The following is a 46,259-nucleotide window of genomic DNA, read 5'->3' on the forward strand; positions in this document are numbered from 1 at the left end:
CGGCCTTCGGCAACTCCTCCCGATAGGCCCGGAACGCCACCAGCGGCGTCCAAGAAATCCCAATTCGTCCGAACTATTTCGCTGAGATCACCTCAGTGCCCGGTCGTACGTTTCGTACGTCAGCATTTCCGCTGTCACGCTGCCTCAGGCATCCATCGAGCGGCGGCGGTCACCCCAGCCCGTACGGGAGGCCAGCCACCTCCGGCGATCGTCAGGGCCTCATCCGTTCCTCGGTCAGGCGTCGACCGAAACGCTTCCGGCGCTATCGCAGCGTCCTGGCCGGCGGCGAGCTGAGCGGCATGATGGTCAACCAGGACCGCATCACCGACAGCCTGCTGGACGAGTGGTGGGCGCCGATGACCTTCCGCGACAACATCCGCGCCACCTACCTGCTGGAACGCCGCCTGGACTGGGCGCAGACCGAACGTGCCCTGCCCTCCACCAACACCCCCACCCTGGTGCTGTGGGGCAGACAGGACACCATCCAGCCCGTCGAGCGCGCCCACCGCTTCGCCGAACTGCTGCCCCATGACCAGCTCCACATCCTGGACGGCTGCGGCCACGCGCCCCAGCTGGACTGCCCCGGTCCCGTGAACCGCCACCTGCAGACCTTCTTCACCAACTGACTGACCCGCGCTCCCCCGCGCCTGGGGCACTCCTTGCCAGAACCAGCCATCGCACCAGGTACGGGATCTTCTCGCTGCCAGGGCTGCGGCACGAGTGACCCCGGCCTGGCCGCACCTGACTTCGCCTGGAGGCTCAACGGCCATGACGGCTGGTGGGGCTGGCCTTACGCGGTGAGCAGGGCCCCGATCTGGGAGCGGTCCGGGATGCGGGCGCGGCGGGTCGCCGGCCTCGTTCTTCGGTTCGGTCGGCGGCGCCTGCTCGCCGAGCGCGGTGGCCGGGTGGAGGTGGGCGAGCGCGTGGACGGTGCGCGGGACCGCCTCGACCCCCCGTGCGCTGGAGCGCGTATCCCTGCGCTCAGGCTCCGGGGAACTGGTTCTCGCCGCCGGCTCGAGCCAGCGACTCGGCGGCGTGGCGCCAGATCTCCGCGGCCAGGTCGAAGTTGGCGCGCTCCTGCGCCTGCTCGGCCAGCGTCCGAAGGCCCCGCATGCCTTCATCCTGCTTGCCGTCCAGCAGCAGGAGCTGGTTGCGCAGCACGTCCAGACGGATCTGCTCCTGATAGTCCAGGTGGTCGTGCGCGTCGGCGAGTCGGTCGAGCAGGGTGCGGGCTTCGTCGGTGTGCCCGGTGTGGAAGGCCAGGCGTGCGCGTAGCGCAAGCAGTTCCTGTTCGACCGTGGGCGTGCCGGCGAACGGCAGACACGCCTCGACCTCCTCGATACGGCGCCGGGCGGGCTCGGTCTCGGGCGGGGTCACGTTGAGGTGGAGGCGGGCGGCGACGATTCGCAGCCGCACCCACATGGCCGGGTCGAGGCGGCCTTGGAGTTGCTCCAGAGCGTCGTTGACCAGCTTCAGCGCGACCTGGGGCTCGCCCTGGCGGAGCCGGACGCCGGCCACGGTCCACGCCGCCTCCGCCAGGAGCCTGCCGGCGGGCAAGCCCGCGACCACGGTGAGCAGTTCGTCGGCGTGCTGGCGGGCCTCGGCCATCCGGCCCGCCTCAGCCAGCGAGGACACCAGAGCCAGAAGGGTGTCGGCCACGATGCGTGTCGTCAGGCCCTCGTCGACGGCCAGGCGGTAGGCGCTGATCGCGGTCTCGACCGCGGCCGGAACCTGGCCCGCCCCGCGTTGCGCGCGCGCCAGTCGCGCCCGTGCTCGGGCGCGCAACTCGGGCAGGTCGAGCTGTTCGGCGAGCGCCACCAACTCGTCCAGGCAGCTGCGCTCCTCGGCGTGCTCCATGTTGTGGCGTCGCCATTCGGCGACTCGCCACAGCGCTTGCCAGCGCAGCAGGGGGTCCTCGCTGCCTGCCGTACGCAGGGCTCGGGCCAGCAGCTCGCCCGCCTCGTCCACGTCGAGTCCGACGGTGGCGGCCAGGCTGCGCGCCAGCGACCAGTCCGGCGGTTCGGCCAGGTCTTCGGGGGCGACGCCGAGCTGACGGGCCAGGTGGGCCACGGCCTCGTCAGTGGGGGGCCGGGCCCCGGACTCCAGTCGGGAGAGGTATCCGGTGGACATCCCCTCGCCCGCGAGCTCGGCCTGGGTCAGGCCGCGTTCGGTCCTCAGCTGCTTGAGCCGTCGGCCGAAGGCGGGCTGCGTCAGCATCTGTCGTCTCCTTGCCAGGTGAGAGCGCGGGCCGACCGGCCCTCTGCCGCAGCTCATGCTAGCCACCCTACACACGCTTGGCAAATCTTTGCCAGGACAATTAACCGCGCCTAGTCGCGTGGCAAACAGAGGAGGAAAGTAGTTGCCAAAACTCTGGCAATGCCGTTACGGTTCTTGGCATGACGAACTCACGGCGACTCGCCAACCGCACCGTTCTGATCTCCGGCGCCAGCGTGGCCGGCCCCGCTCTGGCCTACTGGCTGCGCCGCTACGGATTCACCCCCACCGTGGTCGAGCTGGCCCCCGAGCTTCGCGACGGTGGCTACAAGGTCGACCTGCGCGGCGTGGCCATGCAGGTCGTCGAGCGGATGGGCATGCTGGAGACCGTACGGCGGGCAAGTACCGCAATCCGCGGCGGCTCGTGGGTCGCCGAGAGCGGCAAGCCACTGGCCAACCTCGGCCCCGACCTGATCGGCATGCGCGCTCCCGGCGACGACGAGGTGATGCGTGGCGACCTCGCCCGGCTCCTCTACGACGCGACACGTGAGAGCTGCGAATACCTGTTCGGCGACACGATCACCGACCTCCACGAAGGCCCCGACGGCGTCGACGTCACCTTCCGCCACGCCCCGCCACGCCGCTTCGACCTCGTCATCGGCGCCGACGGCCTGCACTCGACCGTACGCCGCCTGGCCTTCGGCCCGCAGGAGCGCTACGTCCACCCCCTCGGGATGCACGCGGCCGTCTTCACCGTCCCCAACCACCTCGGACTCGACCACTGGGAGCTGCTCTATCCGACGCCCGGCAAGGTCGTGAACGTCTACGCCACCAGGCCCGACACCGCGAAGGCGCAGTTCGTCTTCCCGAGCCCCACCGTCCTGCCCGACCGCTTCGACAGGGCCGCGCAGCAGCGCATCTTGACCGAGGCGTTCGCCGGCGTCGGGTGGGAGAGCGACACTCTGCTGCGAGCCATGCCGCACTCGCCGGACTTCTACTTCACGCCGGTCAGCCAGGTTCGCATGGAGCACTGGTCCACCGGCCGGATCGCCCTGGTCGGCGACGCCGCCTACAGCCCGTCCCCGCTGTCCGGGCAGGGCACCAGCCTCGCGCTGGTGGGTGCGTACGTGCTGGCCGGTGAAATGAGCGCGGCGGCGGGCGACCATCGTGCGGCTTATGCCGGATATCGAGAAGCGATGCGCGGGTACGTGGACGTGAACGTGGCGCTCGGCGCGAGCAACGCCGCGCAGATGGTCGCGGGCAGCCCGCGGCAGATCAAGATGCAGACCACGATGATGCGGCTGGTCAGCCGCCTGCCGTGGAAGGATCTGGCGATGCGGCCGATCATGAAGCCGCTCAACGAGGCCGCCAACGCGCTCACGCTCGCGGCGTACTGAGCCTCGAACAGCCCGTCACCCATGAGTTCAAGGACGCGGCCGTCCGCATGGTGCTGATGCGGGCGGGACGGACAAAGAGCCTGTCAAGACTTCGACCGCATCGCCGAGCTCGGTCCGGGACCGGGGTACATCACGGGCGTGAACAGGCACACACGAAGCCAGCCGACCGAGGTGAACAACCCTGGCACGAAGCCCACTGCGCGATGACCAGCACGTCCTACGAACTCAGCCGGGCCGGGGTCCTCCTGGTCGATCCCTACAACGACTTCTTGTCCGAGGGCGGGAAGATCTGGCCCCGGTTGAAGGAGATCGCCCAGCGCGTGGGGCTTCTGGACAATCTACGCGCGGTGATCGCCGCCGCACGAGAGGCCGGGATCCAGGTGTTCATCGTTCCGCATCGGCAGTGGCAACCCGGGGACTACGACGACTGGAACCACCCCAATCCCACTCAGCGCGGGATCCAGGAACGCCATACCTTCGCGAAAGGCAGCTGGGGCGGCGAATGGCACCCCGATCTCGCCCCCCAGGACGGCGACATCGTCGTCAAGGAGCATTGGTCACAGAGCGGCTTCGCCAACACCGATCTCGACCTGATGCTCCGGCAGCACGGCATCACCCATGTCATCATCATCGGCCTGCTCGCCAACACCTGCATCGAGTCGACCGGCAGGTACGCCATGGAGCTCGGATACCACGTGACCCTGGTACGGGACGCGACCGCGGCCTTCACCGCGGAGATGCTGCACGCGGCTCACGAGCTGAACGGGCCGACCTACGCACACGCCATCACGACGACGGCGGAACTCCTCACGGCGATTCGGTCCGCTCAGTAAGCGATCAGCGGCAGGCTACGCCTATGGATCCGCCGCCGAGGTTCCGGGCCTGCCGCGCGACCGATCGACCCCCCGGCCCCGCCTTCGCGTCGGGGCAACCGGCGTCGTCATCCGGCAGTGTGCCGGGGTGGCGGGCACTCGCCGTCCTGGTCGGTACCGGAGCGACTCGCCGAGCTGCTGATCGAGCTCGTTACTCAAGCGCCGTCCCGTGCCGCCGATCGCGCTGTGCCCCGCGGCGGCAGCGATGTGCTGGTTTGCGATGACTTCTAGAAGCATCGGCTTCACCAGGCCGGGCGACCAGCGGGGGTTGCGCTTGAACCGGCTCGGCACCGTACGGCTGAACTCGCGCGCGGCACGCTCCAGCACGGCGCGGTGTCCGGCCACCGTCTCTTCGCAGGCCACCTGCCCGGAGCCCTCCCGGTCCTCTGCGTGGTTGCGTGGGGGCGGGCCGGGAGCAGGTATGAGGGGCGGGGGTGGGAGAGCGGACACGAGGTCGCGGGCGCGGCGGAAATCGGGCCTGCCGGTCCAGGCGTTCGTACGGCTCTCAGCGGCGCCCGCCGCCGCGACCAGCTCGGCCTGAGCCTGGGCGAGCTCCTGGCTCTCCTCCCAGGTGCGCAGCCGGTGGAGGTAGTGGCGGTATTGGCCGGCCATGACGGAGTCGTACCAGTGGCGCCATCGCGCCGACCACACCCGAAGCTCTTCCGGCAGGAGGGTCGACCAGGCGGCCTGCCGCCACTCGGGCGGGAACAACGGGTTGTGACCGATGACGGCCACCCGATGGCTCGGCCAGGCGCCATCCGCGTCGGTGTCGATGATCAGCAGGGCGCGCAGCCGCTGGTCCACGTCGTTGCGTGCGTATGTGCCCTGCGTATGGAGGGCTGCGTGCGTGCGGACGAGGTGTTCGAGTTCGGCGAGGTCGGCGTGGTCGCGTACCGCCGCGGGCACCCAGTCCGTTCCCATGACCGGCCATCGTAAGGGGTGCGTTGAGCCCGAGAATCCGCGGCAGCCAGGATCGTCTCCTCTTGTCCGCGAGCCGGGGGTGGAGGGCGTCCGTGATCGGAGGCCCAGGCGATGGGCCGAGCTTCCCGGGATTCGTCCGGGCTCGGTGCTGCTGAGCGATGGCGCTCCTTCCCGGTCGAGCCCGGCGTCCAACGGGCGAGTGGACCGCAATCCGGCCCGACGCCTTCACGAATTACTCGCCGTTCCGGGGGTGGACGGGCTGGCCCCCGGCGCCGATGCTGGGAGGCAGTACCGTCGTGCTCATCGGCCGACTGGAGGGCCGCATGCAGACCCGTGCCTGGACTCGCCGTACTGCCGCCTCGGCGGCCGCCCTGGTTGCCCTGCTGTCGCTGTGCACCACTCCGGCCAGTGCGAACGCCGGGTCGTCCGCGAACACGAACGTGGTCCGCCCGCCGCAGTGCGCCATGGTGCTGGCTGACGGCGAATCGGGCGCCAAGCGCCCGGTGTGAGGCCCGCCATGCCCGCATCCACCGAGGATGACGGCCATGACGTCACTACCCGTCACCGCCGCTTGGTCGTGGTCGGCGAGTTGCCTGGGACGGCGGTGACGGCCCAGGCGATCACCACGAGAGCGGCTGACAGCAGGGGCCCTCCGGCGGATATGCGAAGGTACCCATATGTCGTACACGGTCCGGCCCCTGGACGCCGCCACCTGGCCCGCCTTCGCGGAGCTCGTCGAGCGCAACAACGGGATCTTCGGCGGGTGCTGGTGCGTCGGTTTTCATCCGGAGGGCAACCAGAGGGGGGCCGGCCGTCGCGCCGTCAAGGAGGACCGGGTCCGTACGGGTCGCGCTCATGCAGCGCTCGTTCTCGACGAGCACGGCGCCGCCCAGGGATGGTGCCAGTACGGCAGCCCCGATGAGCTCACCGGCATCAAGCACCGGCGCGCGTACGACAAGGAAGCGCCGCCCCGCCCGGACTGGCGGATCACCTGCTTCTACGTCGACGGCCGGCATCGCGGCCAGGGCGTCGCGCGGATGGCCCTGGAAGGCGCGCTCGACCAGATCGCCCTGGCCGGGGGCGGCCTCGTCGAGGCCATCTCCGAGGTGACCACCGGCCGCGAGGCGCCGGGCCGTTTCCTGTTCAGCGCGACGGTCGAGCTCTTCGAACAGTACGGATTCACCCGCGGCCGGCAGGTCGGCAAGCACGCGTGGATCGTGAGCAGGGTGGTCGATCCGGCGTGAAGCGAGCGGCCGCCGGGCCGTTCCCTGCTGCGGGTGGTCAGCCAGATCGAGACCGACCCGAGCCCGCGAGCACGCAGGCCACCCACCGGGAAATCTCAGGTCGGAACGTCCATGCGTTGCGTGCCGACGACCGCCAGCAGGCGTAGCGCCTGTTCGGACGGCGAGCCGGGGACGGCGGTGTAGATCACGACCCGCTGGTCCCGGTCGGTGATGTCGAGAACGTCGCAGTTGACGGTGACCGGGCCGACCAGCGGATGCTGGAAGGTCTTCGTCATCATCGGTGCGCCGGCCACGTCGTGGGAGTCCCACAGACGGGCGAACTCCTCGCTTCCCTCGTGAAGCTCACGCACCAGCTCGGCCACCTCGGGGTCGTCAGGGTAGCGGGCGGCGGTGGCGCGCAGGTGGCTGGCCGAAGAGCGGGCGAACTCGTCCGCATCCGACACCCCGTACAATCGCCGTCCCTGAGGGTGCGGGCCGAGGAAGACGCGGCGCACCAGATTGCGGTCGCGCCGCGACAGGGCGGAGAAGTCCTCCATGAGCGCGGCCGCCAGGTCGTTCCAGGCGATGATCTCGTACATCGCGGACGTCACGATCGCGGCGGCCTGCGGCAGCCGCCGCAGCAGGTCGAGGATGCTCTGGCGCACCTCGCGCGAGGGCCCCGGCGCGGGGGCGGGCGGTGCGCCGGCGAGGCGGTGGAGGTGGTCGCGCTCGGCATCGGACAGGCGGAGGGCCCGGGCCAGCCCGGCCAGCACCTCCTGCGACGGTCGTGGACCGCGGGCCTGCTCCAGCCGGGTGTAGTACTCGGTCGAGATGAAGGCCAGCTGCGCCGCCTCCTCGCGGCGCAACCCGGGCGTACGGCGGCGCGGCCCGGCAGGCAGCCCCACGTCAGCGGGGATGATCCGCTCGCGCCTGCTGCGCAGGAAGGCCGCCAGTTCCTGTCTGTCCATACTCCCAGCTTGCACGAATGTGCGCAGTCCTGGCATGTACCGGTTGTACCTGGATAAGCCCGGCGCACTGGCGCAGGCTGACTGTCATGCACAACGCCAACGAAACGTCCATGGGGCTGCTGGCAGGCAAGGTCGCCTTCATCACCGGCGCCGGGCGCGGCATCGGCGCCGCCGCGGCCCGGCTGTTCGCCCGGGAGGGCGCCGGGGTGCTGCTCGCGGCCCGTACGGAGGAACAGCTGAAAGCGGTGACCGAGGAGGTACGGGCGGCGGGCGGCACCGCCGGTTACGTGGTGTGCGACCTCGCCGACGCCGCCAGCGTGCGCGCCGCCGTCGATCGCGTCGTGGACCTGTACGGCCGGCTCGACGTCGCCTTCAACAACGGCGCGACCATCACGCCGCCCGGCCCGATCGACCAGGTGAACGAGGCCGACTTCGACCTCCTCTACGCCGTGAACCTCAGGGGCCCGTGGCTGGCCATGACCGCCGAGATCGCCGCCATCCGCGCCACCGCAGGCACGGGAGCCATCGTCAACAACTCCAGCATCGGCAGCCTGATGGGCAACCCCGAACTGCCCGCCTACGGGGCGATGAAACGGGCCGTCAACAGCCTCACGGAGTCGGCCGCCATCACCTACGGCCCCGAAGGAATCCGCGTCAACGCCATCGCCCCCGGCAACACGCTGACCGAGATGATCCGTACATGGGAGGAGCACTCCCCCGGTCTCGTCGAGCGGCTCAAGGCCCGGACCCCGCTGCGCCGCGCGGCCGATCCCGACGAGATCGCCCAGGCCGCCGCCTGGCTGCTCAGCGACCGCGCCTCCTTCGTGACCGGCACCGTCCTCAGGGTGGACGGCGGCGCACGCGCCTGACCTGGTGCGGCTCAACCACGGCATGTATCGCCGGCTGTGCGTCTGAACGCCTCGAACAGCTCTTCGTCGTCAGGATGAAGGCCTGGCCCGAGGTCAGCAAGGAGCGCTTCGAGCCGCCTGACCACGGCTTACGGCTCAGGCCAGGGCCGAGATCTCGATCCGCGTGTGGTCGGTGGGGGCCACCAGGCAGGCGAGCACGGCGTTCCCCCGCTCCAGGCGCTCCCCCATGGACGAGGTGAGCCGGGCCGCGCGCTCGATCTCGTAAGGCTCGCCGGCCTGCGGGGTCACGCGGAGCCGCAACATCCAGATGTAGCGTCCGTTGAGCTTGTTGGACGTCTCCTCGGCCCCCAGGACCGTCGCGTTGCACGGCAGCGCCGCCGCGCGCTCCTCCGGCGTGAAGGTCCGCAGCGAGGCGGATTCCAGGCTCGCGAACGACAGGAAGCCCATCGTGAGCACGCCCGCGGCCAGGAAGAGGCACGCCGCGCTGACGTACGCCCCGGCCCGGGTGTGCGGCTTCCGCCTCAACACGAGGAACAGCACCACGCCCACGATCAGTGCGATGACGGCGAATGCCCCGAAGACGATCGATGCCATCTTTCTTCCTCATGCTGATGGCCGGCGGCTGGTGGGCCGGCCTTGTCCGTTGCGATGCCGGTAGTTGATCAGGCGTCGCTTGCATGGCGGCTGCAGGCCGCCTGATCGCGTGGTGGTGACGGACAGGTCCGGGGGCCGGCCACGGCCCGCGGCTGATCAGGCGCTGGCCGCGGCCCGCCAGCGTCGCAGGATGTCCTCGTCGTCACGGTCACCGTGCCAGGAGGCTTCCTCGTCGATCGCGTGCGGCAGCCAGTCGTGGTAGTCCGGGGCGTCGGGCGTGATGTCCCTGGTGCCGTCGATGCGGGTGCCGTCGGGGAGCACGGTGGAGGTCGGGACGCGAAGGACGCCGCCGGCCAGCATGATCGCGGTCATGTGTTTCATCCCCTCCGTCCCGTCTGCCACGGTTCTCTGCCCAGCATAGCGGCCCGGTGCGCCATCGGCAGGGGTGCCGCTCAGCGGATCCCGTACCGTCCCGCGAACCAGGCATAAGCCTGCCGGGCCGCGTCTTCATCCCGGAACAGCTCGATGAGCCGCCGGGCCCGCCGGACCAGCACGCAGGCGAAGGCTTCGGCGTACAGCTCGGTGACCGCCGCCCGGTAAGGCGGGGCGAGGCGTCCGGCGCTCGCGGCGTGCAGGGCCGTCCAGAACGGGGTCTGGGACGGCATGCCATCCATGTCGTCGGCCGCGTGCCCCAGCTCATGGCCCGCCACGCTCGCCGACGGCGACGGCACGCTGCCCACCCCGATCATGCGCCGCCTCGGGTCGTAAACGCCGGCGCTGCGCTCCCACCCGCCCTGCTGAACGGGCAGCGGGATGCCCCGCAAATGCTCGAAGCCCGGTAAGTCCGGCACGGCCCCGGGTCCCACGACGATCCCGCCGCCCAGATGAGCGGCCAGCCGGGTGCCCAAGGCGCGCGGCACCGCGGACAACGTCATGATCGCCAGCAGGGTTTCGGCAGGAGGGAACGTACCCGGACCCCATGCCCTGTGGACGCGATCTTCGAGCGCGCCGACATGAAGCCAGCCCGGCCGTCCTCTGCTCTGGCTGGCCACCCACGTCCTCTGGTCGTCGCTCCGGCAACTGCCGACGTGCTTGGCGCATGAGATCGCAGGCGCGACAACACAGTCGTTGATCGCGAACTTTAGCGTCCGGCGGGGCGCGCCGCACATCCACCCGGCACGGTCATCACCAGGGAGGTGGGTTGTCGAATCCGGGCAGGCCGTTCGACATAAGGGTGTAAGCCAGTAACAAGCACCTGGAAGGACAGCCACCATGGCTCAGTACGCGATCCTCATCCACACGAAGGCCGAGGTCGTTCCCGGAGCGCGGGAGGCCCACGAGCGCCACTTCGAGGACCTGGTGAACTCCGGCGCGCTGGTCGCGGCATTCGCGTTGCAGCCGACCGACACAGCCACCTCGATCCGCGGCGACGTGGTGACGGACGGCCCGTTCGTCGACGCCAAGGAGGTCATTGCCGGGTTCGCCATCATCGAGGCGCCCGACCTGGATGCAGCTCTGAAGATCGCTCGGGCCAACCCCGCCACCCAGCAGGGCGGCGGTGTCGAGGTGCGGCCCGTCGAAGGCGGCTTCATCGCCGATCGGCCCGCCACGGCATGACGCCCCCGGCGGACGTCGAATCGGCGGTCGCGGACGCGTACCGTCGCGGATGGGCCCTGGTGCTCGCCGCGACGGCGGGCGTCGCGCGCGACCTGGACCTGGCCGAGGAGTGCGTGCAGGAGGCGTACGCCGCGGCCCTGGCGAGCTGGGCCCGCGACGGGATCCCGGACACGCCGCAGGCGTGGCTCACCACCGCGGCCAAGCGCCGCGCGATGGACGCGGTGCGGCGCCGGCAGACGTTCCGCTCGAAACTTCCGCTGCTGGTGGAGCCCGAGGAGGCGGAGGACGAGCCGGCCGTCGTCGAGCCGGAGGACGTGGTGCCGGACGAGCGGTTGCGGCTGATCTTCATGTGCTGCCACCCCGCGTTGGCGCAGGAGGCGCAGCTGGCACTCACGCTGCGGCTGGTGTGCGGGGTGACGACCGCCGATGTCGCCCGGGCGCTTCTGGTGTCGGAGCCGACGATGGCCGCCCGGATGACCCGGGCGAAGAAGAAGATCTCGGCCGCGCGGATCCCCTTCCGGCTGCCGGAACGCGCTGAGCTGCCGGATCGGCTGCGCGCGGTGCTCGGCGTGATCCATCTGCTGTTCACCGCCGGGCACACCGCGCCGTCCGGCGCATCGCTGGTGCGTACGGACCTGGTAGATCAGTCGATACGGCTGGCCAGGACGCTGCGGGAGCTGATGCCCGACGAGCGGGAGGTGCGGGGGCTGCTCGCGCTGCTGCTGGTCACCGATGCCCGGTGCGCCACCCGGGTCGATGCCGAGGGGCGCTTGCTGCGTCTGGAGGACCAGGATCGATCGCTCTGGGACCGTTCGGCGATGTCCGAGGCGCACGGCCTGATCGTGGACGGGCTGCGCGGCGGGCGACCGGGCCGCTATGTCCTGCAGGCCGCGATCGCCTCCCTCTACGCCGAGGCGCCGTCGTACGACCGGACGGACTGGCCGCAGATCGTGACCCTGTACGACGAGTTGCTGTCGGTGTGGCCGTCGCCGGTGGTGGCGTTGAACCGCACGGTGGCGGTGTCGATGGTCTCCGGGCCGGCGCGGGCGCTGGAAGAGGTCGCGGAGCTGGAGAAGGACGGCCGGCTCGCGAGATACCAGTACCTACCGGCGATCAAGGCGGACCTGCTGCATCGGCTGGGCCGCCGGGAGGAGGCCTCGATCGCCTACCGCCAGGCGCTGGAGTTGACCGGAAACGAGGCCGAGCGCGAGTTCCTGACCGAGCGCCTCGCCGGGCCGCATCGGGCATAGGTACGGGGCTCCCGCCCGCCGGTCCTCGTCGGGGGCTGCCTCATCCGTCCTGGAGAGATACCCCGGAACTCAGGGCCCATGGTGGGCAGCGAGACTTTCGATGGTGTGGAGCTCCTGGTCGATTTTCGCGAGGGCGGCGCGGCGGTGGTCCGACCCGTTTTGGCCGGGCTCCGGGGTCTGCCCGCGCTGGTGTTCGAGATGTGCCAGCAGGGTCTCGCTGCCCAGGCGGCGGGCGGCGAAGGCGATGACGACTGTGGCGGACTGCATCAGGCACCAGCCCGGCCGGAGCCTGGCGTCCATCGCGTCCTCGCGGCCGGCGCTGTCCTGCACCAGCAGGCGCAGGAACTCGCCGCGCTGCTCGATGACGCGCACGTGGGCGACGCCGGGCTCGTAGCGGGGGGTGGCGTGTTCCAGGTCCGCGACGACCTGCCACACAGCCTCGAAGGGGGCGGCGATGCGGCGCTGCCCGACAACGGCGCCGGGCAAGGCGGCCGCGAGAATGGCCAGGCGGTCGATCGGGTCGATATCGGGGTGCGCCACAGGATCGTTCACGATTCCCACACCTCCCGGAACGCGGCCCTGGCCCGATGCAGCCGGGATTTCACGGTTCCTATCGGGATCCCCAACGTGTCGGCGATCTCTTGTTCGCTGAGGCCTTCTTGCGTACGCAACATCAGCACGGCGCGCTGGGAGACAGGCAGGCGCGCCAGGGCGTCATCGATGTCCACGAGTCCTTCCTGAGAGGAGACGTGGCCGGCCATGAGCGTTTCCTCCGCGGCGACCTCCAGGTCATGCCGGTGGGCGAGCCGGATCGCCGTCCGGACCGTGACCGACCGGACCCAGGTCATGATCGCTTCAGGGGCGCGCAGCGACGGCAGGCCCCGGAAGACCGCCAGCAGGGCCTCCTGTGTGGCATCGTCGGCCGCCGCAGGGGCGATCCGAGCGCACAATCGGCGGACGTACGGGGCCAGCTCGTCGAGAAGCCGGTCCAACGCGAGCGCGTCCCCCTGCTGAGCGGCGGCGACGTTCTCGGGGTCCACGCCAGGAAGATTACAAGAACATCAGCCGGAACCTTTCACGGATTCCCCGCCACTTTCCAGCCAGGAGGACATCACGCAGAAGGGGCTATCTCGTGAAACCAGATCTGCACATCGTCGGCGCCGGCCTGACCGGGCTCACCGCCGCCATCGAGGCGGCCGAACGCGGCTGGCGGGTGACCGTCGCCGAGGCAAATCCCCGGCCGGGTGGGCGAGCACGCACGCTGGCGGCTCCTTACCGGGCCAATCTCGGTACCCACGCGATCTACGTGGACGGGCCATGGTGGGCGTGGCTGGAGGGCCGCGGTCTCACCCCGCCCATCGTGGAGGCGCCGCGCCATGCCACCCTCGTCCGGGCCGGAGGCCGGCTCGGACCGTGGCCGGCCGAACTCGGCCAGGTCATCGCCGCGCTACCCACCGAGGCGCCCGCCGAAGAATCGTTGCGCGCATGGCTGCTCCGGCACGTCGACGCCAGGATGGCTGAGGCCATCGTCGGAGTGGTCTTCATCTTCACCTTCGACCACGACCCCGGGCGGCTTTCGGCCGCGTTCGCCCACCAGCGCCTGCGCCGGGCGATGGCCGGCGGCGTCCGGTACGTGACCGGCGGGTGGTCCACCCTGGTCGACCTTCTGGCCGAGCGGGCAGCCGGCCTCGGCGCGCAGATAAGCACCCGGACACGGGTGCCTGCCCTGCCCGCGGGCCCGACGATCCTGGCCACCAGCCTGGCCACGGCGCGCCAATTGACCGGCGACCGATCGCTCACCTGGCCCGGCGCCCGCGTGACGACGGTCGACCTGGGCCTGCGGGCCGACAGCGGCCCAGACTGGTTCCGGGTGATGGACCTCGATGCCCGGATCTACGCCGCCCGCTACGGCCTCGCCGACCCCACCTTGGCCCCGCCCGGACACGAACTCGTCCAGATCTCCGCCGCCTGCGCCCCAGGCGAGCGGAAAGCCGACGCCGAACGCCGCGTTCAGCATCTTCTCGACGAGTCCTGGCCCGGCTGGCGCGCGGCGCTGCAGTGGTACCGCAGCGCCCTGCGCACGGACTGCACCGGAGCCATCGATCTGCCGGGACGACCTGGCACGACCGCCCGGCCGTCGGCCGCGGTGACTCCCTCGCCGTGGCCACAGACCAGTCAGCCGCGCCGGGACTGCTGGCCGAGGTCGGAATCAGCGCTGCGCAACTCGCCCTCCAGCAGCTCGGCGAAACCCCCATGCTCGCTGAGGCCCACATACGCGTCTGATTCTCGCCACGATCAAGGTCGGTCCCGGTGAACACGCTCGGCTGGGACCAGACGGCACCCGGGGGCTGATCATGTCGGTCAGCACCCGGAGGTCGTCGTGTGCGGCTCCTGGTCGTTATCCGGGTTGCTCAAGCGAACCTGCTCTGGTCAACCGCATGGCGGTTTTTGAGCCGCGTCAGGCGAGTAGGCTGACCGCGCTTGCCCCTGACGATCAAGGAGCCGCTCATGACGACCGACCCGACGATGACCCGGATCGGCCAGGGGGTGGAGTTGCATCACCACCAAGGTCAGCGTGAAGCTGCTCGCGACCTGTTCGCGCAGATCTGGGATGACATCGGCGGCGAGCAAGGCGATCCGCTGCATGTTTGCGTTCTTGCCCACTCGATGGCCGACGTGCAGGACGACGTGCATGAGGAGCTGAGGTGGGATCTGCGAGCGCTTGCCGCCGCCGATCTGGTCACCGATGAGCGGGTGGCCGAAGCCGGGGTGCCGCTTTCGGTGGCCGGCTTGTATCCGTCGTTGCACCTGAACCTGAGTGAGTGCTATCGCAAGCTGGGCGATCTCGATCGCGCCCGTGAGCACCTCCAGCAGGCGCGGGACGGGATCGGCGTGCTTGGCGACGACGACTACGGGCGGCTCATCAGGGGTGGCCTGGAGCAGGTGGCCGGGCAGTTGGGTGAGACCATCTGACGTCCTCGGACCAGGACCTCCAGGGTCTCCAGCACGCTGATCCCCGGTGGACCCAGATCCTTGAGCCATGCTCATCGGAGCAGTCTCAGCACGCCTTAACGGCGCACCTTGAACCTCAGGTGCAGCACCCCTTCGCCCTGGATGACCACGTGGGGATCCTCCAGCAGATGCTGCCCATCGATGCTGCCGAAGAAGCGTTTGCCCGACCCGAACACCACCGGCGCCACGTCCATCGCCACCTCGTCCACGAGGCCGGCCGCCAGGATCTGGCTGCCCACGTCGCCGGCGTTCACAGCGACGGTTCGCTCCCCGGCGAGCTCCTGGGCCTTGTCGATCGCAGCCCTCACGCCATCGACGAAATGGTACGAAGCCTCGGGGTGCCAGCCCTCAGGCTTGGGCCGGTGGGACACCACGACCACGTGGTCACCCGCGGGCGGCCGACCCTCCCAGCCGTTCACCAGGTCGAACAGGTGGCGGCCCATCACGATCGTGCCGATCGTCTCCCACGTCGACCGGACGTACTCCGCCGATGCACGTGAGACCTTGATGCCGCTTCCGACTCCGGAATGGTCGTACTGCTGGTCGCCGCCTTCGGTGATCGGGATTTCGCCGTTGAAGTACCAATCGTGGAGTGGCCCGACGTCGTCGTTCTTGTCGGCGATGAAGCCGTCCACCGACACCACGTTGTGCATGATTACTGTGCCCACAGGTTCTCCTGGAATCTCCTTGCGCGTTCGCCCCCGATCCTTCCGCCCTCAGGGCGAGTGGGCTTGTAAAAAATCAATCGGCGGGCATCGGCCCGCTGTCCGGCGGAAACCCCCGCTCGGCGGGGAACCGGCGCCGCAGGTCCAGGTATTCCGTCGGGGTATGGCCGGTGAAGTCCTTGAACTCCCTGCTGAAGTGGGCCTGGTCGAAGTAGCCCGCCGTGTGGGCGAGCTGCGACCAGTCGACCGGACGCAGAGCGTCCACGGACACGATCAGCCGCGCGAACCGGTAGATCCGCGCCACCCGCTTCGGGGTGACCCCGACATGAGACTTGAACTGCGTGGCCAGGTGATTGCCGCTCACCCCGGCGGCATCGGCCAGCGCACCGACCGGGACCACGCCGTAGGAGGTCTCCAAACACCAGCCTGTGTGCTGGACCAGGTCGAGACCGCGCGACGGCGCCTCGGCAAGCCGCGATCGCAGCTCCTCCTCCAGCACCCGCAGCGCCTCGGCGGCCGACGTGAGGTCGCCGACCTGGTTGCGGATCCGATCCATGGACCGTTGCCAGACGGCGTCGACCGGCACCCATCGGTCCCGCAGTTCGGTCGCCGGCATGTCGGCGAACGGCGAGATCCCCCAAGGCTTGAAGTGCACCCCGACGAGCCGCACCGGTGTAGGGTACTCGAAGAGGAAACGCCTGGTCCATACCCCCATGAACCACCCATCGGTGAACACTGCCGGCGGCACCGAGGGATCGGAATCCCACAGGCGTACGGGCCCGCCCAGGTTGATGAACAGGTGCGCGGACGGCATCGGCGGGACGTTCATCCGGCGGTGGCGTGGCACTCCGGTCAGGCAGTAGATGTCGTCGATGAACCGGTCGAGCGGCGGCGCGGGCACCCGGACGACGTATTCCATGGAGTCAGTGTGACCGACGAAGGTGCCCGCTCAGCCTCACCCCGGTCGGCTTTGAAGTGATCTACACCACTCACGACTGTTGCGTGCACTTTTTCCACAGAGCACCGGAAAGCGCCCTCGTACGGATCTCCGACGAGGCCGGGCAGCTCGATTCCAAGCGGTGCCAGCCCGGCATGTTCTGCATCTTCGCCGACCCGGACTTCAAGGGCGACGTCCTCGGGACGTTCGGCGATGTCGCCAACGTCGGCGTCGCCAGCCGGCGCATCGGCGGCTTCAACGCCCCAACAGCAACCCCGTGGCCTTCGCCCTGAAGATCCGCCCCAACGAGTTCAGCCCCAACGTCGGCTTCTTCGCCGACGATCTGACCACCGCCTACGGCACCTGCTAGAGAGCCGGTCATGTAGCCGTCCGATATCGCATGAGGCGAGCGGCTCGGGTCACGCCAAAGCCCTCACCACATGGCCTCCGGGTCCGGCTTCCGGCATTCTCGGCTCGACCCGCGCAGGACTGGTTGACCAGAAGAGGAACCCATTGCTGACTCTTGCTTTGAGGGGCCCATAAACCGGTTGCGCGCCCGCCTGGGCATACCGCCAGAATTGGCGCGTGACTGCGCCCGCCGACCTGGAGTTCCTGGTCCGGTTGCTTGAAGCGTGGGGGTTTCCCCCGGACACGACGATCATCCGAGCCGAGCAGGGGACCAACAACCAGACGTTCGTGCTCCGCCAAGGGGACCTCCGATACGTGCTCCGGGTCAGCCAGACCCTGTCCGCCGCGCGGGTCGGCGCCGAGCACCGGATCCTGCGGTGGGTACGGCAGGCCGGACTTCCCTTCCAGGTGCCTGAGCCGGTCGCCGCGCCCAGCGGGGACACCGTGATCGAGACCGCGGCGGGACCCGCCACCGTCTGCCGGTGGATCCCCGGCGTGCGGCCCGACCTCACGGGCCGGACGGCACTCGAGCGCTTCGGCCGGGCGGCCGGGCTGCTCGGCGAGACATTGCTGGGCGTACCGCCAGAAGACGGGCTGGGAGACTGGCGCGGCAATCCTCTGGCGCACCCCGCCGTACCGCACGTCGGCACCCTTTGCCGTCAGCTGCGCGCCACCGGGATCAGCGCGGAGCGGGCCGCCCACCTCGAGGCCGTGGCACGCCGCGTCGAGCAGGAGTGGCCTGTGGGCGGCGGCACACTGCCGACCCAGGTCATCCACGGTGACCTGGCGGCCTCGAACGCCCTGGTCGACGAGGACACCGGGGAGGTGAGCGGGCTGCTTGACTTCGAGTTCGCCGGGCTCGGCTTCCTGGTCCAGGAGGTGATGGCGGCGCTGTTCAACAGCGGGGCCCTGGAGACGCGCGACTGGCAGCTCCGCACGACGGCCTTCCTCCGGGGGTACGCCTCGGTCCGCCCGCTGGACGTCGCCGAGGCCGACGCCCTGCCCCAGCTGCTCCTCGCCCGGGCGGTCGGCAGCGCCCTGTGGCGGGCGGGCCGCTGGCTGAACGGGAGGGCGCAACTCGACGAGGTCGCCGACCGAATCCGCAAGCTGGAGGACACGACCCGCTGGCTCGACGCCAACGGTGGAAAGCTCCGGTCACTCGCGGCCTCCGGCGGGCACGGGTGACTCGGAAACGGCCAGCGCCGCGTCGCGCGCCTGCGGGCCGCGCGGGTCGCATGTCGGTCGCGTCAGGTGCTCTCGGTCGGATCGGAGACCTGCCCGCCGCTCTCCTCGTGCGAGGCCTTGCCCCGTGAGGCCGGCACCACGATCTCCTCGTTGTCCTTGTTACGAGCCACCCAGAGATAGACCAGCGCGCCGACGAACAGCACGATCGAGGTCCACTGGTTGATCCGCAGCCCAAGGAGCGTCACCGCGTGGTCCACCCCGCCGACCGGGTCGATCCGCAGCCCTTCGATCCAGAACCGCCCGAACGTGTAGCCGGCGACGTAGACGGCGAACAGGCGGCCGTGGTGCAGCGTGAACCGTCTGCCGGCCAGGATCAGTCCGAAACCGAGCGCCGCGTCCCACAGCGACTCGTACAGGAAGGTCGGGTGGTAGAGCACGCCTGGCTCGCCGCCGTGCGCCTGGTCGATCTCCAGGCCCCACGGCAACGTGGTCGGACTACCGTACAGCTCCTGGTTGAACCAGTTGCCCCAGCGGGCGATCGCCTGCCCGAACGCGATGCCGGGCGCGACCGTGTCGGCCACGGCTGCCAGGGACAGCCCCCGGCGGCGGCAGGCCAGCCACATGCCCACGCCTCCCAGGGCGACCGCGCCCCAGATGCTGAGCCCGCCTTCCCAAATGAACAGCGCCTGGTACGGCTCCTTGATCGCGCGCGGGCCGAAGTAGGTCTGCCAGTCGGTGATGACGTGGTAGAGGCGAGCCCCGATCAGGCCGAAGATCACTCCGGGGACCGCCAGGTCGCCGATCGTGCCCTTCTCGCCGCCGCGGGCGCGCCAACGGCGCTCGCTCAGCCAGATGCCGAAGCCGATCGCGATGATGAAGCACAATGCGTAGGCCCGGATCGGGATGAATCCGAGATACCAGACCCCTTCGGAAGGGCTGGGAATCGAGGCGAGAGGCATGCCGGTGAGGCTAGCCAACACGAGGCCCCTTGACCGCCTTCGTAACCTGATCGCGAGCCATCTGCGATGTGACGCGGCGTAGCCGAACCGGTGCGGCATCCGCTGGCCGTGCGCTTGCTACTCCCCCGGCCTCCGCCCAGGCCCAAGGCGGGCTCGGGCGGCAGGTCACCGCCGCCTGGACCCTGATCGTCGAAGCCGCGGAGAAGACGGCCGCCGCCACTCACGCCCTGCAACTGCGCGAGGAGAAACGGCAGCGCACCAAGCAGGTGCCGGGAGCTGGACAAGACCAACCGCCAGACGGCCACAACGACCACCATCGGGCCCGGCGTTCCCACGCTCTGGCGGTCGCACCCGACGGTATTGCGGCCTCCATAGCCGAAGGCGGCCCGGCCGTCGACATCACGACCGCACACAGCACAGTCCGGGATGATCGCCCTACCTGACAGCGGTTCTTCGATGGCTCGACGATGCTGCTCGCCAGAACTCCGTCTCCGTCGTCGCCCCGACCCGTACACGCCGAACAGATCACGGTCGGCCACGGCCCGACGGCGACCGCACTGACCCGGACGGACGCCACGCGGGAGCGGGGCTGGGGAGTCAGCCGACGGGGTCGTGGTCATCGTTCGTTGATGGTCTGGTCGCCACCGGCCTGATACACCCGGCCCTGCCCCGAAGCCTGCGCCCACATCTGCACATTGCGCGCGCCATCCCCCGTCGAGACGACGCCGGTATTGTCCCCGCCGATGGCGATCGACCGCTCCCCCGAAGCCGACATGCCAGGCGGCGTCTCGGGCACGCCATCCGCTGGGTCAGCGGCGGCAGCGGTCGGCTTGGTACGGTCGGCGCGCAGCTGCAGCAGCAGTGCCACCACCGCGACCACCAGTCCGGCCGCGCCGATGAACATGCTGATCACGCTGGCCCGCTGATCCAGCACGCCCAGCACGTCCGGCGGGAGGCGTAGCGGGTCGGCGAAGAAGCCGATCAATCCCACGGCCAGTAGTGCCGTCATCGCGACGATCACGGCGATGACCGCCCGCCGTCTGCCCCGTGACCGTGGGGCGTGTCCGGATCCTGCTGCCGTCTTCGACATGCTTCCAGGGTGCTCCCGAACCACCATGAGCAGGACGCATAGTGACGAACGCGTTACCTTCGCCCGCGAGGTAGGCGTCGGCCGCTCCACGCCGTACCGGGCGCTGGAAGACGACGACCAACCCGCCACATCGGCCGCCGGGCCGGCGAGGTAGCGGTCTACGGCTGGTGCGACGGCGGGCTGTCGGGCAGGTCGCGGTCGGTGAACATGGCGATCAGGCGGCGCACCGGCATGCCGGCCTCCGTGGGGTAGCGGAAGTCCAGGTCCGTGTTGATGGTGTAGCGGTTGTGGCGGCCGACTCGTTCGCGGGTGAGGTATCCGGCATCGTGCAGGTCGTTGACGATGCTCTGTACGGTGCGCTCGGTGATGCCGATCCAGGAGGCGATCTCGCGCAGCCGTACCTCGGGGTTGCGGGCGATCTCCAGCAGCACGCGGGCGTGGTGGGTCAGGAAGGTCCAGGCCGGGGTCTCGTGACCGGGCTGCATGGCGCTCACGCTTTCAGTCCGTGGTGGCGGACGGTGTCGGGTAGTGGCTGGCATCAGAGTTTATAATGAAAGCTATTTCATGTAACCTTCTTCAGGGTTTACGGTTGAGAACGCCACCAAAGTCCCCGTACCGATCGAGGAGGCGGATACGCGATGTCTGAGCAGGCGGACGGCCGCCATGCCGAGGACCTGACCGCACGGATGACTGACGTGACCCCGCTACATCTGACCAGCCGAGCCCTGATCGGCGGCACCCTCATCGAGGTGGTGGGCGAGGTGGATGCCGCCACAGTCGCCCAGCTGACCGCCTACATCGAGCGTGAGCATCCGGACGCCGGCCTGCCCCTGGTGCTGGATTTGTCCGGGGTGAGTTTCATGGACAGCTCCGGCCTGCATCTGCTCATCCAGCAGCACCACCGTCAAGATGAGCATGGCGCCGGCCTGCACCTGGCCGCCCCGCACAAACGGGTGAGGCGCATCCTGGAGATCACGGGCGTCGGTCAGTTGCTGCGCACCCATTCCGGGCTCGATCAGGCGCTGCTGGCCGCCGATCTGATCGATCCCATGCCGCGGTCCGCGGCATGACCTGACGCTCTGGCCATCGGCGGCTCGGCGACGGTGATCGCGCACGGGCCTGCATGCGTGCGGCTCGCCAGGCCGTCGGTGTCGGCTCCATTTACGCCCAGCGGGCATCGGACAGGTCCGGGGGCAAGGACGGCGCGAGGTCATAGTCCCGTGCTGGCAACTGTCGCCCCAGAAGGCCCGCATCTGTCGAGTCGGGCGACTCAAGGGCATCCCGGGATCATGCGTCTCAAGGGCGTCCCGGGATCATGCGTCCGCCATCTCGTCCTTGTGGCGGAACAGGATCCGGTATTCCTGAGGGGAGGTGCCGAGGTGCCGATGGAATGCGGCCCGCAAGGAAGCGGGAGCGCCGAGACCGGTCAGGCGGCCGATCTGCTCGATGGGCACGGTGGTCGCCTCCAGCAGTTCGCGTGCCCGGTCAATGCGCGCGTCGGTCAGCCAGGCCATGGGCGGAGTGCCGGTCTCCTCACGGAAGCGGCGGATCAGTGTCCGCCGCGACATATGGGCGCGTTCGGCGAGGTGGCCGACGGTCAGGGGCGTCGCAAGGTTGTCAAGCATCCACTCCCGCAGAGGTGCGAGTTCATCTCCGCTCGCTTCGGGGCGGAATTGTTCGATGAACTGTGCTTGGCCTCCCCGTCGCCGTGGCGGCGCGACGAGATCGCGTGCGTGCGTGTTCGCTGCTGCGGCGCCCAGGTCGGTGCGGATCAGGTGCAGGCACAGGTCAATTCCCGCGGTCACGCCGGCGGACGTGAGGATCTCGCCGTCGTCGACGTAGAGCTGATTCGGCAGGACATCGACGAGTGGGTAGCGCTGACGCAATTGCTCGGCGTGCCGCCAGTGTGTGGTCGCGCGGCGCCCGTCGAGCAGCCCGGCCGCGGCCAGGGCGAAGGCCGCGGTGCAGATGGAGACGAGTCGGGCGCCTCGGGCGTGAGCTGCTCGTAGTGCCGCCAGAAGCTCAGCGGACAGGGTCGCGTCAATGTGGTCGTAACCCGGAATGATCACAGTGGCGGCGTCGTCCAGCGCCTCGAGGCCGGCCGCGACGGTGATCGCGAAGCCGAACCCTGGCACCAGGCCGGTGTCGGTGTCACCGCACACCGTCAGCTCATAGTGGGGGTCCATGGCGAAGATCTGCGTCGCGGTACCGAACTCGAGCGGAAGCACACCGGGCAGTACGAGCACCGCAACGTGGTGTCTGTTTGTCATAGTGGCACGACTGTAGCGCTGGTTGGCATCCGTGCCACTTTTGGTAGGAGGGCCGGTTTCATAGTGTCGCGTCATGACCGGCATCCCCGCACTCTCGGAAGGCCTGCAGAACGAGGTACTCGCTCTTCCTGCCGGGCCGCTGGTTGAGGCAAGCCTCGCCGCGGCGCGTGCTGCGGTGCATCCGTCTGTGCTCAACCACTGCATTCGCGGTTTCTACTGGGCCCGCCTGTTCGCCGCCCACAAAGGCGTCCTGAACGACGCGGACTACGACGAGGAACTCCTCTTCGCCGCCCATGTGATGCACGACCTGGGTACAGGCCCCGACGCACCCGGCCGGCTCCGGTTCGAGATGGAAGGCGCCGATCTTGCCGCCATCGTGCTGACCGACCTCGGCGCTCCCGCCCGGGACGTCGACCGGGTCTGGGAGGCGATCGCTCTTCACACCACTCCGCAGATCCCCGAACGAATGGGGCTGCTGACCTACCTCACCTACGAAGGCATCTGGATAGATTTCGGCAAACATTTCGACCTCGTGGCCAAGGAACAGAGGCAGATCCATGCCGCCTACCCACGGCTCGAGATGGTCCGCCATCTGACCGGCGAAGTCCTCGCCCACGGAGCCCGCTCCGAGACCGCCGCGCCCCCGTACGCGATCGCCTACCACCTGGCGCGTGAGCGAGAAGCAGATGGAGTCACCTTCATGGAGCGTGGCGTAACCAATGGCCCGTGGGGGGAGTAGGCGGAGGCCCTCGGCACCGGCCTCATGGTGACCGTTTCCGTCGACTGAACAGGGCCGTCTTTCGCCCCGTCTCCTCCAACCAGGAAGCCATTCTCCACGGCACCAACGCCATCGCCGAAATCCTCGACCTGCGCAGCATTCACGTTGCCGAAGACTCACCCTGGTTTTGAGTATCCCGGGCGTTGCGCGAAAAGCCCGGGACTGTACCGCAAGAATCGGAGTTAAGCATGTCGGATTTTGTCGAATTCACATTCCGAGGGCAGCCGGGCTACAGCGAACCGGCAGTCCGGGAGATCGTCACCAGTTCGATTCCCGTCAGGACGATCGCCATCTACTGCTTTGACCCCCGGGCGGCCGGCGTTGCGCAGGCAGTGGCCGATTACTTCGGTGACGAGGTCTACCCTGGTGACCTTGTCCTCGACGAGGCAGGCAGGAAGAGAGGTTCTACAGCGACAGTGTTCCCCCTCATCGTCGGGGGTGGACGCGCAGCGGATGCTCTTCGCTCGATCACGGTCTCCCAGCACCTCTTCGGAATCGAGCGCGTTGTCGTCGTACACCACTCCTTCTGCGGCGGTACCTCATTCACGGAGGAGGGGATCATCGATGCGTGGAAACGTGAACAGCACACCGATATCTCGTCTGCGTACGACTGGGACGGCATCTGCATCGCTGACTTCGAGAAATCACTCAACTACGACGTAAGCCTGATCCGCAACAGCCCAGGCACGCCGAAACACGTTGAGATTCACGGCCTCTTCTACGACATCGATTCCGGCGAGCTGACAGAGGTCATCCGGGACGTTCCGTAATCCAAGTGCACGTGCGGCGGGATGATCGGGGCGACGGTGATGGTGAGCTTGGGTTTGTGCTGGGTCGCGGTGGCGTCGGTGAAGGCGAACACGCCGTCGAACTGCGCGCCGGTGGTCAGCGGGCCGGCAACCTGGCCGCCCGCGCCGCACGGCGCGTCGCAGCTCGGGGTGAAGATCAGGCTGGAGCCGGCCGGGCTGCCGAGCGCCCGGGCGGTGGCGGTATCCCAGCTTGCCTCCGCCACCCGGTGGGGCGCACGGTCGGGCCCGGCTTGTGTCCACAAGGCGGTTCGTGAAGCAGAGCGGGATTCGTCGGGCCCGCGGCCGGCTGGCCGAACTGAGCGGGCGGGCGGGCGGCGAGCCGGTCACCTTGGCCCGGCGTGGCCCGGCGTGGCCCGGGCCGCAGGGCGGCCGTCCTGCGGCCGGTCGAAGTGGCCGCCCCTGTGCGCCGGCCGAGGTGGGCCACCCCTGTGCGCCGGCCGGCCTGCGGGCCGCGTAGAGACGCGACGAAGAGCTGCGTGTCCGGGCCGAGGTGGATGACAGGTACGCCGCCGACCGGCTGGCCGATGCGCCGGCGCGGGCAGGGGCGGGCGGGTGCTTGTACGGACTTGTACGGATGATTCGGCCAGGGCTTCACCGGCCACGGAATTCTCGTCAGCGTGGTTCCAGCAACGACCCATCGCGGAGCGCGCGGCTTCGCGCAAGCAGGGAGGAACCCCGTTGTCCAGACTCATCAAGGCCGCGTTCGCCACGGCAGCGCTGTCCGGCGCTCTCGCGCTGACGATCACCGCCGCCGACGCCGTGTCCAGTTCCCAGACCGGCACGCAGACCAGCGCTCAGTCTTACACCGGGGAGAGCAGCCCATGGACCGCCCAGACGGTCGGAGCCTGGGGGAACATCCCGACGGCGTCTGTCAACGTCACCGTGCCCTCAGGGACGACGCGATTCGTCGACGCCCGCTTCACCGCCGAGTCCATTTGCGCCGGCGACGCCAGTGCCTGGTGCTCCGTGCGTATCGTCGTGGTCAACTCCGCGGGGACGACCACCGAGCTGCAACCGGTCACGAGCACGGACTACAGGTTCGACAGCCCCGGTGGCGTCGAGGAGGCCCACGCCCTCGAGCGTTTCTCTGCTCCCCTGGGCCCGGGCACCTACACCGTCCGGGTGCAAGCCCTGCGCATCACAGGCATCACTCAGTTCACCCTGGACGACTACGCGTTCGCGGTCGGCCTCGTCGAGCCCTAAGACATGATCATCAATAGGTCCCTGCGGACGTCTCCGCAGGGACCTATTGATCGTGAGATCAGGCGGCCGGGTCGCCGTGGCCTGCACGCCTTACCGGGCCAGGTCCACCATCCGCCGGTTCCGCCGATGTCGACCTCTACCGGCATCGTGGGCTTTGCCGAACACCGGGGACACGCCTTGAAGACCGGTCCACGTGCCTCACCTACCTGAAGAGATCATCGCGCTCTGACCTGTGAGAAGGGACCTCGAACCCTGGATGGCCAGCAGTTCTTCCGCCCATTCGCGCGGATCACCTCACAGACCGAGCCGAAGCGAGTGGCGTTGTCAGCGAAGGATTTGGCCTCACCAGCGCGTTGCGAACGCTGCCCAGGTGTCGGCAGGCGGCTGGGGGCAGCAGCCGGTCCTTGTCAGCGGGGCGAGTGCGCCGCCGGCATGGGTCGGCGGCGCACGCAACAGCGCCGTTCTGGTCGGGAATGGCGAGTTTGCGTGATTGCAGCGGCGGTGCCGCCGTGAACAGCAGCGGCTGCGTGCCTTTGGCGCCAGGCTTCACCGGTGGCGATGCGTTCGCCGGGCCCGGCCGGCGTGCCTGCCTCGTTCAACGACAGGTGATCGACGCCAGCCGCGCCTGTCGCCGGGGTCGTGGCCTGGCTCTTGTCGGCTCCAGGTCACTCGTCCAGATTCGACATGGTGCTGTGTCCGAAGGGGATGACCATGGTCCAGCCCTCGACCAGGTCATTCATGATCTCACCGAACTTCTGCACCGGTCCGTTGTTGATGTGGCTCTCGAAGGCGGCCTCATCCGTGTAGACCTCGTAGACGTACACCACGTCAGGTTCCGTCTCGACCTCCCACAGGTCGAGTCGCAGCGTGCCCGGCTCGGATTCCCTGACCACCTGGGTGTTCCAGCGTGAAAGCTCCAGAAACTCCGATCGCTTTCCTGGTTTGACGACGAGCCTGACGAGTGCCCCGTACATCAGATGCTCCTGATCTTGGGCCGGCCGATCTTTGCAGCCGGATCCGGGTGGGGGTTCTAGCGGGGGTTCTCGGCGCGCCAGGCGACGTAGTCGGCGACCGCCTTGGCGAGGTCGAAGGCCGGTGCGAAGCCGGTGTCGTGGGTGAGCCGGGTGGTGTCGAGGTAGGGGTTGTCGCCGGGGCCGGTCTGCCGTCCGGGCAGGAGGTCGAGCCGCAGGCCGGGAGTGATCGCCTGCACGGCGTCCGCAAGCTCGCGGTTGGTGAACGGTCGGCCGCTGGAGACGTTGTAGGTGTCGTGCCGCAGGGTTTCCGCGGTCGTCAGCAGGGCGATCGCGCGCCCGGCGTCGGATGCGTAGCAACTGTCGCCGCCGTCGTCGGCGTACAGCGGCTGCGGCTTCTCACCGCGGAGCACGGCGCTGATGTACGGCGGGATGTGGTTGAACGGTGATTCCGGGTCCATCAGCGGTCCCCAGATGCTCCCGATGCGGAGCACGACCGGCTGGACGCCGCTGCCCTGGAGGCTGTGCGTGGTGAGCGGCTCGACGGCCTTCTTGAAGGCGACGATCAGGTGCGGCAGGTTCGCGGTGGGCAGCGCGAGCTCCTCGTGCCAGCGGGTCTCGCTCCGGCCGACGTACACGCCGAGGCTGCTCGCGACGGCGAACCTGCGCACGCCCCACGTGCGGGCGGCGTCCAGCGCGTTGAGCAGGCCGATCGTGTCCTTACGGAAGTAGCGGACCGGGTCCTCGCCGGGGATGCTGCCGGCGAGATGGACGACGTCGCTGATGTCGTGGCGATCGGCGAGGGCCAGGAAGGCGTCCCGGTCGGTGACGTCGAGAGGCTCCACGCTGACCCGGCCGGCGAGGAACGACGGGACCTCGGTCCGGCGGTGTGCGGTGACGACGACCTCGTGTCCGAGGTCGACGAGCGCGCGGGCGGTGTGCGCGCCGATCATGCCCAGCCCGCCGGTGACGAGGATCATCGGACCACCTCGTAGTGGAGGTGGGTGACACCCTGTGCCGGTACGGCCTCCAGCAGACGGAGGTGTACGTGCTCGGGCAGCGACTGGAAGAAGGGGCGGCCGCCGCCGAGCAGGATGGGTACCTGGTGGAGGATCACCTCGTCGACGAGCCCTGCCTTCAGGGCCTCGGTCGTGACGCCGCCGCCCATGAGGCCGACGTCCCGGCCGTCGGCGGCCTCGCGAGCCGCCGCGATCGCGTCTTTGATGCCAGTGGTGATGAGGGTTTGCCGGTCGGTCATCTCCGGCGCGGCCCGGTGGCTGAGGACGACGAGCCGGGCTTTCGGGTGTGGGCTGCCGCCTCCGAAACGGTCGGAATCCTCGTAGGTGTTGCGCCCTGCGACGACCGCGCTCGCACGTGCGGCGAGAGCGTCGAAGACGCGGGCGCTCGGCTCGCTCAGTTTGAACCCGTCGAAGACCTGGCTGGGTGTGTCGCCGTTGAAGTACCAGTCGAACAGCATCGTTGCGTCTCCCAGCCCGCGTCCGGCGCCGGGGTCGCGGCCGGTGATGTAGCCGTCGACCGACACCGCGTGGGCGGCGATGACCTTGCTCATGGCGGCAATTCCTTTCTGGAGTTCCTTGAAGAGACTCAATGACCGTAACACTTAAAGTTCCTTAAGGGAACTCCAATGGGTAGACTGACCCCATGCAACGCACCAACTTCGGCGACATGGCCTGCTCCATCGCCCGCACCCTCGACGTCATCGGAGAGCCCTGGTCACCCCTGATCCTGCGTGACGTATGGGCCGGCCTGAACCGGTTCGACCACCTCCAGGCCGACCTCGGGATCTCCCGCAAAGTGCTGACCGAACGCCTCAACCACCTCGTCGACCAAGGCATCCTCGAACGCCGCCCCTACGACAACCGGCCACGCCACGAGTACCACCTGACCGTCAAAGGCACCGAACTGGTCGACCTGCTCATGGTCATGGCCGGCTGGGGCGACAAATGGCTCGCCGGCCAGGCCGGACCGCCCGTGCTCTACCGCCACCACGCATGCGGCGAGATCAGCCGTACCGACCTGCGCTGCGCCCACTGCGGCCAGCCGATGCACGCCGGCGACGTCGACCTGCTGCCCGGCCCAGGAGCGGCCACGTGATCGAGACCGGTTCCACAGCTCGCCGGGAGGCACATGCCCTCCCGTGCGACGAGGTAGGGCCGGCCACAGCACGAACACGTCCACGGACACCAGCGGCGACGACAGAGGGAACACCGCGGGACCGAGCCACCGCCTCGGTTCCGGCCCGCGGCGCAGTGCGATCGATGATCATGATTGCGCTCCTTCCGGTTGCCGAGAAGTCTCGCGGCTCCGCCGCTCGACCGGCAGATGCCGATGTGGACTGTCATCGGTGATGAACGCCATCGCGAGTTCGGTGATATTTGCATCTGTTCCCGGAGGCCCGCCGCCGCAAGGCGGCCCGGGTATCCAGTCGGGAAAGCCGCGCATTTGCGGGTCGGCGGCAGGGCGACGGCGAGCGGGTACGGGTGGAGACCGGCCCGGTGCCGGTGACGCCTGATCTGCGAAAAGGAAACGTTCTACGCCCTCGCAAAGGGGCAGGTCACCGTCTATGACGCGGTGGCTTCAGGACGACCTGTCGTGGAGCCGCTCGGCAGTTCTTCGAGCTGTTCCGCCTGCCCGACGGACATCGCACGACCGCGCACTGAGCCCGTGCGGCGCCCGCGCAAAGGACTCCGCACTTCTCCAGAAACGGAACCCGTGATGGAACGCAATCTTCTGGTGATCGGGGCGACCGGAAAGACCGGTCGCCACACCGCCGAACTGCTGCTTCAGCGCGGCCACCACGTCCGCGCGCTCGTCCGCCGGGTCGATGAGCGCTCCGAGAGGCTCGCCGGACTCGGGGCGCAGATCGTGGAGGGCAACGTCCTCGACCTCAACTCCTTGGCGGAGGCGATGAAGGGGATCGAGGCCCTGTACTTCACCTACCCGATCCTTCCCGGCCTGATGGACGCCACGGCGAACGTGGCCCTGGCTGCGGAGGAGCACGCCGTACAGGCGATTGTGAACATGTCGCAAATCTCCGCCCGCCGCGACTCCGCCAGCAACGCGGCACGCCAGCACTGGGTCGCGGAACGTGTGCTGGACCGCTTCCCGGTGGCCGTCACCCACATCCGTCCGACCTTCTTCGCCCAGTGGCTGATCAACACCTGGGCCGACGGGACCGGCGAACTGCGGCTGCCCTTCGCCGACGGACGCCATGCCCCGATCGCTGAAAGCGACCAGGCAAGGGTGATCGCGGCCATCCTGGAGGACCCCGCCCCGCACGCCGGCAAGATCTACCCGCTGTACGGGCCGGTGGAGCTCAACCACTACGAGATCGCCGAGAAGATGTCGCAGGCGCTCGGCCGTCAGGTCACCTACGTGCCCATCAGCCTCGACGAGTTCAGAACCATCCTCGAGGGCCGCGGCGCCTCGGAACACCTCATCCAGCACCTTCTCGCCGTCGCGGTCGACTACCGCAACGGCATCTTCGCCGGCACCAACGATGTCGTGAAGAAGATCGGCGGCACCGACCCCCTCGATGTCGAGAGCTTCGTCGCCCAGAACCGGGCGGCCTTCGACCTGCGCACCGCCTGAAACCCAGGATCGGCCCGTGGGTTCGGCCTGGAAATCACGCGCGGAGCTCGCGGCAGGACATCAGGTGGTGGCATCCGCGAGCAGTTCCCCGATGGGGACAACTGTCCGTGCCGTCGGATGTGACCGGCCCCGGGAGCATCCAGGCGGCAGTCGAACGGTTCGGACGCATCGACGTCCTGGTCAACAACGCCGGCACCGGCCTGCTCGCCGCCGAGGAAGATTCCAACGAAGCCACGGTGCGCGCGCCGTGCTGCCGCTACTGCGGCACCTGCGTTCCGGGCACGTCAGCTCCGTCGTGGGCTTCGCCACCGCGCCGGGCCTCTTCCGCATCGATGTGATCGACGACTACGCCGACACCATGCCTGAAGCCGCTACGGGGCTCAAACACAGCTCGTCCAGCCCCGCACGGAAGCGGTGCCCCGTGCCCTGGAGCTCGGTGAGGGCGGCGGCGGGGATCTTCGGCGAGCCGGATCTCTGGGGGGCGACCTTTGTCGTGGTTGCCCGCGGCGAACGGCTGTCTGCCATCACACGGCGGTTGGGCCGCCGCGGGGAACTTCGCGGCAACGGAAGCATCGGCGATGTCGTCCAGGCGGGCATCCCTCACCGGTCGTTGTGCGTAGTTCCCCGCGTTGCCGGGCCGGAGGCTGCAAGAGCCGTGGCGGGCCGAAAAGGCTGTGCGCCTGTCGGTCAGTAGCCGACGGTGAAGCGCCGCCCACGGTGCCTGGGCTGCTCGATCTCGTCGACGAGGGCGACCGCGTAGTCCTCCACGGTGATGGTGCTGTTGCCGTCGTCGTCGGTGATGAGGTCGTCCAGGGCGGTGCGGTAGCTGCCGGTGCGGGTGCCGGGCTCGATCATGGCCGCGGGGCTGATGTTGGTCCAGTCGACGTCGGTGACGGTCCGGTAGTAGTCGAGGGCGTCGCCGTGGGCGTGCATGATCTGCAGCAGGAAGTCGGGCAGGCCCGGGGCGTCCCACACCTGCTTGCCGTCGGGGGTGCGCAGGGACCCGGCGCCGCCGACGGTGATCAGGCGGGGTGCCTGCCCGCCGAGCGTCCGCAGTCCTTCGGTGAGGGCGACGGCGGCAGGCTTGATGGTGGCGATGTGGCCGGGGCCGTCACCGCCGCCGACAGCGCTGACGACGACGTCGCCGCCCTTCGCGGCGGCGGCGACCGACTGGACGTCGAGGACGTCGCCGGTGGTGACGGTCAGGTTCGCGTGGTGTTCGGTGACCTTGGCGGGGTCGCGGACGACGGCGGTGACGGTGTGGCCGCGGTCGAGGGCCTCGCGGACGATGGCGGAGCCGATGGTGCCGTTGGCGCCGAAGACAGCGATGTTCGTCATGGCAGTGTTTTCCTTTGTGATCTGTTGTGGTGGTTCGGGGGGGTGGTCAGGCGGAGGTGGGGGCCATGTGCCGGTCGAGGGCCTCGGTGAGCTCGAGGGCGCTGGAGATCGGCCCGCCGAGCCGGTGGATGCCGGTGGGGGTGTGCAGGAGCAGGGTCGGGTAGGCGTCGACGCCGAGCCGGCGCAGTTCCCGGAAGCCGTCTTCGGCTTCGGTGCGGGTGGCCGGGTCGAGGATGGCTTCGGCGACGGCGTCGGCGTCGAGGCCGTGCCCGGTGGCGATGGACCGGTACACGTCGAGGTCGGAGAGGCTGTGGCCGTCGACGCACCAGGCGCGCTGGAGTGCGCTCGCCAGTTCCAGGACGCGTCCGGGAGCCTGGCGGCTCAACGCGACCAGGCCGACGGCGGCGTCGGTGGAGTCCAGCACCAGGGTCCCCTCGGCCAGGGCGTGCTTGTAGCCCTCCCCGAAGGCGACCCCGGTGGCGGCGGCGATGCGCCGGCTGGCGGCCGGGATGTGCGGGTACGCCGCCACGGGCAGGGCGCGCGGGCCCGAGAAGAGGCCCCCGGACAACACCCGCAGATCGATACGGTCCGCGTTGCCGTCGGCGAACTGCCGCAGCGCCGGGCCCAAGCCGTAGCACCAGCCGCAGTAGGCGTCGAACGCGTACGTCAGACGGAAACGGTCTGTCATTCGGGCCTCCTGACATTGGTAGAAGTCAGTCATCGATATCGGCCGGGAGCTGCGACGTCCTTGCCGCCGCATATGCTCTCGACTGAGTTCAAACATAGGAGCCGCGAAAGGCTCCGCCCAGGTACGGTGAGGTCTCGTCGTGGTGAAAAACGGACACGAAGCGATCCCGGAGATCCAGTACGTCCCGCCGGCGGCCGGCGCGGCCGGTGTCGAAGTGATGCCGATCGCCGAGCTGCGCCGCCGCCTGCATCGCCACGGCGGGACGGAAGGCGCCCGGGACGCCGAGGGAGCGGGCCGCGCACAGCGCCCGGACTTCCACCTGCTCCTCACGGTGAAACAGGGGCTGCTGTGGCACATGATCGACTTCGCGGACTACGCCGCCACCGACAGCACCTGGCTGTGGGTCCGCCCCGGCCAGGTACAGCGCTTCGGCGACCTCAGCGCGGCGACCGGCACTGTGGTGCTGTTCCAGCCCGACTTCCTCGACCCCGCCACCGCCGCCGACGTCCGCCTCGACGACCCCTTCGGACGTACCCTGTGGCAGATCACCGCAGAGGACGCCCCCGCCCTGCACCTGGCCCTCGACCACCTCGCCCACGAATACGGCACCACCCACATGCCGGCCCCCACCCGCTCCGCCATCCTCCAGCGGCTGCTCGCCGTGCTCCTGCTGCGCCTGACCCACTTGACCGCACCCGTGGGCACCCTGCCCGCCGAGCACGCGGAGACCTTCCAGCGCTTCCGCGCCGCCGTCGAAACCGGCTTCACCCAGGCCCGCGACGTCGGACACTACGCACGTGCCCTCGGATACTCGCCGCGCACCCTGACCCGGGCCGCGCTCGCCGCGGCCGGCGTCGGCGCCAAGGAGTTCATCGACCGTCGCGTCGTGCTGGAGGCCAAACGCCTCCTCGCCCACGGCGAAGAACCCGTCGCGGGCATCGGGGCCCGCCTCGGCTTCCTCGACGCCAGCAACTTCGTCAAGTACTTCGTCCAGCGCACCGGCACCACACCAGCCACCTTCCGTAGCCGGTACCGCCCGGCCCGGGCCGCCCGCTGAAGCCGCCAGACAGACCTTCAGGCGGTGCCGTCCACCAAGAACGAGGCGCGGTGCGCTCCCTGGGCGCGATCAATCACGCAGCACACACCGGGCATGACCCGATCCTGGCGATGCATGGCACTCGGGCCTCTTCTCGTTCTTGCTCCGCCCTCATACGTTCGGCGCATGAACGACATATTCGCCCTGCCCACGGGGCCGCTGGCCGATGCGGGCCTCGCCCTCGTACAGAAGACGGAGAGCGCGCCGATCGCCGACCACAGCATCCGCAGCTTCCTGTTCGCCCGCCTGCTGGCCGAGCAGGAAGGCTGCCTGAACGATGCGGCTTACGACGAGAACCTGCTCTTCGCCGCCTGCGTGATGCACGATCTGGGGCTGGGCACCCTCGCGGCCGGCCAGGCCCGGTTCGAAGTGGAAGGCGCCGATCTGGCGGCATCCGTGCTGACCGAGCACGGCATCGCCACGGCGGACGTCGACCGGGTGTGGGAAGCGATTGCCCTGCACTCCTCCCTGGGCATTGCCGACCGGCGCGGGCTGCTGACCTACCTGACGCACAAGGGTGTCTTCTCCGACGCCGGCGTCTTCACCGACCTCGGCGCCGCGATGCTCCAGCAGGTCTACGCCACATACCCCCGGCCCGCCGACGACCGCTCTGTCACGGACGCGATCGTCGAGCATGCCTCCCGATCCCGGGCCGCGGCACCGCCGTACTCGATCGCAGCCGAGTTGCTGCGCCGGCGGCAGGCCGGAGCGTGACCTCTGAGAGCCCGCACATGACCTGTTGACCGTGCGGTCCCGGGCCGAGCCAGCTTGACGTTGGAGATCACCGCGCCCCACCACATCGCCGGCACCAGTTCGGAATTCCGATGTTCGTACGGTGCATCGCTTGCCGTACAGCGTATCGCTTCCTTCACCCGGTGGTGTGAATGGGTTCCCTCGTACGAGGGAGGCGCGCCATCGGCCCTTGACGGGAGCCTTGCGGTGTCACGGATGTTCGACGTCGGGAGGGCGTGTGGCTGCTTCGCTGCGGGTTCGGAGGGCGGTGTATCTGCTGCTGTGCGGGCTCCTGCCGTGGGCGGGGGTGAAGACGGTGTGGACTCTGGGCGGTGATGCCCTTGGAGTGAGCGGGGAGGCCTGGCTGCGGGGGGTCGAGAGCGATGGGGATGCCGTCTATCAGGCGCTGGCGGCCGTTGGCATTGACCTGACGGTGCTGGCGGCGCTGCTTGGCGTGTTTCTCGCTCTTGGGCTGGTGCATCGGTGGGGAATGGTCTTTCCGCGGTGGACCCTGTTTCTCGCCGGGCGGCGGGTGCCCGCCTTCCTGCCCCTGGTCCCGGCCTGGGGGGTGGGGCTGTGCCTCGGCGTGTACGGGGTTGTGCTGCTGGTCCTGGCGCCGCTCAGCGTTGTCGGGGTGATTCCGCGGTTCGCGCCACCGGCGCCCTTCACCAGCAGCGGGGACGTGACGTGGATGATCTTGTTTGGCGGGCTGGCCTTCGGAGGGCTCGGGGGTGCTCTCGTCGTGGGAGCGTGGTCCTACGGACGGCGCGTGTCTGCGGCGAAGCGGGCCGCCGTGGAACCGGACGTGCCCTGAGGCTGCCCCGCCGCAGCTCCCGTCCCGGTCCGCGCGCCACGCCCGGCAAAGACGGGCCCGCCGTCCGGCGTACGCCCATGAAACGGCTGCCGTCGATCGGCGGCGGGTCGAGCACGGCGGGCTCGTTCCGTCGCGGGACTCGGCGGTGCAGGGCGGTCCTGCTCGGCGTCGTGATGGTCATCACCGGCGCCAGTTGGCGGCGTAGGAAGCGGCGGGCGGCGGGGAAAGCCCATGAGCAGGCCGTGCCCATCCGCGGAGACTTGGCCGAGGCTTTCCCCCAGCATTGTCCTGGTCCAGGACTGTTTCACTACTTTGGGGGTGTGGGCAGCTATTTGTCGAAATTGCGCCCGCGGTCGATTCGCGGGCGGCTCACGATCTTGAGCGTCGTCTGCACGCTGCTGGTCCTCATACCCATGGCCCTGTTGATGAGCAAGATGATCTCAGAGGCGATCGCCGACATGGCATGGCAGGACACGCAGCAACAGGCGGTGCTGGCGGCCGCCGCCGTACGCGCGGGTGTCCTGCCTCGCACGGTCAAGCCGTCGGTGCCCGGGGTCGATCTGTTGCAGGTCGTGAGTCCCAGCGGGCATGTGCTCGCGGCGTCCCCGACGGCCGGCAGCGAGCCGATGGAGAAGCTGGTGCCCTCTTCCGGCGGTTCGATGGAGAACAGCCAGACCTGCGCCAACCCCGCGCCAGGCTGCCTGCGCATCACCGCGCTCCGGGTGGACGGGCCCGGGTCCCCGATCGTCTACGCCGCCCGGCGCACCACGACGCTGACGTCCACCACGTTCGTCGACTCCATCGTGGCGGCGCAGGCCGCCATCCTGGTCGCCGGCGTCGGGTGGATCGCCTGGGAGGTCACCGGGCGCATCCTGCGACCCGTGGAGGCCGTCCGGTCCCAGCTCGCCACGATCACCCTCAACCATCTGAGCGATCGCATCACCGAGCCGAAAGGCGACGACGAGATCGCCAAGCTGATCCATACGCTCAATCAGACGCTGCTGCGGCTGGAGCGGGCCACCTACGAACAGCGGCGGTTCGTGGCCGACGCCTCGCACGAACTGCGCACCCCGCTGGCCGGGCTGCGCGTCAAGCTGGAGGAGGCCCAGATATATCCGCAGGGCCGGGACGTGGATGGGCTGCTCACCGAGACCTTGGGCGACGTCGACCGGCTGCAGGCGATCATGGGGGATCTGCTCATGCTCGCCGGGCTCGGATCCAGCACATCCGCGGCGCGCGAGAAGGTGGACCTGGGGGACCTGACCCGTACGGAACTGGGCCGGCGCGCCGACCGGATCCCGGTCCGGGCGAGCCTGGCGGAAGGTGTCACGGTGCAGGGGGTGTCCAGCCAGCTCACCCGCGTGCTGACGAACCTGCTGGACAACGCCCAGCGGCATGCCCGCGAAAAGATCGAGGTCGAGGTGCACCGCGATGGGGGGCAGGCCATCATGGCGGTCGGCGACGACGGCCCGGGCATCCCCGAGGAAGATCGCGAGCGGGTCTTCGAACGGTTCACCCGGCTGGACACGGCCCGCAGCCGCGGGCACGGCGGCACCGGTCTGGGCCTGGCGATCGCCTCCGACGTCGTACGCTCCCACTCGGGAACCATCGCCGTCCTGGACTCCGCCTACGGCGGCGCCTGCTTCGAGGTGCGCCTTCCCCTCGCGCCTTAGTGCCGCCTTCCGCAAAGGGCATGGACCGACCGTCGGCGCAGGTCGCCCCTCGGCGGACGTCCCCAGCCGAGGGGTGGCAGCGCAGGGGCGGTGTCATCCGCGACGGCCGGAGCCGAAGCCGGCGGCGGCGAACTGCTCCGCCGTCGGCGCGCGTTCAGGGTCGGTGAGCCATTGCGAGGCGAGCCCGACGAGCAGGGCGAGGTAGTGCGATCCGGCCGCCTGGACCTCCCCCGGATCGCTGTCCGGCCCGAGGCCGGCGAACGCCCGCGCCAGCGATGCCCGCGCGAGCTCCTGACCGCCGGCGATCATCCCCCGGATCTCCTCGTCCTGCCGCGCGGACGCCACGGATTCGAAGTTGACGAACCACAGCGATCGGTTGGCCTGGATCGAGTCGATGATCCGCCCCCACAGGGCTTCCTGATCGCCGGACCGCGTCCCGGCGGGTTCTTCGAGCACGGCGAACAGCAGCTCACCCCACTCCGTGTTGAGATCGCGCAGGGCCCGCGTGAGCAGTCGCTCCTTGGACCCGAAGTGGTAGTTGATCGACGCCTGGTTCGCCCCTGACGCCGCGACCAGGTCTCGCACGGTGGTGTGCGCGTACCCCTTGGTCAGCAGGCAGTCGCGCGCCGCCAGCAGCAGCTTGTCCTTCGCACTCACATGCCCTACGGTATCAAATAAACGTTCGTTTAAGATGTTCGTTTAAAACAATCATTTAGAGAGGTTCCATGACCCCGTACGCCACCGCCGCGCCCGCGCCACCCGTGCTGCGCATCCGCGGTCTACGCTGCGAGTACCCGGGAGAGGCCGGGCCGGTCCATGCGCTGCGCGGCGTCGATCTCGATGTCGCCCGGTCCTCCTTCGTCGCGATCATGGGACCGTCGGGTTCCGGCAAGACCACGCTCCTGCACTGCGCCGCCGGGCTGCAGCAGCCGACCTCCGGCTCCATCGAGCTCGACGGGCAGGACCTTCGCTCGCTCGATCAGACCCAGCTCACGCAGTTGCGCCGGCGCCGCGTCGGATTCGTCTTCCAGTCGTTCAACCTTCTGCCGGCGCTCTCGGCCGTCGACAACGTCGAGCTCCCCCTGCGCCTGGACTCGCGGGAGACGACGCCGGCGCGCACGACCGACCTGCTCGCCCGCGTGGGGCTCGGCAACCGGGGCAGCCACCGCCCTCACCAGCTGTCCGGCGGCCAGAAGCAACGCGTCGCGGTCGCGCGAGCGTTGATCACCGACCCCGACGTCGTCTTCGCCGACGAGCCCACGGGCGCCCTCGACATCCGCAGCGCCAGGGACGTCCTGCGGTTGATGCGCGAGCTCGCGGACCGCGGCCAGACGATCATCATGGTCACGCATGATCCGGTCGCCGCCTCCTATTCCGACGCCGTCCTCTTCCTCGCCGACGGCCGGATCGTCGATCACCTCCCGCGGCCCACCGCACAGCAGGTCGCCGGCAGAATGGCCGTCCTGGTCGAATCGGCCGAGCAGGCCGCCAACGACGCGGCGGCGAGCCGATGATCAAAATCGCCATGCGCTCCTTCGCGCATCACCGTGCCGCCGCGATCGCCACCGGCCTGGTCGCGCTCGTCGGCACGATCCTGGTCACGGGCATGATGAGCCTGCTCGGCACCGGGCTGGCCCGGAGCACGGCCGCCGGCGACCGCGCGTTCCTGGTGCAGTTCCCGCTCATCATGGGCGGGTGGGCGGTCGCGATCGTCCTGTTCGCCATGGTCTCGACGATCAGCGTCGCGCTCGGCGGCCGGGCCGGGGAGATCGCGGGCATCCGTCTCATCGGCGCCAGTCCTCGGCAGGTGCAGCAGTTGCTCGCCATCGAGACGGCGGCCGTCTCGGCCGTCACGGCGCTCCCGGGCCTGGCCGGCGGCTACCTCGTCGGCTGGATCGTCATGCGGAGCATCCATGCGGCCGGGCTCACCGACGCGGCCTCGGTCTTCGCGCCCGGCGTGCTCCTCCCGGTCCTCGGCATGCTCGTCGTGCTGACCGCGAGCGTGCTCGCCGCGTGGATGGGCAGCCGCACCCTCGCTCACCGCAGCCCGGTGGCCGACGCGTCCCCGCCCCCGCGCCGTCGTACCGTGCGGCGTCCGGAACGGCGGCGCCGTGTCGCCGCGACGATCATCATCGCCGCCGGCCTGGCCTCATCGACCGGGGTACTCGCCATGGACCCGGCCGACGTGCTCACCACCGCGATGACCGGACCCGGCTGCGTACTCGTCGCCGCCGGCCTGTGCATTCTCGCCCCGGAGCTCGTCGTCACGGCGAACGCCACGCTCAGCGCCTTCCGCCGGGCACAGACCACCGCCCCGTCCCGCCTGGCCGCGATCAACCTCGCCGTGGCCCCGGACCGGGTACGGCCGACCGTGACGTTCCTGACCCTCTTCGTCGGCGTCGCCGCGGGCACGCTCAGCATGCAGGGCATCGAGAACGGCTCCGGCACGGCGAACGGCACCGCCCAGGTCCTCGCCTCGATCAACTACTTCGTCGTCGCCCTGATCGCGGCGTTCATGGCCATCGCCCTCACCAACAACCTCGTCGCCTCCATCACCCGGCGCCGCTCCGAATTCGCGACCATGTCCCTGATCGGCGCGACCGGCGCCCAAACACAGCGCATGCTGGTACGCGAGATCGGCACGGCCACCGCCATCAGCACCGTCGCCGGAAGCGTGGGGGCGTTCGTCACGGTCCTGCCCTTCGCCGTCGTCAAAACAGGCAACCCCCTGCAGGCCGCGGCACCCCTCCCCTACGCCGTCACGATCGTGGTCGGGATCGGCGTCACCCTGGGCGTCACGTCCGTCGTCGGAAGGCGCGTCATCCGCGCGGCGTGAGACCGTAACGGGCCGGGGAGCGCTCGGTCAGCTCCTTCGCCCTGCGGTGATCGTACGGTGCGCAGAGCCGTTCGGCCGTCCTCATGGCCTGTTCCGCCGCTTTCCTCGCGGCCTTCCGCCGTCCCCCGTGGGCCAGGACGAGGGCGCGGGCCCAGCCGATGCGGGCCGCGGAGCCGGGGTGGCGGGACTGGAACCCGGCCAGGTGCCGGTCGAGCCGACGCGCCGTGGCGGCGTCCGGGGGCAGGGACACGAGCAGTTCGGCCAGGCCGGACCAGCATTCCAGCAGGCCGCGCCGGCCCGCCGGCAGGCGGGCGGCCAGCTCCAGCACCGTGGTCAGCGCCTGTCCCGGGCCGATCCGCCCGAGGCGGGCCGTGGCCGTGAGCAGGCGCATCTCCTGGATCACCGGCATGACCGTGCCGTCACGCAGGCCGAGTCGCTGCTCGTGGGCGCGGCGGCGGTCGGTCGACGCGCGGGCCGCCGCCAGCACCTGCCCGATCCGCTCCGCGCTCGTCCCGTCGAGGCGCAGCAGCGCCTCGGCCTGGCCGATCAGGCACCAGTGGCGGCCGATGTCGTCGCCGCCCACCCGCCTGGCCGCCTGCTCCGCCGTGGCGGCGAACAGCTCCGCCGCCTGCTCGAAGTCGCCGCGCCACAGGGCCGTCTCGGCGAGCATCCCCGCGCAGTTCTCCGCCACCCGGGGGTCGACCGTCCTGGCCCGGCACTCGGTGAACGACGCGCACGCCGCCTCGAAGTCCCCGGCCGCGAGCAGATCCAGCCCCCTGGCCAGGCGGGCGCGGCTCGCCGGCTCGGTCGGGTGGTCGATGTCGCTCAGCGATCGATCGGCGAGGGCGCCGTAGCGGGTGGCCAGGCGATGTCGTCCGGCGACGCGGGCGATGGTGGCGAAGTTCGCGTACGCCTCCGCGCGCAGGGCCGCATCCGGCGTCCGATCGGCGGCGTTGAGCTGGCGTGACGAGGCGGCCAGCATGGTGAGCAGGTCCTGCTGGTGGTAGGCCAGCCGCGCCAGGAACGTCAGCGCCTGCGCCGCCTCGGCCTGCGCCGAAGCCCCTGAGCGACGGATCGGCAGGACGCGGTGGAGGACCTGGCGGGCGGCGGCCGCCAGGACGGCGGCGGCGAGGCCGGGGCGGGATGTCGGGAGCGGCTCGCCTATCGTGTCGAGCGCCGCCCTGGCCAGGCGGGTGGACTCGCGCTCCCTGGCCAGCTGGTGCTCGCTGACGCCCGCCATCCGCAACCACCGCGCCCGAAGGTACGGGGCCTCGCGCGTACGGGCGAGGTGCCGCAGGACGACGGCGCCGGACTCCTCGTACAGACGCAGGCGCAGGCACAACACCCAGTAGCGGTCGAGGAAGCCGGGCCGGCCGGACACCGCCCAGGCCAGCCGGATGTTGTCCAGCTCCACGCCCAGCACGCGGGTGACCTCGGTGTCGGAGGCGTCCTGGAGGGCGGCGGCGTGCCGGTCGAGCAGGCGAGTGAAGTGGGCGGCGTGCCGTTCCCGCACCGCGCGGCGCTCCCGGGGGTTCAGGTGTCCGGCGGCGAACTGCCGGATGACGGGGTGCAGGACGTAGCGGCCGGACGGGGCGAGCTGGATCATGCTGTGATCCACCAGGTGGACCAGGACGCGCGGCGTGGTCCCGGCCACCTCCAGCGCGGCCCGGAGCGTGCAGCCGCCGCTGAACACCGACAACGCCGCCAGCGCAGCTCTCCCGGCCGGGTCGAGCAGCCGCCAGGAGGTCTCGAAGACCGTACGCATGCAGGCGTGCCGCGACCGGGCGGCCGGCCCGTCGGCCGACAGCAGGCCGGCGTCCACGCCGAGGCGCTGGGCCAGCTCCGCGAGCGGCACCGCGCGCAGCAGGCCGGCCGCCAGCTCGATGGCCAGGGGCAGGCCGCCGATGGCGGCGCAGATCGCGGCGACCGGGACGGCGTGCGGGCCGGGGTCGAAGGCCGGTTGCGCCCGTACGGCCCTGGAGGCGAACAACGCCTCAGCCTCCGGGCCCGGCAGGCCCGCCACCTCGAACGTCACCTGTCCGGGCACGTCCAGGCGGCGTCTGCTGGTCGCGAGGATCCGCACTCCCGGAGCGGTGCGCATGATCCGCGCGATGACCGGGTCGATGGCCGGCAGGTGTTCGAGGTTGTCCAGTACGAGGAGTTGATCGCGGCCGGACAGGGCGGCCAGCAGCAGGTCAAGGGCGGGGCGCTGCGGGGAGAGGTCCACGCCGAGACGCCGGGCCAGCGTCGTGACGGCCGCCTCCGGGCCCACCCCGGCGAAGGACACGAACGCGCACGACGACGTGGCGGCGGCGATGGCCAGGCGGGTCTTGCCGACGCCGCCGGGGCCGAGCAGGGTCACGAGGCGTTCGCAGGCCAGCAGCGCGCGCAGTTCGCGGATCTCCGTCTCCCGGCCGAACAGGTCGGTACGGGGCACGGGCGGCGCGGCGCGGACCTGCCGGCCGGCCGCCGCCTCCGGCGCTCGTACGGAGGTGACGAGCTGCCGGCGGACGGCCGCCGTCTCCGGCGCGGGCTCCACCCCCAGCTCGTCGGCCAGGCGCCGCCGCAGGTCGTCGTAGCAGGCCAGCGCCGCACCCCGGTTCCCGCCCCTGGCCAGCGCCGTGATCAGCAGCCGGTGCGCCTCCTCGTCGTACGGATCCAGCCCGGCCACCAGCCGCGCCAGCCGTACGAACTGGTCGGGCGGCGCGGAGCCGGCCCGCAGCAGGAGGTCGCGCAGCAGGAGCCGGGTCCGCCCGCGCTCGGACTCCAGCCAGCCGCCGAACGCCGGGGCGTCGCAGAACCACACGCCGTCCATGAAATCGCCGCGCCACAAGCGCAGCGCCTCGGCCACGGTCGGCGTCTGGGCCAGGCGCCCGTGATCGACGAAGCAGCCGTCGCCGGCGCGGAAGCGTACGTGGTCGCGGGTGATGTCCAGCCACCCGCCCACCTCCTTGCGCAGCTCCGACAGCGCCAGGCGCAGGCTGCCCCGGGCGTTGGCGTCGGGCCGCTCGCCCCACAACAACGCGGCCAGCTCCGAGCGCGGTCGCGGCCCCGGCGTGGCGGCGAGGTAGCAGAGCAGGGCGCGCGTCTTGGCGGCGCGGATGTCCACCGGCCGCCCCGCGACGGCCAGCTCCGGCGGACCGAGCAGCAGCAGGGTCAGCGACTCTCCCATAGAAGCAGCACAGTAGGCGCGCCCCGGTCGCGCGGCTGTGCCAAAAGGCGCATATGGAACGTGCTCTCCGTCACTGACCTGGGCTCTCACGATCCGCTCACGCTGCCGGCCCCACTCTGATGCCGCGTTCCGCGACAGCGGCAGAGCACACCTCACACCGTAGGAGAAACAGGATGCGCACTCAGAAACTGATCCCCGCGCTCGCACTGACGGCGACCCTGGCCGTACCGGCGGCGCTGGCCGTCGCACCGCCCGCCGGCGCGACGGCCAGGGCCGCGACCTGCCGGGTGGAACTGGACTACATCGACTCGAACAACGTGGACGAGTCCGACGGCGTGGACGAGATCCGGATCAACCTGGGCGGGATCATGTATCCCGCCGGCAACAACTGGGTCAACATGTGGGCCGGCTCCCGTGCCTACACCGCTTCCTTCGGCAGCCCGAGCGCCACGATCAGCTCCTCCGGCTCGGCGCTCTACAGCCTGCGCGAGGTCACCCCGCCGTGGGTCTCCGGCGGCACCACCCTCGGCACGATCACCGCGCAGGGCTCGGTCTGCGCCACGCTCTCCACGGGGCAGTCGGTCGGCCTGGTGAAGACCATCACCGGCACCGACGACACCTACTACTCCTACTACATCAGGCTCGTGATGACCGGCCTCTAGCAGGCGTGAACGTGAATGGTCGCATCGGCAGATACATAGTGATCCACTGTCGACGATCAGGAGCTTCACAGTGCGTAAAGGAGCCAGAGCGGCCGGGGTGTTACTGCTGACCGCGGCCGCGCTCGCCGCCTCACCCACCGCCACCGCGCAGGCGGGGCAGCAGAGCGCGGCCGGGGCGGAGGCCCGGAGCGTCACCTTGATCACGGGCGACCGGGTGACCGTCGTGGGACCGGACACCGCGCTCGTCGAGCGGGGCGAGGGCCGCGACGAGGTCATGTTCCACACCCGCCGGGACGCGGGCCGGTTACGCGTGATCCCCGGCGACGCGCTCCCGCTGCTCAGGGCCGGACGTCTCGACGAGCGACTGTTCGACGTGACGACGCTGCTCGACTACGGATACGACGACCGCCGCGGCTCGCTGCCGCTCATCGTCACCGGGGCGGAGCGGCCGGCCTCCCTGCTCCGCGGCGCCCGGTCGGCCGCGCTGCCCGCGGTCGGCGGCTACGCCGTACAGGAGGAACGCGCGCAGGCGACGCGGTTCTGGCGGGACCTGGCCGGATCCACCGGCCGGGCCGGGCTGCTCGGGACGCGCGGCAAGGTCTGGCTCGACGGGTTCAGGAAAGTGTCGCTGGACCAGAGCGTCAAGCAGATCGGGGCGCCCGACGCCTGGGCCCGCGGCCACACCGGCAAGGGCGTGAAGGTGGCCGTGCTCGACTCCGGCATCGACGCCACTCACCCGGACCTCGCCGGCAAGGTCGTGGCCAGGCGCGACTTCACCGAGGAGCCGGACGAGCGCGATGTCGTCGGCCACGGCACGCACGTCGCCTCCACCATCGCGGGCAGCGGGGCCGCCTCCGGCGGGCGCTACCGCGGCGTGGCTCCGGACGCTGCCCTGCTGGACGGCCGCGTGTGCGAATCCGTCCTCTGCTCCGAGTCGGCGATCCTGGCCGGCATGCAGTGGGCGGCCGAACAGGGCGCCCAGGTCGTGAACCTCAGCCTCGGCACGGCGGACACGCCGGAGACCGACCCGATCGAGCAGGCGGTCCAGACGCTGACCGAGCGGTACGGCACGTTGTTCGTGGTGGCGGCGGGCAACTCCGGGACCGATCGGTCGGTGTCGTCCCCGGCCAGCGCGGATGCCGCGCTGGCGGTGGGCGCGGTGACGAAGTCCGACGAACCGGCGTCGTTCTCGAGCCGCGGACCTCGCGTCGGTGACAACGGGCTTAAACCGGACATCACGGCCCCCGGCGCGGAGATCACCGCGGCCCGGAGCAAGGACAGCCCCGGCACCGGCTCGTACGTCACCAAGTCCGGCACTTCCATGGCCACCCCGCACGTGGCCGGTGTCGCGGCCCTGCTGGCCGGTGAGCATCCCGGCTGGAAGGCGGACACGCTGAAGGCCGCGCTCATGGGCTCGGCCAAGCCCAACCCCGCTGTCAACGTGTACGGGCAAGGCGCGGGCCGGGTGGACGCCGCTCGCGCGACGCTCCAGAACGTGACCGCCGAACCGGCCGGCATCGGCTTCCCGCGACAGGAGTGGCCGCACGGCGACGACGAGGCGGTGACCAGGAAACTGGTCTACCGCAACCACTCCGACACGCCGCTCACCCTCACGCTCGACGTCCGCGCGGGCGAGGCGTTCACGGTGTCGCCTGACACGATCGTCGTCCCCGCGGGCGGCACGGCGGAGGCCGCCGTCACCGCCGACACCAGTGCCGCCGGGCCCGACGGCTTCATCGGCGGGTACGTCGTGGCCTCCGGCGCCGACGGCGTCAGCGTGAGCACCCCCGTGGCGGTGGAGAAGGAGGTCGAGAGCTACAACCTGACGATCAGGCACACGAACAGGGCGGGCGTTCCCACCGGTGCCTTCGAGACGGGCATCTTCCGGTTGGACGCCGAGGCGCTGCCGATCGTGCTGTTCGGGGGCGCGGAGACGACCACGCTGCGGTTGCCCAAGGGCAGGTGGCTGTTCGACACGACGGTGCTGGACGAGGACGGCGTCACTTTGCTCGTCCAGCCGGAGTTGCGACTCGACGCCGACCGGACGGTGGACGCCGACGCCCGGCTCGGCCGGCCGCTCGACGTGACCACGCCGAGCGCCGACGCGAAGCTGGTGCTCGGCCAGGTCGTCTACCAGCGGCGCGGGCCCGGCGGCACGCCGCAGGACCGTGGATGGCTCGGCAACCGGTTCGATCGCATGTTCACGGCACAGCTCGGGCCCGACCGTGACTACGAGGGGCTGCTGACCATGGTGGCGGCTCACTGGGCGGGGGCCGACACGTACCGGATGGCCTGGTTCGAGCGGGGCAGGGTCGTGACCGGGTTCCGGCGTGACACGACGCGGGAGCGGCTGGCCACCATACGCACCGACTACGCGCGCCATCTGCCCGGCGCGACCGGCGAAGCGGCGAGCCGGGCCTGGCCACACGACGGGAAGATCTCGACCTGGCTGGCTCCCGACCCCGTCATCACCCCCTCGGTGCGGACGGAACACGTCAACACCGGGGACGGCATCCGCTGGCAGCGTTACCTGTGGGAGTACGGCGCGGACGGGCGGGTGAACCAGTTCGAGTCGGCCTTCCACCGGTACCCGGCGGGCCGGGTCACGAGAGAGTGGTGGAACCGCGGCGTGTTCGGCCCGTCCCTGCCAGTGGGCGACCAGGAAGGCGGCACCGTCTCCCGGACCGGTGACGTGATCTCGGCCGACCTGTGGATGTTCGGCGACGGGCGGGGCTCCCTCGGCTGGTCCTCCCGCGCCACCGAGCGCCTGACCCTCTATCGCGGCGGCGAACGCGTCGGCGAGGCGGCCGGCCTTCAGGCCCGTTTCGAGGTGCCGGCCGGCGAGGCGGGATACCGGCTGGTGGCCGAGGCCGAGCGCGGCGTTCCCGCCGTGCTCGGCACGCGCGTGTCGGTCGCGTGGACGTTCCGTTCGGCGACCGCCGCGGACGGCACCGTGCGGCTGCCGGTCTCCGTGGTGACGTTCACCCCTGCGCTGGACGCGGAGAACGCCGCGCCCGCGGGCCGGCTCTTCACCGTGCCGTTCTCCGTGCGCCCGCAGCCGGGCGGCTCGGGGGGACGCCCGCGGGAGACGACCGTCGAGGTGTCCTACGATGACGGCGCCACCTGGGCGAAGGCGGAGGTGAGAGGCTCACGGGTGGTGCTGCGGCATCCCGTGGGCGACGGGTTCGTGTCGCTGCGGGCCAGGTCCGGCGACACGGCGGGGAATGCGGTGGAGCAGACGGTGATCAGGGCTTACCGGATCGTCGCGACGGGCTGAGCCCGTAGGGACCACGTTCAGAGCTCGCCACCCCGACGCCAGCGGGGCGGCGAGCATGCCCACCAGCGCGGCCAGCTCGGGGTCGCTCTCGTACCGTCGCCGGTGCAGGTCGGCGATCTTCTCTCCCATCTGCGGGTCGTCATCGTC

Annotated in this window: 49 protein-coding genes; 27 read left to right on the plus strand and 22 right to left on the minus strand. The window is 70.1% G+C overall.

What is annotated here, in order from left to right:
• Nucleotides 1-95: 95 nt before the first annotated feature.
• Nucleotides 96-626 (plus strand): alpha/beta fold hydrolase, encoded by a 531-nt coding sequence (locus ACWEPL_RS49730; RefSeq protein ID WP_452440441.1) that lies wholly within the window; start codon nt 96-98, stop codon nt 624-626.
• A 355-nt stretch (nt 627-981) separates the two neighbouring features.
• On the opposite strand, the gene ACWEPL_RS49735 is transcribed toward ACWEPL_RS49730, so the two are convergent.
• Nucleotides 982-2,217, minus strand: a complete 1,236-nt coding sequence (locus ACWEPL_RS49735; RefSeq protein ID WP_452440442.1) for a helix-turn-helix domain-containing protein — start codon at nt 2,215-2,217, stop codon at nt 982-984.
• Nucleotides 2,218-2,396: 179 nt separating this feature from the next.
• On the opposite strand from ACWEPL_RS49735, the gene ACWEPL_RS49740 reads away from it, so the two are divergent.
• Together ACWEPL_RS49740 and ACWEPL_RS49745 are read left to right on the plus strand one after the other, a co-directional pair.
• Nucleotides 2,397-3,611 carry an FAD-dependent monooxygenase gene (locus ACWEPL_RS49740; RefSeq protein ID WP_452440443.1) on the plus strand — a complete coding sequence of 405 codons (1,215 nt, stop codon included), beginning with the start codon at nt 2,397-2,399 and terminating at the stop codon, nt 3,609-3,611.
• Nucleotides 3,612-3,814: 203 nt separating this feature from the next.
• Entirely contained in the window at nt 3,815-4,444 is a 630-nt protein-coding gene (locus ACWEPL_RS49745) for an isochorismatase family cysteine hydrolase (protein ID WP_452440444.1), read from the plus strand.
• A gap of 21 nt (nt 4,445-4,465) precedes the next feature.
• Here the strand turns inward: ACWEPL_RS49745 and ACWEPL_RS49750 are convergent, their stop codons facing one another.
• Entirely contained in the window at nt 4,466-5,404 is a 939-nt protein-coding gene (locus ACWEPL_RS49750; protein ID WP_452440445.1) for a hypothetical protein, read from the minus strand.
• Between the two features lie 296 nt (nt 5,405-5,700).
• On the opposite strand from ACWEPL_RS49750, the gene ACWEPL_RS49755 reads away from it, so the two are divergent.
• Nucleotides 5,701-5,913 (plus strand): hypothetical protein, encoded by a 213-nt coding sequence (locus tag ACWEPL_RS49755; protein WP_452440446.1) that lies wholly within the window; start codon nt 5,701-5,703, stop codon nt 5,911-5,913.
• 168 nt (nt 5,914-6,081) lie between these two features.
• Complete coding sequence (locus ACWEPL_RS49760) at nt 6,082-6,648, plus strand: GNAT family N-acetyltransferase (RefSeq protein WP_452440447.1); 567 nt, start codon at nt 6,082-6,084, stop codon at nt 6,646-6,648.
• 95 nt (nt 6,649-6,743) lie between these two features.
• Here ACWEPL_RS49760 and ACWEPL_RS49765 read toward each other — a convergent pair whose 3' ends face one another.
• A complete protein-coding gene (locus ACWEPL_RS49765) occupies nt 6,744-7,595 on the minus strand; it encodes a helix-turn-helix transcriptional regulator (protein WP_355212604.1) in 852 nt (283 codons plus the stop codon).
• Nucleotides 7,596-7,681: 86 nt separating this feature from the next.
• On the opposite strand from ACWEPL_RS49765, the gene ACWEPL_RS49770 reads away from it, so the two are divergent.
• Complete coding sequence (locus tag ACWEPL_RS49770) at nt 7,682-8,464, plus strand: SDR family NAD(P)-dependent oxidoreductase (RefSeq protein WP_452440448.1); 783 nt, start codon at nt 7,682-7,684, stop codon at nt 8,462-8,464.
• A 135-nt stretch (nt 8,465-8,599) separates the two neighbouring features.
• Here the strand turns inward: ACWEPL_RS49770 and ACWEPL_RS49775 are convergent, their stop codons facing one another.
• The 3 genes from ACWEPL_RS49775 to ACWEPL_RS49785 all read right to left on the minus strand — a co-directional run bounded on the left by ACWEPL_RS49775 (nt 8,600) and on the right by ACWEPL_RS49785 (nt 9,993).
• Complete coding sequence (locus tag ACWEPL_RS49775; RefSeq protein ID WP_363968198.1) at nt 8,600-9,058, minus strand: hypothetical protein; 459 nt, start codon at nt 9,056-9,058, stop codon at nt 8,600-8,602.
• A 156-nt stretch (nt 9,059-9,214) separates the two neighbouring features.
• The gene (locus ACWEPL_RS49780; RefSeq protein ID WP_350742394.1) at nt 9,215-9,430 is read right to left on the minus strand and encodes a hypothetical protein; all 216 of its coding nucleotides are present in this window, start codon (nt 9,428-9,430) and stop codon (nt 9,215-9,217) included.
• An 80-nt stretch (nt 9,431-9,510) separates the two neighbouring features.
• Nucleotides 9,511-9,993: a hypothetical protein gene (locus ACWEPL_RS49785; RefSeq protein ID WP_452440449.1), complete on the minus strand. Its 483-nt coding sequence runs from the start codon at nt 9,991-9,993 to the stop codon at nt 9,511-9,513.
• A 337-nt stretch (nt 9,994-10,330) separates the two neighbouring features.
• Here ACWEPL_RS49785 and ACWEPL_RS49790 point away from each other — a divergent pair, with 337 nt between their 5' ends.
• The gene (locus ACWEPL_RS49790; protein ID WP_452440450.1) at nt 10,331-10,675 is read left to right on the plus strand and encodes a YciI family protein; all 345 of its coding nucleotides are present in this window, start codon (nt 10,331-10,333) and stop codon (nt 10,673-10,675) included.
• Complete coding sequence (locus ACWEPL_RS49795; RefSeq protein WP_452440451.1) at nt 10,672-11,925, plus strand: RNA polymerase sigma factor; 1,254 nt, start codon at nt 10,672-10,674, stop codon at nt 11,923-11,925. The genes ACWEPL_RS49790 and ACWEPL_RS49795 overlap by 4 nt, the downstream gene beginning before the upstream one ends.
• A 69-nt stretch (nt 11,926-11,994) precedes the next feature.
• Here ACWEPL_RS49795 and ACWEPL_RS49800 read toward each other — a convergent pair whose 3' ends face one another.
• Both ACWEPL_RS49800 and ACWEPL_RS49805 read right to left on the minus strand, forming a co-directional pair.
• Nucleotides 11,995-12,477 carry a hypothetical protein gene (locus tag ACWEPL_RS49800; protein WP_363968206.1) on the minus strand — a complete coding sequence of 161 codons (483 nt, stop codon included), beginning with the start codon at nt 12,475-12,477 and terminating at the stop codon, nt 11,995-11,997.
• Entirely contained in the window at nt 12,474-12,965 is a 492-nt protein-coding gene (locus ACWEPL_RS49805; protein WP_363968208.1) for an RNA polymerase sigma factor, read from the minus strand. The genes ACWEPL_RS49800 and ACWEPL_RS49805 overlap by 4 nt, the downstream gene beginning before the upstream one ends.
• A gap of 92 nt (nt 12,966-13,057) precedes the next feature.
• Between ACWEPL_RS49805 and ACWEPL_RS49810 the strand changes: the two genes are divergently transcribed.
• Nucleotides 13,058-14,239, plus strand: coding sequence for an FAD-dependent oxidoreductase (locus ACWEPL_RS49810; protein ID WP_452440454.1), 1,182 nt, complete (start codon nt 13,058-13,060; stop codon nt 14,237-14,239).
• Nucleotides 14,240-14,433: 194 nt separating this feature from the next.
• A complete protein-coding gene (locus ACWEPL_RS49815) occupies nt 14,434-14,898 on the plus strand; it encodes a tetratricopeptide repeat protein (RefSeq protein ID WP_363968211.1) in 465 nt (154 codons plus the stop codon).
• A gap of 95 nt (nt 14,899-14,993) precedes the next feature.
• Here the strand turns inward: ACWEPL_RS49815 and ACWEPL_RS49820 are convergent, their stop codons facing one another.
• Both ACWEPL_RS49820 and ACWEPL_RS49825 read right to left on the minus strand, forming a co-directional pair.
• Nucleotides 14,994-15,605, minus strand: coding sequence for a dihydrofolate reductase family protein (locus ACWEPL_RS49820; RefSeq protein ID WP_452440456.1), 612 nt, complete (start codon nt 15,603-15,605; stop codon nt 14,994-14,996).
• Between the two features lie 73 nt (nt 15,606-15,678).
• A complete protein-coding gene (locus tag ACWEPL_RS49825) occupies nt 15,679-16,521 on the minus strand; it encodes a helix-turn-helix domain-containing protein (protein ID WP_363968214.1) in 843 nt (280 codons plus the stop codon).
• An 83-nt stretch (nt 16,522-16,604) separates the two neighbouring features.
• On the opposite strand from ACWEPL_RS49825, the gene ACWEPL_RS49830 reads away from it, so the two are divergent.
• Together ACWEPL_RS49830 and ACWEPL_RS49835 are read left to right on the plus strand one after the other, a co-directional pair.
• Nucleotides 16,605-16,832 (plus strand): peptidase inhibitor family I36 protein, encoded by a 228-nt coding sequence (locus tag ACWEPL_RS49830; protein ID WP_452440457.1) that lies wholly within the window; start codon nt 16,605-16,607, stop codon nt 16,830-16,832.
• 292 nt (nt 16,833-17,124) lie between these two features.
• On the plus strand, nt 17,125-18,132 hold the full coding sequence (locus ACWEPL_RS49835; RefSeq protein ID WP_452440458.1) for a phosphotransferase enzyme family protein: 1,008 nt from the start codon (nt 17,125-17,127) through the stop codon (nt 18,130-18,132).
• Nucleotides 18,133-18,194: 62 nt separating this feature from the next.
• On the opposite strand, the gene lgt is transcribed toward ACWEPL_RS49835, so the two are convergent.
• The 3 genes from lgt to ACWEPL_RS49850 form a co-directional block, all read right to left on the minus strand.
• Entirely contained in the window at nt 18,195-19,091 is an 897-nt protein-coding gene (gene lgt, locus ACWEPL_RS49840; protein WP_452440459.1) for a prolipoprotein diacylglyceryl transferase, read from the minus strand.
• A gap of 616 nt (nt 19,092-19,707) precedes the next feature.
• Nucleotides 19,708-20,112, minus strand: coding sequence for a hypothetical protein (locus ACWEPL_RS49845; RefSeq protein WP_452440461.1), 405 nt, complete (start codon nt 20,110-20,112; stop codon nt 19,708-19,710).
• Nucleotides 20,113-20,339: 227 nt separating this feature from the next.
• Nucleotides 20,340-20,666 (minus strand): helix-turn-helix transcriptional regulator, encoded by a 327-nt coding sequence (locus tag ACWEPL_RS49850; protein ID WP_452440483.1) that lies wholly within the window; start codon nt 20,664-20,666, stop codon nt 20,340-20,342.
• 153 nt (nt 20,667-20,819) lie between these two features.
• Here ACWEPL_RS49850 and ACWEPL_RS49855 point away from each other — a divergent pair, with 153 nt between their 5' ends.
• A complete protein-coding gene (locus ACWEPL_RS49855; protein WP_452440462.1) occupies nt 20,820-21,251 on the plus strand; it encodes an STAS domain-containing protein in 432 nt (143 codons plus the stop codon).
• 243 nt (nt 21,252-21,494) lie between these two features.
• Here ACWEPL_RS49855 and ACWEPL_RS49860 read toward each other — a convergent pair whose 3' ends face one another.
• Nucleotides 21,495-22,427 (minus strand): GlxA family transcriptional regulator, encoded by a 933-nt coding sequence (locus tag ACWEPL_RS49860; protein WP_452440463.1) that lies wholly within the window; start codon nt 22,425-22,427, stop codon nt 21,495-21,497.
• A gap of 97 nt (nt 22,428-22,524) precedes the next feature.
• On the opposite strand from ACWEPL_RS49860, the gene ACWEPL_RS49865 reads away from it, so the two are divergent.
• The gene (locus tag ACWEPL_RS49865; RefSeq protein ID WP_452440464.1) at nt 22,525-23,190 is read left to right on the plus strand and encodes an HD domain-containing protein; all 666 of its coding nucleotides are present in this window, start codon (nt 22,525-22,527) and stop codon (nt 23,188-23,190) included.
• A gap of 227 nt (nt 23,191-23,417) precedes the next feature.
• Complete coding sequence (locus tag ACWEPL_RS49870; RefSeq protein WP_452440465.1) at nt 23,418-23,999, plus strand: hypothetical protein; 582 nt, start codon at nt 23,418-23,420, stop codon at nt 23,997-23,999.
• Here the strand turns inward: ACWEPL_RS49870 and ACWEPL_RS49875 are convergent.
• Complete coding sequence (locus tag ACWEPL_RS49875; RefSeq protein ID WP_452440466.1) at nt 23,948-24,241, minus strand: hypothetical protein; 294 nt, start codon at nt 24,239-24,241, stop codon at nt 23,948-23,950. The genes ACWEPL_RS49870 and ACWEPL_RS49875 overlap by 52 nt on opposite strands.
• Before the next feature lie 475 nt (nt 24,242-24,716).
• Between ACWEPL_RS49875 and ACWEPL_RS49880 the strand changes: the two genes are divergently transcribed.
• A complete protein-coding gene (locus tag ACWEPL_RS49880) occupies nt 24,717-25,241 on the plus strand; it encodes a hypothetical protein (RefSeq protein ID WP_452440468.1) in 525 nt (174 codons plus the stop codon).
• Between the two features lie 665 nt (nt 25,242-25,906).
• Here the strand turns inward: ACWEPL_RS49880 and ACWEPL_RS49885 are convergent.
• The 3 genes from ACWEPL_RS49885 to ACWEPL_RS49895 are packed head-to-tail and all read right to left on the minus strand — an operon-like array spanning nt 25,907 to nt 27,782.
• Nucleotides 25,907-26,215, minus strand: coding sequence for a putative quinol monooxygenase (locus tag ACWEPL_RS49885; RefSeq protein ID WP_452440470.1), 309 nt, complete (start codon nt 26,213-26,215; stop codon nt 25,907-25,909).
• 56 nt (nt 26,216-26,271) lie between these two features.
• A complete protein-coding gene (locus ACWEPL_RS49890; protein ID WP_452440471.1) occupies nt 26,272-27,192 on the minus strand; it encodes an NAD-dependent epimerase/dehydratase family protein in 921 nt (306 codons plus the stop codon).
• Nucleotides 27,189-27,782 (minus strand): dihydrofolate reductase family protein, encoded by a 594-nt coding sequence (locus tag ACWEPL_RS49895; RefSeq protein ID WP_452440472.1) that lies wholly within the window; start codon nt 27,780-27,782, stop codon nt 27,189-27,191. Before ACWEPL_RS49895 ends, ACWEPL_RS49890 begins: the two co-directional genes overlap by 4 nt.
• A 92-nt stretch (nt 27,783-27,874) precedes the next feature.
• Between ACWEPL_RS49895 and ACWEPL_RS49900 the strand changes: the two genes are divergently transcribed.
• The 3 genes from ACWEPL_RS49900 to ACWEPL_RS49910 all read left to right on the plus strand — a co-directional run bounded on the left by ACWEPL_RS49900 (nt 27,875) and on the right by ACWEPL_RS49910 (nt 30,162).
• A complete protein-coding gene (locus tag ACWEPL_RS49900) occupies nt 27,875-28,327 on the plus strand; it encodes a winged helix-turn-helix transcriptional regulator (protein ID WP_452440473.1) in 453 nt (150 codons plus the stop codon).
• Nucleotides 28,328-28,825: 498 nt separating this feature from the next.
• Nucleotides 28,826-29,824: an NmrA family NAD(P)-binding protein gene (locus ACWEPL_RS49905; protein ID WP_452440474.1), complete on the plus strand. Its 999-nt coding sequence runs from the start codon at nt 28,826-28,828 to the stop codon at nt 29,822-29,824.
• A gap of 107 nt (nt 29,825-29,931) precedes the next feature.
• Nucleotides 29,932-30,162: a hypothetical protein gene (locus tag ACWEPL_RS49910; RefSeq protein WP_452440475.1), complete on the plus strand. Its 231-nt coding sequence runs from the start codon at nt 29,932-29,934 to the stop codon at nt 30,160-30,162.
• A gap of 349 nt (nt 30,163-30,511) precedes the next feature.
• Here ACWEPL_RS49910 and ACWEPL_RS49915 read toward each other — a convergent pair whose 3' ends face one another.
• The gene (locus ACWEPL_RS49915; RefSeq protein WP_350741353.1) at nt 30,512-31,162 is read right to left on the minus strand and encodes an NAD(P)-dependent oxidoreductase; all 651 of its coding nucleotides are present in this window, start codon (nt 31,160-31,162) and stop codon (nt 30,512-30,514) included.
• 46 nt (nt 31,163-31,208) lie between these two features.
• Nucleotides 31,209-31,850 carry a DsbA family protein gene (locus ACWEPL_RS49920; RefSeq protein WP_452440476.1) on the minus strand — a complete coding sequence of 214 codons (642 nt, stop codon included), beginning with the start codon at nt 31,848-31,850 and terminating at the stop codon, nt 31,209-31,211.
• 139 nt (nt 31,851-31,989) lie between these two features.
• Between ACWEPL_RS49920 and ACWEPL_RS49925 the strand changes: the two genes are divergently transcribed.
• The 4 genes from ACWEPL_RS49925 to ACWEPL_RS49940 all read left to right on the plus strand — a co-directional run bounded on the left by ACWEPL_RS49925 (nt 31,990) and on the right by ACWEPL_RS49940 (nt 36,165).
• Nucleotides 31,990-32,907, plus strand: coding sequence for a helix-turn-helix domain-containing protein (locus tag ACWEPL_RS49925; RefSeq protein WP_452440477.1), 918 nt, complete (start codon nt 31,990-31,992; stop codon nt 32,905-32,907).
• A 165-nt stretch (nt 32,908-33,072) separates the two neighbouring features.
• Complete coding sequence (locus tag ACWEPL_RS49930) at nt 33,073-33,660, plus strand: HD domain-containing protein (protein WP_452440478.1); 588 nt, start codon at nt 33,073-33,075, stop codon at nt 33,658-33,660.
• A gap of 286 nt (nt 33,661-33,946) precedes the next feature.
• A complete protein-coding gene (locus ACWEPL_RS49935; protein ID WP_363968252.1) occupies nt 33,947-34,492 on the plus strand; it encodes a hypothetical protein in 546 nt (181 codons plus the stop codon).
• A gap of 425 nt (nt 34,493-34,917) precedes the next feature.
• Nucleotides 34,918-36,165, plus strand: a complete 1,248-nt coding sequence (locus ACWEPL_RS49940; RefSeq protein WP_363968254.1) for a sensor histidine kinase — start codon at nt 34,918-34,920, stop codon at nt 36,163-36,165.
• Between the two features lie 93 nt (nt 36,166-36,258).
• Here ACWEPL_RS49940 and ACWEPL_RS49945 read toward each other — a convergent pair whose 3' ends face one another.
• On the minus strand, nt 36,259-36,822 hold the full coding sequence (locus tag ACWEPL_RS49945; RefSeq protein WP_363968256.1) for a TetR/AcrR family transcriptional regulator: 564 nt from the start codon (nt 36,820-36,822) through the stop codon (nt 36,259-36,261).
• A 68-nt stretch (nt 36,823-36,890) separates the two neighbouring features.
• Between ACWEPL_RS49945 and ACWEPL_RS49950 the strand changes: the two genes are divergently transcribed.
• Nucleotides 36,891-37,679 carry an ABC transporter ATP-binding protein gene (locus ACWEPL_RS49950; protein ID WP_452440479.1) on the plus strand — a complete coding sequence of 263 codons (789 nt, stop codon included), beginning with the start codon at nt 36,891-36,893 and terminating at the stop codon, nt 37,677-37,679.
• A complete protein-coding gene (locus tag ACWEPL_RS49955) occupies nt 37,676-39,001 on the plus strand; it encodes an FtsX-like permease family protein (protein WP_452440480.1) in 1,326 nt (441 codons plus the stop codon). Before ACWEPL_RS49950 ends, ACWEPL_RS49955 begins: the two co-directional genes overlap by 4 nt.
• Here the strand turns inward: ACWEPL_RS49955 and ACWEPL_RS49960 are convergent.
• The gene (locus ACWEPL_RS49960; RefSeq protein WP_452440481.1) at nt 38,985-42,173 is read right to left on the minus strand and encodes an ATP-binding protein; all 3,189 of its coding nucleotides are present in this window, start codon (nt 42,171-42,173) and stop codon (nt 38,985-38,987) included. The two genes, ACWEPL_RS49955 and ACWEPL_RS49960, sit on opposite strands and share 17 nt — an antisense overlap.
• 173 nt (nt 42,174-42,346) lie before the next feature.
• Between ACWEPL_RS49960 and ACWEPL_RS49965 the strand changes: the two genes are divergently transcribed.
• Together ACWEPL_RS49965 and ACWEPL_RS49970 are read left to right on the plus strand one after the other, a co-directional pair.
• Entirely contained in the window at nt 42,347-42,835 is a 489-nt protein-coding gene (locus ACWEPL_RS49965; protein WP_363968263.1) for a hypothetical protein, read from the plus strand.
• 97 nt (nt 42,836-42,932) lie between these two features.
• Entirely contained in the window at nt 42,933-46,112 is a 3,180-nt protein-coding gene (locus ACWEPL_RS49970; RefSeq protein ID WP_452440482.1) for a S8 family serine peptidase, read from the plus strand.
• Nucleotides 46,113-46,259: the final 147 nt, after the last annotated feature.

This window comes from Nonomuraea sp. NPDC004186, assembly GCF_053603495.1.

Coding starts and splice junctions, on each gene's coding strand:
- ACWEPL_RS49735 (WP_452440442.1), bottom strand. CDS start 2,217: ATGCTGACGCAGCCCGCCTTCGGCCGACGGCTCAAGCAGCTGAGGACC.
- ACWEPL_RS49740 (WP_452440443.1), top strand. CDS start 2,397: ATGACGAACTCACGGCGACTCGCCAACCGCACCGTTCTGATCTCCGGC.
- ACWEPL_RS49745 (WP_452440444.1), top strand. CDS start 3,815: ATGACCAGCACGTCCTACGAACTCAGCCGGGCCGGGGTCCTCCTGGTC.
- ACWEPL_RS49750 (WP_452440445.1), bottom strand. CDS start 5,404: ATGGGAACGGACTGGGTGCCCGCGGCGGTACGCGACCACGCCGACCTC.
- ACWEPL_RS49760 (WP_452440447.1), top strand. CDS start 6,082: ATGTCGTACACGGTCCGGCCCCTGGACGCCGCCACCTGGCCCGCCTTC.
- ACWEPL_RS49765 (WP_355212604.1), bottom strand. CDS start 7,595: ATGGACAGACAGGAACTGGCGGCCTTCCTGCGCAGCAGGCGCGAGCGG.
- ACWEPL_RS49770 (WP_452440448.1), top strand. CDS start 7,682: ATGCACAACGCCAACGAAACGTCCATGGGGCTGCTGGCAGGCAAGGTC.
- ACWEPL_RS49775 (WP_363968198.1), bottom strand. CDS start 9,058: ATGGCATCGATCGTCTTCGGGGCATTCGCCGTCATCGCACTGATCGTG.
- ACWEPL_RS49780 (WP_350742394.1), bottom strand. CDS start 9,430: ATGACCGCGATCATGCTGGCCGGCGGCGTCCTTCGCGTCCCGACCTCC.
- ACWEPL_RS49785 (WP_452440449.1), bottom strand. CDS start 9,993: ATGACGTTGTCCGCGGTGCCGCGCGCCTTGGGCACCCGGCTGGCCGCT.
- ACWEPL_RS49790 (WP_452440450.1), top strand. CDS start 10,331: ATGGCTCAGTACGCGATCCTCATCCACACGAAGGCCGAGGTCGTTCCC.
- ACWEPL_RS49795 (WP_452440451.1), top strand. CDS start 10,672: ATGACGCCCCCGGCGGACGTCGAATCGGCGGTCGCGGACGCGTACCGT.
- ACWEPL_RS49815 (WP_363968211.1), top strand. CDS start 14,434: ATGACGACCGACCCGACGATGACCCGGATCGGCCAGGGGGTGGAGTTG.
- ACWEPL_RS49825 (WP_363968214.1), bottom strand. CDS start 16,521: ATGGAATACGTCGTCCGGGTGCCCGCGCCGCCGCTCGACCGGTTCATC.
- lgt (WP_452440459.1), bottom strand. CDS start 19,091: ATGCCTCTCGCCTCGATTCCCAGCCCTTCCGAAGGGGTCTGGTATCTC.
- ACWEPL_RS49850 (WP_452440483.1), bottom strand. CDS start 20,666: ATGCAGCCCGGTCACGAGACCCCGGCCTGGACCTTCCTGACCCACCAC.
- ACWEPL_RS49855 (WP_452440462.1), top strand. CDS start 20,820: ATGTCTGAGCAGGCGGACGGCCGCCATGCCGAGGACCTGACCGCACGG.
- ACWEPL_RS49865 (WP_452440464.1), top strand. CDS start 22,525: ATGACCGGCATCCCCGCACTCTCGGAAGGCCTGCAGAACGAGGTACTC.
- ACWEPL_RS49870 (WP_452440465.1), top strand. CDS start 23,418: ATGTCGGATTTTGTCGAATTCACATTCCGAGGGCAGCCGGGCTACAGC.
- ACWEPL_RS49885 (WP_452440470.1), bottom strand. CDS start 26,215: ATGTACGGGGCACTCGTCAGGCTCGTCGTCAAACCAGGAAAGCGATCG.
- ACWEPL_RS49890 (WP_452440471.1), bottom strand. CDS start 27,192: ATGATCCTCGTCACCGGCGGGCTGGGCATGATCGGCGCGCACACCGCC.
- ACWEPL_RS49895 (WP_452440472.1), bottom strand. CDS start 27,782: ATGAGCAAGGTCATCGCCGCCCACGCGGTGTCGGTCGACGGCTACATC.
- ACWEPL_RS49900 (WP_452440473.1), top strand. CDS start 27,875: ATGCAACGCACCAACTTCGGCGACATGGCCTGCTCCATCGCCCGCACC.
- ACWEPL_RS49915 (WP_350741353.1), bottom strand. CDS start 31,162: ATGACGAACATCGCTGTCTTCGGCGCCAACGGCACCATCGGCTCCGCC.
- ACWEPL_RS49920 (WP_452440476.1), bottom strand. CDS start 31,850: ATGACAGACCGTTTCCGTCTGACGTACGCGTTCGACGCCTACTGCGGC.
- ACWEPL_RS49930 (WP_452440478.1), top strand. CDS start 33,073: ATGAACGACATATTCGCCCTGCCCACGGGGCCGCTGGCCGATGCGGGC.
- ACWEPL_RS49940 (WP_363968254.1), top strand. CDS start 34,918: ATGAGCAAGATGATCTCAGAGGCGATCGCCGACATGGCATGGCAGGAC.
- ACWEPL_RS49950 (WP_452440479.1), top strand. CDS start 36,891: ATGACCCCGTACGCCACCGCCGCGCCCGCGCCACCCGTGCTGCGCATC.
- ACWEPL_RS49955 (WP_452440480.1), top strand. CDS start 37,676: ATGATCAAAATCGCCATGCGCTCCTTCGCGCATCACCGTGCCGCCGCG.
- ACWEPL_RS49960 (WP_452440481.1), bottom strand. CDS start 42,173: ATGGGAGAGTCGCTGACCCTGCTGCTGCTCGGTCCGCCGGAGCTGGCC.
- ACWEPL_RS49965 (WP_363968263.1), top strand. CDS start 42,347: ATGCGCACTCAGAAACTGATCCCCGCGCTCGCACTGACGGCGACCCTG.